This window comes from Candidatus Enterococcus ikei (assembly GCF_017316105.1).
In the GTDB taxonomy this organism is placed as follows: domain Bacteria; phylum Bacillota; class Bacilli; order Lactobacillales; family Enterococcaceae; genus Enterococcus_L; species Enterococcus_L ikei.
This window is the reverse complement of sequence record NZ_JAFLWD010000006.1, coordinates 57,672-115,342: the sequence shown is the minus strand read 5'-3', so window position 1 is coordinate 115,342 and position 57,671 is coordinate 57,672. Positions and strand designations below refer to the sequence as shown.

Below are 57,671 nucleotides of genomic sequence, written 5' to 3'. Positions count from 1 at the left end.
TCTAAACATTAAAGGAAAATTATTCTTAAATGGCAAAGAAATAACCGGCAATGGGAATGGCAGTGGCGGTAGTGGTGGAACTGGTGGTGGTTACCCACCAGAAGTAACGAGTCAAACAGACAAGTTTGCTTGGGATTTGTGGAGTTTTCTAACTTCTAATGGCTATAGCAAAGCCACAGCTGCAGGTATCTTAGGAAACGTTCAACAAGAAACTGGTGGAACGATGGATCCAGACACAGATCAAATCGGTGGACCAGCCTATGGTTTAGTGCAATGGGACGGCTCAAGCTATCCACTAATTGGTAGTCCAACTTGGGATGGTCGCGAGTACGTTAAACGTTTGATTGGAGCCGCTGGTATTACAAATGATTACCAATCAACATTAGCGCAAGCAAAATTAATTGATTGGTGTATGTACAATGGGCAGTGGATCGGCGCGGTTAATCCAACGAGTGTTAGTGGTTTTAAGGCAATTACAGACCCAGCTATAGCTGCGTATGCTTTTGAAATGAATTTTGAACGACCTAAAAATGCACATCCAGAAAGACAAGGCTATGCCCAAGAATGGTTTAACAAATTTAAAGATTTAAAACCATCAACTGGAGCAGGCAAAGCGGGGTTGGATCATTTAGAATCATTAGTTGGTCGCTATTGGGGCAATGGTCAATGTTATGCTGTACCAGCAGAATATTCAGGTTTTCTGGGTGGCTGTGGTTTAGGTGCTCAAACGAACTATCCTTTAAGTCATGTAATCGGAAATACTGAAGCTGCGGCTGATATTGGCAGCTCGTATGATTGGGCAGCAGTCGGCTGGAAAGTTATCTATCAACCTGAATATAAAGACCTGATGACAGGAGCCATAATTAACTGGAAACGCGGGGGAAATATTGGCGGATTCAATGTCGACTATACTTACGGTCACACTGGAGTCATTCGAGGTTTAACAAATGGTGGTTTCCAAACATATGAGCAAAATATCGGCAAAGGGCAAATTATCGAAAGATATGAACGAACTTGGGTCGGGTCAAGCGAAATCAGTTCAATCGTCATCCCACCAAAATAATCAATTTTTAGAAAGGAGTGAGTAAATGTCAATTGTATATCCAATTTTTTTATCAATCACACAACCAAACGATAACATTCCATCAATCATGATTCGTCAATTCGATGAAGGAACGCAAGTTTTGGCTGTGACAATAACGGAACATGGAAAACCAAAAGACATTTCAAATTTAACCCCTTTTTTCTGCGTCAAACAAGGGCATCATACTGGACTTGGGTTATCCGAGCAAAAAGTCACTAAAGTTATAGACGCCAAAAAAGGGAAATTAGAATATACATTAACAAATTACGATATGCAAAATGTCGGGGAAAATACTGCTTACTTTAGCTTTAGAGAACTTCAAAAAGATTTAAGTTGGAGACAACAATTTTCGACGAGAGATTTTGCTTATCAAGTCAAAGAAAGCATTTACGGCGAGGGAATCAAAGACAGTAACTATATTTGGACATTTGAAGAAATCTTACGCTATTTCACTGAATGGATAAAAACGTGTCAGGAAGTTTATGATGACTGGTATTTAGTGGCTAAAGAAGAGCTACAACGTATTATTGCAGAGTTTCAAGGTTGGATCACAACGAATCAAGAGCGGTATGACCAATGGACAACCACTCAAAGAGCAGAATTTGATAAGTGGTTTGCTACGATTAAAGAAATTTTAAATGAAAATGCTGCTGGTAATCTGTTGAATCTAATCGATGAATTAAAACAAGCTCATTTCACGTTGAAAAGCGGCGAGACAGGTATTCTTAGAACGATCCGAGATGATAAATTTAGCTTGAATCACGGCGTAACCAAATTAGGAACAGTGACACATAAAAAAGAAGCAGCGGCTTTAGTCGTAGCAGAAATTGATAGTGAAAAACAAAATACTTTCTTTTTAAGAAAGGTAGGTTCAGTTTAATGGCAAATGAAGTAGAGATCAAAAAAGTTATGGAAACTGATGAATCAGGTGTACAACGTCAGGTTTTTCCAGAAACACATGTCAGCGCAATTCTCGGTTTAGACAAAATCGAATCAACAGGAACAGGTGTGACATCAATCAATGGAAAAACGGGTGACGTTACGTTAACGGCCAAAGATTTAGGTGTCCAAGGCACAAGTATAACAATAGATAAGGTGGGAACAGTATGACAGATATCGTTGAATTAAAAAGTGATGGAGCCGTTGTTTATCCTAAAACACATGTAAATGCTGTGGAAGGATTAACAACAATTAAAGGTGAAAAAGGTGATCCAGGTCCAGCAGGTCCGAAAGGTGCAACTGGAGCTACGGGTGCAGTTGGTCCACAAGGTTTAAAAGGTGCAACTGGACCACAAGGACCAGCAGGAGTTAATGCAACAACGACTGTAGCTGCAACACAAACTGTTAACGGTTTGATGAGTGCAGCTGATAAGAAAAAACTAGATACATTACCAACAATAACGTTTAGTAAGGTGGGAGCAGTATAATGGCAGATATCGTACAATTAGAGGAAAAAGGGAACTTACTTTATCCAAAGACGCATACAAGTGCTATTGATAATTTTGATGAAGCAGTAGTCAAGAAAACTGGTAATGAGACAATTAATGGAATTAAGAATTTTACTCAAAGACCAACAGTGAATGGTAAGGATGTATTGTTTAACCAAGACACAGGGTGGATTCCGTTAAAATGGGCAAAGAATTTTAGAAACTATGGTAATAATGCAGTAAATGCACCTAAAATACGTTGTAAAAATGGGATCATTACTTTAATTGCGGCAGCTAATCCCGTAGCAACCATACCTAAAGAAATATATGATTATCCTTTTATTGAAGGAATTCCTCAAGAGTTTATACCAAATGACTTACCGTTGGTTAGTTGTGTAAGTCAAGGTTCTGGAAAAGCAATGTTTTTTGCGAAATTAGATAATGGAAAAAGATCAGTAATGATTGAACGCTATAGAGATGATAATGGATTTCTTGCTATTGAAACAAATTTTTGGTTACCAGTATGCCTGACTTGGCAACTATAGAGTATCGATGATTCATTAAGTTTTATTAAGTATAGGTATTTGCTATAACTAACCTAGTTACAATTTTGGGTTGTTTGTGCTTGAACGTATAAGAGAGACTACTTTGAGCTTGATAATTTGACCCTAAAAATTAGGTTGAAAATCTAATTTCTAGTATTGTTAGAAGCACTCAAAAAGCGCTAAATTTGAGTGCTTTTTTTTTACAAAAAATTTATCCTTTTTGATCCAAATTTTTTCTTGACCTACACATAACACTTATCGTAATATAGTTAGGAACCGAACTATATCGTAAGGAGGTAAATCATGGACAGAAAAATCGGTCTAAAAATCAGAATACTAGCCAACGAATTAAATCGAAAAGCGGCAGAAATCTTAAAAGAAGACAATGGCGAAGCATCATCAAGCATTCAAATGCGCATCCTCAACTTTATTCATCGTCGCAATAGCCAACAAATTCCAGTTTATCAAAAAGACATAGAACAAGAATTTGATATTCGTCGTTCCACTGCGACAGGCGTCTTACAAACGATGGAGAAACGCTTATTTATTGAACGGAGTAGTTGTAAAGAAGACAATCGTTTCAAAACCATAATTTTAACTGATTTAGGGCAACAAAAAGTCAAGGAAAATATCGTAAAGTTACATAAATTCGATGAATTATTAGTTCAGGGAATCTCAGAAGAAGACCTGACTATTTTCTTTAAGTTAATGGACAAACTTTCTGAGAACAGCAAAAAAATAAATAAGGAAGGTGAACGGGTTACATGATAAAAAAACTGATTGCCAATATAGGTGTCTATAAAAAAGAAAGTATTATTACGCCAATTTACGTAACTGGTGAAGTGATTTTAGATATCATCATTCCTTTAGTGATGGCGATGATGATCGATAATGGAATCGAAAAAGGTGATACAAAAGCTATTCTAATGTATGGAGCAATTTTATTTGTGTGTGCAATCATTGCTTTATTTTTTGGTGCGATGTCAGGTCGTTACGCAGCTGTTGCCTCTGCTGGTTTTGCCAAAAATTTACGAGATCAATTATTTGTCCGTATCCAAGGATTTTCATTCTCAAATATCGATCGTTTTTCTACATCAAGTTTGATTACTCGGATGACAACGGACGTGACCAATGTTCAAAATGCCTATCAAATGATTATTCGACTTTTAGTTCGTAGTCCGTTGATTATGATTTTTTCATTAGCGATGGCGTATAGTATCAATAAGGATTTATCATTGATTTATTTAGGCGTTGTACCATTTTTGATGATTGGTTTAGCAGCAGTTATTTATTTTGCTCATCCTAATTTTAATAAGGTTTTTCGTATTTATGACAAATTAAACAACGTTGTGCAGGAAAATCTACAGGGGATTCGTGTCGTTAAATCTTATGTAAGAGAAGAACATGAAGATGAAAAATTCAAAACCGTTTCTAAAGATATCTACAAAACATTCTCAAAAGCGCAAAGCATTGTTGCTTTTAATAATCCTATTTTACAGTTTGCAGTCTATACCTGTATGTTATTGATTTCTTGGTTAGGGGCAAAATTTGTAGTAGGGAGCACCTTAACTACTGGAGAATTAGTCAGTATGTTTACGTATACAATGCAGATTTTAATGAGCTTAAATATGTTATCTATGGTTTTTGTTATTGTGTTGATTGCACGAACTTCAGCCGAACGGATCACAGAAGTATTATCCGAGGAAAGTGATTTGAAAAATAATGCTAATCCTATTTATGAAGTGGCAGATGGATCTGTTCGTTTTAATGACGTGAGTTTCAGTTATGCTAATGATCTTGAAAAATTAGCATTGATGCATGCAAGCCTTGAAATCAAATCAGGTGAAGTAATTGGGATCGTAGGTGGCACAGGTAGTTCTAAATCAACCTTAGTACAGTTGATTCCAAGATTATACGACGTGACACAAGGATCAGTAGAAGTTGGCGGACGTGACGTGCGGGAGTACGATTTAAAATCATTGCGTGATCAAGTTAGCATGGTTTTACAAAATAATGTCCTATTTACAGGAACGATCAAAGAAAATCTGCGCTGGGGCAATGAACATGCCACTGATGAGGACTTGATCAGGGTTTGTAAAATCGCACAGGCTGATAGTTTTATCCAGGAGTTTCCTGATAAGTATGACACTGTTATTTCTCAAGGTGGAAATAATGTTTCTGGTGGTCAAAAACAACGTTTGTGTATTGCGCGAGCACTGCTGAAAAAACCGAAAATTCTCATTTTAGATGACTCAACGAGTGCGGTGGACACGAAAACAGATCGTCTGATCAGAGAAGGAATGAGACAAGAAATTCCTGGAACAACGACGTTTATCATTGGACAGCGTGTGTCTTCTATTGAAGATTCTGATCGTATTATTGTTATGGATAAAGGTCTGATCAATGCGATTGGCACTCATGATGAACTATTAGTTAGTAATGAGATTTATCAAGAAGTTTATGAGTCTCAAAAGAAAGGATTTGGTGAAGAGGATGCGTGATGAACAAACAAAAGGGATTCGCAAAAGTCAAGATCCTTTGAAAACATTGAAGCGACTGTTTTCATATATGTTTAAAAAATACAAATTTCTACTTGTACTAGTAATGATCCTCATTTTATTAAGTACCTTTGCCAATGTTCGCGGCTCTTTATTTCTGCAGGTAGTGATTGATGGTTATATTACGCCATTACTGGGACAAAGTAATCCTAATTTTTCAGGATTATTAAAAGCAATCACAACGATGGCGTTGATTTATGGTGTCGGGATCATTTCGAATTTAGGATTTAACCTAATCATGGTGCGAATCAGTGAAGGAACACAGAAAACAATTCGGGATGAAATGTTTACCCATCTTGAAACGTTGCCGATTCGTTATTTTGATTCCAATTCAGATGGGGATATCATGAGTCATTTTACGAACGATACAGATACCTTGCGTCAGATGATTTCTCAAAGTATTCCTAATCTAGTGGCAGCTGTGGTCAGCTTTGTGAGTGTATTTATTGCGATGTTTACCATTAGTGTTCCACTGACATTGGTCGTAATCGTTTCTGTTTCAGTAATGATTGTCACGATTCGAATGATCGCAGGACGCAGTAGTCGTTATTTTGGTAAACAACAACGAGATTTAGGAAAAGTAAATGGTTACATTGAAGAAATGATGCATGGACAAAAAGTGGTGAAAATTTTTAACCACGAGCCGCAAACAATCGAAGAATTCACGACAATCAATGAAGAACTGCGTCAAAGTGCTACTCAAGCCAATAAATATGCCAATAGCTTGATGCCGATCATGATGAATTTGTTAAACATCCAATATGTGCTTTTAGCCGTAGTTGGCGGAATCTTTTCAGTGTATGGTGTTTCTGGCTTAACGATCGGGATGATTGCTTCCTTTCTACAGCTAAGTCGCTCGCTGAACATGCCAATCAGTCAAGTTTCTCAACAAATTAATTTCGTAATCATGGCTTTAGCTGGAGCGGATCGGATTTTCACGTTGATCGATGAAAAGTCTGAAGTCGATGATGGCTATGTAACCCTAGTTAATGTAAATCGAGAAGCAAATGGACTTGTTGAAAGTGAAGCAAGAACAGGACTTTGGGCGTGGAAACATCCTCATAATGATGGAACAGTTACGTATACAGAATTGACTGGAGATGTGCGTTTTGAAGATGTGTCTTTTGGCTATACAGATAACAATCGGGTGTTAAAAGATATCAATTTATATGCTGAACCAGGTCAAAAAGTTGCCTTTGTTGGCGCGACTGGAGCAGGAAAAACAACAATTACTAACTTGATCAATCGTTTCTATGATATTCAAGAAGGAAAAATCCGTTATGATGGAATTAATGTGAAGAAAATCAAGAAAAGTTCTTTGAGAAGATCATTAGGGATCGTGCTGCAGGATACCCATTTATTTACAGGAACGATTCGTGAAAATATTCGTTATGGAAAGTTGGATGCATCAGATGAAGATGTCATCAAGGCAGCTCAATTAGCCAATGCAGAAGACTTTATCAAAAACTTACCAGAGAAATATGATACTGTTATCACAGGTGACGGTGAAGGTTTATCTCAAGGGCAACGTCAGTTATTGTCGATTGCTCGGGCGGCTATCGCTGATCCACCGGTAATGATTTTAGATGAAGCAACTTCTAGTATCGACACGAGAACAGAAAAACATGTGCAAGCTGGAATGGATCGTTTGATGAAAGGGAGAACGGTATTTGTTATCGCTCATCGATTGTCGACAATTCAAAATTCAGATGCGATTATGGTAATGGATCATGGACGTATTATTGAACGAGGTAGCCATGAAGATTTACTTGCAGAAAAGGGAATTTATCATCAGCTCTATACAGGGAAAGTAGAACTTTCATAAGAAAAATAAAAAAACACCAACTAGTACTAGTTGGTGTTTTTCGCTATAAACGTTTAAATAATACGCCAAGAGAGATTCGAACTCCCGACCGCTCGCTTAGAAGGCGAGTGCTCTATCCAGCTGAGCTATTGGCGCAAAATGTTAACGCAACAGAATTTATTATAATGAACATCTAAAACAAAGTCAATCATAAATTAGAAATAACAACAAAGTTTTTTTTAAAAGTAGTTTATATTGCTAAATCACTAAGTTTTTATTGACTCTCGCGCCTTATTTTGATATGATGTTAATGTTGTAATTGTGGACTCCACAGCTACAACCGCACAGAACAAGTATTGTAAGTATGACAATAGTCATCACTTGGGATGGCGAGTCTAAGTCTAGAAGAAGGAGGTGCTGTATAGCATGTACGCAATTATCAAAACTGGTGGTAAACAAGTAAAAGTTGAGGTAGGTCAAGCAATTTACGTTGAAAAATTAGACGTAGAAGCTGGCGAAAAAGTTGTTTTTGACGAAGTTATCTTAGTGGGTGGCGAATCTACGAAAGTAGGAGCTCCAACTGTCGCAGGTGCAACTGTCGAAGGAACTGTAGAAAAACACGGCAAACAAAAGAAAGTCGTGACTTTCAAATACAAACCTAAAAAACACACTCACCGCAAACAAGGTCACCGTCAACCATATACAAAAGTTGTAATCAACGCAATCAACGCATAATTCTTTTAAGTTGCATAGGAAAGAAGGCCTATCAATGATTAAAAGTTCTTTTAAACGAAATGGCGCAGGCCAAATTGTTTCTTTTGAAGTCTCAGGGCATGCGGAATCAGGGCCATATGGCAGCGACATCGTTTGTGCAGCAGTGTCTGCTTTAACGATTAGCACCGTCAATGGTATTGATGCATTAGCTGGCTTTGAACCGATTGTCGAAACCAACGAAGATGAAGGTGGTTACCTTTATGTTGAAGTGATTTCAAATGCCAATCAGGAACAAACCAACATAGCCCAAATTCTCTTGGAAAACCTTTTATTAGGTCTACAAGCAGTCGAGCAAGAAAATCTTGAATTTATTCAAGTCAAAACCATAAATGAAAAATAGGAGGTGCAGACTATGTTATTAAACATGAATTTACAATTATTCGCCCACAAAAAAGGTGGAGGTTCTACTTCCAACGGACGTGATTCAGAATCTAAACGCTTAGGCGCTAAAAGTGCTGATGGACAAACAGTAACTGGTGGATCAATTTTATACCGTCAACGCGGAACTAAAATTTACCCAGGTGCTAACGTAGGTATTGGCGGAGATGACACTTTATTTGCTAAAGTAGACGGCGTAGTACGTTTTGAACGTAAAGGCCGTGACAAAAAACAAGTGTCTGTTTACCCAGTAGCTCAATAGTAATTTTAAAAAGTTGCTCTAACCCTTGTCAGATGGGGGTTAGAGCTTTTTTTGTTTGCTTTAAATTTTGCTCGACCTGAAACAACTAAAAGCTTGCAAACTAGTTAGTTGTTTAACTGTTTGCACTTTAGATTTCTTGGTTATATGAGTATAAATATCCATGGTCATTTTTTTCGAGTAAAATACCGTCCATCCGTTCGGGCAGTATTTTATATTTAATTGAAAATCAATACTAAGCTAAACTAAGTCCTAGGCAGTCTATCTGTCTATTCACTTTGCAAGAGTGACTCAACCTGCTTTCTCTAATAAGGCGGTATTTTTAGTTGTAAATATCTGTGTTAGTTCGCGATTTGAGACATGGGAAGTACTTATGAATGAGATATTAAAATTACAAATTTGTTAGTTAAATATGTGGTTAAAATCGGTCTACTAGTGTTAGACTATATTAAATTTAATCATATGAGGTGAGGATATATGAAGAAAATACTTGGACTGATTGCACTATGTATACTTGGATACTTTGGTTTTGACTATTACAATCAAACATACAATACTGCTACAGCATATGCACAGGTGCCAGCTACCATTCCTGTCAAAGCAGAAACATTAGATATGGATGGTAAAAAGGTAAGCAATAGTTACTCTTACAAGTACACCGTTACATTCGTGAAAGAAAATGGAGACAAAAAAGAGATGGATTTTGAGTTGACAGGGGAAAATCCAAAACCATTTGAACCTGGAACATTCATCAAAGCAGAAATAAGTAAAGAAAGAGTAAATAGTCCTACTCAAGTTCTAGAAAGTGAAGTTCCAAGTAAAGTGAAAGCAGAATTTAGTAATTAAAATTTCTAATTTAGGGTGTGTGGGACACAAGTGAAAAGCACTTTTGTTTCACACACTAACTACAAATAAACAGTGGAAACAGAAGCAACCTCTTTTCATTATTTGGCTCATTTTGTTTTTTGCAAGAACTGATTAACAAGATAAGTATGGGAATTTCAAAAATATATCTCTTTTTCATTTAATCGACTCCATGTTTTAATTATAAATTACGTTCACATGATTTAGTAATTCCTCACTTGAAACTAGCAATTATAGGACTTTTTTATTATATATATTGTCTGAGGCATATTCTTATTTTTGGCGAAGTCATTAACAAACCATTAAAAAATTTTAACTTACGAGAATTTTTTTTTTATGGTAGCATGAACTCTGTTACAAAAAATAGAGGAGTGTGTTTTATGCCGCAAAATAAAAAAGAAGGAATATTTTTCACCACGATTGTTTGTTTTTCAATGGTGATTTCAATGAGTGCCTATAATCTTTTATTACATGGACAGTTTTCAGTAAGTAATTTACTTGGTGGATTGGTGCCGGGGTTTATCGTAGCATTTTTATTTGATGTCTTAGTGGTTTCGTCACCAGCGAAGAAGATTGCCTTTGCTTTACCTGTCAATAAAGAGAAAAAAATTCATATGATCATTGCTGTTTCAAGTTGTATGGTTTTAGGAATGGTCTTTTTTATGTCAATGTATGGCGTTGTTATGCAATTTGGCTTTTCAGAAAATTTCTTGAGGTATTATGTTGAGGGCTTTTCTAAAAATTTGATCATGGCTTTGCCGTTGCAATTATTAATTGTAGGTCCAATCTGTAGAAGAATCTTAAGTATGAGTCGACAAAGTAGTTGGTTGAAAGAAAACAGCCCAACGAATGATTAAACAAATTAAATGAAGGAGCTTGGAGTGTGACTTATAGAGTTATATTCCATCCTCTTTCATTTTTTTAAGATAATTGAGAGAAAAGAGGGTCAAGCTTTCCAAAAAAGTTATAAAATTGTTATAATTAGTAGAATCTTGTTTGAGGAGGCTTTCAATGATGGAGATACATGAGCGAATTGTTCGGTTGTTAAATTCAAGTACGGTATTTTTGATTTCTACAATCGACAAACGTGATTTTCCAACGGTTATCGCTGTTTCTGAGCCGTTATGGAGAGAAGGGCTGCTAAAATTACAATTTTACTTGGATGGAAATGGTGAAACGGTTAAAAATATTCAATGTAATCCGAATGGATCTGTTTGTTGTTACGAGGAAATAGAACATGAAAGTCTGCTTTTAAAAGGGAAATTTACGACTGAACCTATTGAGTCTTTAGAGACGATTACGCCTAAATTAACGTCATATCAAAAAGAATTAAATCACCAAGATCCTGTTCTGGTGACTTTTGAAACATGGACAGCTAGGATACATATGGATAAAAAAACGAAAGATATTATTGTTTAGTAGCAGAAGCTGCAGTTTAAATTCAAATAGAATCTAATAATTTTATGATAGAAGGAGTCGAGAAGCGACATAATGTTCTCTGCTCTTTTTGTTTTTTTCAAGGTTAATTCATTTTTTTAAGTAATTTTTGTAGACTTTTATTTTTTCTTAATAAGAGTTCATGATTTATTCAAAGAGTTTTATGTTTGAGTTAAGTATTTTTGGTTATAGTTAATCTACAGAGAGCGATAGACAATTTTTTCTTGTTTTTCATCTTTGTTAGGAAAGGGGGAATGGCGATGTACGCTGTAAAAGTATTACATGGGTATATTAGTAAAGACGGACAACGTACAAGGGATAAAAATCTTGCTCGAATCTTTAAAAATAAAAATTACGCAGAAAAATTCGCTGATAAAATCGGTGGTCGAGTTAAAGTAATTGGATAAATGGATATACTAACAGGAAAAAACAACCCCAAAAATTTTATGTTTTTGGGGTTGTTTTTTGTAGTGGAAACCTAGACATAGATATCAAAAACAGCAATTTCCGGTGGAACTCTAAAACGTGCTGGAATTTTTGTAGTGCCCAAACCTGTGTTGACATATAACGTTGTATCGTTAGCTAAATTGTAAAAACCTTCAAAGTATTTTTCTGCCATCACATTTTTGATCGTTAGAAAAGGGATTTTTACCTGTCCGCCATGGCTATGACCGGATAAGACCAATTGAATATTTTGATCGAGTACTGCATCGGCAGAATCCGGTTCATGACTCAACAAAATAGTATAATCGCTTTGGCGATCAGCTAATGCATCAGTGATAGAAGAATTTCCTAGTAAAGAATCATCCAAACCCGCTATGTATATGGATTTTCCACTAGGTAATGAAACGTTCGTTCCTGAATTTTCCAATAACTGAAAATCAGCAGCAGCAAGTATTTCTGGATATACACGAGCAGCGCCACCGCCATAATCATGGTTACCCCAAACCGCGTATTTGCCTAAAGGTGCTGTTAAACGACTTAAGGCAGCAATCACTTCGTCTGCAGGTCCATAATTTGCGTAGTTATCAAACAAGTCACCTGTGAATAAAATAATATCTGGTTTTTCGTTATTTACTTTTGTTACAATTTTTTCTAGCTGTGCCGCAGGATATTTTTCTTGAATATGGATGTCTGAAAGTTGAACGACTTTCACTGGCTTTTGGCCATCATTATTTCCGATTGAGTAATTATGTGTGACGATTCTTTTTGGCTCTATAAAAAAGGCATAGAGAACCATACCGATGATTGCTAAGAATAATAGGTAGATAAAGTATCTTTTTTTCATTAGTGACCTCACTTTCAATCTTTACTATAACGAAAATAGGTTAAAAAAAGGTAAACAAACCTTATAAATGAAGAAACTTTAGAATAATTTAGAGGTTGTTAGTCTTCGGTGTTTTTAAAAATTATTATTTGCTATAATAGAGAAGAACTTATATTGGAAAGAAGGATGAAAAAATGATGGTAAGAGTAAATAAATTAAGAGCGTTAATGAAAAAGAATGATCTTTCAGGTTTTCTGATTACAAGCCCATATAATTTACGGTATTTAACAAATTTTACAGGAACAACTGGATTGGCTGTAATTACTTTAGATAAGGCGTTTTTTATAACTGATTTTCGTTATACAGAACAAGCAGCAGAGCAAGCGCAAGGTTTTGAAATCATTCAAAATACTGGTCCAATCTATGATGAAGTTGTAGCAATCGCAGAAAAAGAGCAATTAGCTAATTTAGCGTTTGAAGAAACACACGTTAGTTTTGCGGAATATAGTTTACTAGAAGAAATCACACCTTGCGATTTGATTCCTGTAGCAGGTTTAATCGAAGAGCTACGTGAAGTTAAAGATGAAGAAGAAATTGCGATTATCGAAAAAGCCTGCAGCATTGCAGATCTTGGTTTTAAGCACATTTTAACAGTTATCAAACCAGGCATGACAGAAATTGAAATTGCGAACCAATTAGATTTTTATATGCGATCTTTAGGAGCTTCTGGTGTATCTTTTGAAACAATCGTTGCAAGTGGCGTTCGCTCTGCGATGCCTCATGGTGTGGCAAGTGAAAAAATCATCGAAAAAGGTGATTTGATTACGTTAGATTTTGGTTGTTATTATCAAGGATACGTTTCTGATATGACTCGGACATTTGCGATTGGTGAACCAGATAGTAAACTGAAAGACATTTATCAAATCGTTCTAGAAGCACAATTAAAAGTGTTAGACGAAGCAAAACCAGGATTAACTGGTATTCAGCTGGATGCAATTGCTCGTGATCATATTGCTTCTTACGGATATGGCGAAGCGTTTGGTCATAGCACAGGTCATGGCATCGGCTTAGAAATTCATGAAGGTCCAAATGTTTCCTTTAGAGCAGATCAACAATTTGTTCCAGGTAACGTGATTACTGATGAACCGGGTATTTATTTAGCAGGTCTTGGCGGTGTTAGAATCGAAGATGATTTATTGATCACTAAAGAAGGCAACCGTGTCTTGACTCACTCACCTAAAGAATTAATAATATTATAAAAATGTTTTTGACTCATTTTCTCATGGTTTTTTTGGTAGCGAAACAAGCTGTTTAATGATAAACTAGGGAAGAATGGAAGCATAGATAGGTAAATGAATTGTGACGAAAAACGTTATTCTCTGATTTTCCTATCAGAACGGAACGTTGTTACCTATATTATAAGGAGGATTAAAATGACTGAAGAAAAAAATCTAGTGATCAATACAAAAGATGCTTTAGGTGAGATTGTTATCGCACCGGAAGTAATTGAAGTCATTATTGGTATTGCAGCATCTAAAGTAGATGGCGTATACGGTATGCGTGGAACATTTGCTAATAATGTAACAGAATTTCTTGGCCGTGCTGCTCACGGTAAAGGCGTTTATTTAAGAGCTGAAGAAGAAGGTCTTAAAGTTGATATTTACTGTTACTTAAATTATGGTATTTCAGTACCTAAAGTCGCTTTAGAAATGCAAGATCGTGTGAAACAGCAAGTGTTGTTTATGACAGATATCGATTTAGTGGAAGTCAATATTCACGTAGTAGCAGTAGTTCCAGAAAAACTACCTGAACCAGATTTTGATGAATTATTCCCGGAAGATGAGGGAGAAAATGAGTAAGCCAAGTTTCACTCGTCACGAGATTCGTGAAAAGGCGCTTCAAGCGTTATTTCCTTTAGATTTTAATGTTGACTTAACAAAACAAGATGCGATTTCTTATGCATTAGAGTTAGATAATCAAGAAATCATTAGTGAAGATGGGGAAGAATTTGTCCCAACTTATTTAGATTTATTGGTAGGCGGCGTTTGTGATCGAAAAGCAGAACTTGACGAGATTATCAAAAAACATTTAGGTAACAATTGGTCGATTTCGCGTATTGCCAAGATGGATCTGATCATTTTACGTATGGCTATTTTTGAAATGCTTTATGTTGGTGATGTTCCTAATACAGTTGCTTTAGATGAAGCAATCGAATTAGCTAAAAAATACAGTGATGATCGTTCAAGAAAATTCGTTAACGGTGTGTTAGCCAATGTAATGAAAGATATTGATTCAAAGTAGAAATACTTTGAATCTTTTTTGTTGTGAATCACTACGACTGGCTCAGCCAGAGTAGATGATGAACAATACTTGGCGAGCGAAGGGAGAGAAGTAACCTTACTAGTGAATCACTACGCAGCGCTTCGATCTCATCAATTTCTAAGAGCTAAAGCTCTAAGAATTGAAGGACTACGACTGGCTCAGCCAGAGTAGATGATGAACAATACTTGGCGAGCAAAGTGAGAAATGTTTCATTGATATACAATTCAAGGAGATAAGGATTATAGAGTGTTAAGACTAGCTGAATTATGCTAAAATAAAACAATACAGAAAAAATGAGGAGTGATCTTAATGGGAGAGTTAATCAACGGCCGCGAACTAGCAGACAAAATGCAGGCGCAAATCAAAGAAGAAGTGCAAGAACTTGAGAAAAAAGGCATTTATCCTGGTTTAGTTGTTTTATTAGTTGGAGAAAATCCAGCCAGTCAAACGTATGTGAAAAATAAAGACATAGCAGCAGCTAAAATCGGTATCCGGTCAAAAATCGAACGTTTGCCTGAAACGATTTCTGAAACTGAATTGCTTGCTGTGATCGAACAATATAATCAAGATCCAGAATACCACGGAATATTAGTTCAGTTGCCGTTACCCAAGCACATCGATGAAGAAAAAGTGCTGTTAGCTGTTGATCCCAAAAAAGATGTCGATGGTTTCCATCCGATGAATATGGGGCACTTATTTATTGGTGAGCCAACGATGATTCCTTGTACACCCTATGGCATTATGAAAATGTTTGAAGCCTATAATATTGATTTAGAAGGAAAACGGGCAGTTGTGATCGGTCGGAGCAATATTGTTGGAAAACCAATGGCGCAACTGATGATGATGAAAAACGCTACAGTGACGATCGCTCACTCAAGAACCGTTGATTTACCAGCTATTGCAAGAGAGGCAGATATTTTAGTCGTTGCAATCGGCCGTGGTCATTTTGTGACAAAAGAATTTATCAAGCCAGGTGCAGTCGTAATCGATGTTGGTATGAATCGAGACGAAAATGGCAAATTGATCGGCGATGTAAAATTTGATGAGGTCTCTGATCTAGCAAGTTTTATCACACCAGTACCCAAAGGCGTTGGCCCAATGACAATCACGATGTTGATGTACCAAACAGTTGAGGCCGCTAAAAAACAAAAGTAAGGTGAGAAGATGGAGCAGCAATATTTAACAGTTACTGCCTTAACCAAATATTTAAAACGTAAATTTGATGCTGATCCATACTTGGAGCGAGTCTATTTAACAGGAGAAATTTCTAATTTCCGAATGCGTCCAAATGCGCATCAGTATTTTAGTTTAAAAGATGATGGTGCAAAAATTTCTGCAATCATGTTTAAATCAGCTTTCCAAAAATTGAAATTCCAACCAAAAGAAGGAATGAAAGTATTAGTGGTCGGTCGCATTTCGCTATATGAAAGCGGCGGCTCTTACCAAATTTATGTAGAGCATATGGAACCGGATGGAGTTGGGGCTTTATATCAAGCTTTGGCAGAGTTGCGTGAGAAATTAGGCAAGGAAGGTCTATTCGAAGGTCCTAAAAAAATGTTGCCGAGATATCCTAAACGAATTGCAGTTGTTACAAGTCCAAGTGGTGCGGTTATCCGAGATATCATTACGACTGTTAAACGAAGATATCCGATTGCACAGCTTGTATTATTCCCCACGTTAGTTCAAGGAGATCAAGCTGCTGACGATATTGTTCGTAATATTCAGCGCATTGAAGATTTAGGAACGTTTGATACGATGATCATTGGTCGTGGTGGTGGTTCGATCGAGGACCTGTGGCCGTTTAATGAAGAACGAGTGGCAAGAGCGATTTATCAGGCAAAAACACCTGTGATTTCTTCCGTGGGGCATGAGACAGATGTAACGATCGCAGATATGGTAGCTGATGTTAGAGCTGCAACACCAACTGCTGCAGCAGAATTAGCGGTTCCGGTTTTAAATGAAGAACTGCTAAAAATCAAGGAACGACAAACACGTTTGGAACAGAGTTTTCTTTACCAACTGCAGCAAAAAAATGATCGCTATCAACGTTTAAAAAATTCGTATGTATTTAAGCAACCAGACCGTTTATATGAAGGGCAAACAATCAAATTAGATCGAATCACTCAACGCTTGATTCAATCGATGGAAACTGTTTATCATCAAAAACAACGGACAGCCCAAGAAATTATTGCCCAATTTAGGCAACAAACGCCTCAAGGGCAAATCAGAGAAGGGCAGCAGCAACTAAAGTTTTTGAATAAATCACTTCATGATCGTATGGAACAATACATGAAAGATAAAGAAAAACAATTTACTTCTGCTGTTCAACAACTGGATTTGTTAAGTCCGTTAAAAATTATGGGTCGAGGGTATAGTTATACAACCAAAGAGCAACAAGTGATCAAGTCAGTCAATGAACTGCAACCGAAAGAAAAAATTCAAATCCATTATGTAGATGGTGTAGTAGATACGGTGATCGAAAAAGTATCACCCGCTGAAGAGGAGTAAAAAGATGGCTAAAGAAAAAGCAGTCGAAAAAACATTTGAAGAATCATTAACTGAATTAGAAGAAATCGTTCAACGTTTAGAACGTGGTGATGTTCCTTTAGAAGAAGCGCTAGCCGCTTTTCAAGAGGGGATGGTATTAAGCAAACAGTGTCAAGATACATTAGAAAAAGCTGAAAAGACATTAACAAAAGTCATGACAGAAAACAACGAAGAAGTTGCCTTTGATGAAAGTGAGGAAAATTGATGGAAGCTTTCAATGATTTTCGTAAGCAGAGCTTACCGCTTATTGAAAAAGAAATGGAAAATTTTATCAATGAATACACTGCAAATGACCAACTAAAAGAATCGATGCTCTATTCGATCCATGCTGGTGGTAAAAGATTTCGACCACTTTTAGTTTTAGCTGCGATCCGCTCGTTTAATAAAGAAGTGCAAACCCATGATTATCAAGTGGCAGCAGCGTTAGAAATGATCCACACGTACTCGTTGATCCATGATGATTTGCCGGCGATGGATGACGATGATCTACGCCGTGGTAAACCGACCAATCATAAAGTATTCGGTGAAGCACATGCGATTTTAGCCGGTGATGGGCTGCTTACTGCTGCTTTTCAATTAATAGCAATCAGTCAAATTGAGCCGAATCAAAAAATATTGTTGATTCAACTGCTAAGCAAATCTGCTGGGACGCAAGGTATGGTTGCTGGACAAGCTGGAGATCTTCAAGGAGAAAACCGATCATTGTCATTACTTGAGTTAGCAGATGTTCACGAAAAGAAAACAGGTGCTTTGATTGAGTTTGCTCTTTTAGCCGGTGGTATTTTAGCAGAACAGCCAGAAGAGGTTGTCGATTTATTAGGCGTTTTTGCCCAACATTTAGGGTTAGCTTTTCAGATCAAAGATGACTTGTTGGATGCCACGAGCTCGGAAGAAGAATTAGGCAAGCAAGTTGGACGTGATGAAGTATTAAACAAAAGTACCTATCCAAGCTTGCTTGGATTAGCTGGTGCCAAAGAAGCGCTTCAAGAACAATTAGCGATGGGCAAGAGTACATTAGAAGTAATAAAGCAAACTAGCTCGGAATTTCATTCAGAATTATTACAAGAATTATTAGAACAATTGCAGTTAGGATAGAAAGAAGGCACTTATGAAAAAAGAGCGCGTAGATATTTTAGCGTTTAATCAAGGATTATTTGAAACCAGAGAAAAAGCTAAACGAGCAATCATGGCAGGGCTTGTTTATAATGATAAAAATGAGCGCTTGGATAAACCAGGAGAGAAAATTTTAATTGAAACACCTCTTCAAGTAAAAGGACAAACACTTCAATATGTTTCTCGTGGTGGCTTAAAGCTGGAAAAGGCTTTGGATGTATTTAAATTAGATGTTGCTGACAAAATCATGCTGGATATTGGTTCATCCACTGGGGGATTTACAGATGTCGCTCTGCAAAATGGCGCGCGCTTAAGCTATGCGCTAGATGTTGGCTATAATCAGCTAGCTTGGAAAATTCGTCAAGATGAACGAGTAGTCGTGATGGAGCGGACGAATTTTCGGTACAGCCAACCAGAAGATTTCAAAGAAGGAATTCCAGATATGGCGACTATTGATGTGTCGTTTATCTCTCTGAAACTAATCTTACCTCCACTACATAAAATTCTTAAACCTGGTGGTAAAGTAGTCGCTCTGATCAAACCTCAATTTGAAGCAGGAAAAGAGTTGGTAGGTAAAAAAGGAATTGTTCGTGAAGCGCAAACCCACGAATTGGTTTTAAATGATATTCTCTCATTTGCTCAAGGACATGGTTATTCAGTTAGTGGGTTGGATTATTCACCTATTACTGGCGGAGAAGGAAATATCGAATTTTTAGCTTATTTAACATCAATCGAAGATTCAGTGGTTGAAGATCTTTCAAAGGAAATTTCAACAGTTGTTGATAAAGCTCATAAGAAGTTGAAAGGGTAGTTTTCAAGAAACGGCGATCACGTTTTCTTTGAGCATGATAGTTAATCGATAAGACTGAGAGAAAACATCAGATGTTTTGTTTCAGCCTTATTTTTTTATGCTTTCAAAATGAATAAAAATACGCTATGATAAAATGGAAATAAATCGAGAAGGAGTATATTATTATGAGAAAAAAAGATCGGCATCGTCTGATTACTCGTTTATTAGCTGATAAAAATATCCAAAAACAAGAAGACTTTGTAACCTATTTAGAAGAAAAAGGGATCGAAGTTACTCAAGCAACGATTTCTCGTGATATCAAAGAAATGAAATTGATTAAAATTCCTTCTATAGATGGCGGTTATCGCTATAGCATACCAGCAGAAACCAAAGAAGATACATCTTTAAAATTAGAAAAACTAATGAAAGATGCATTTGTTTCCGTAGATCAGATGGAAAAGCAAGTTATTTTGCGTACAATACCAGGTAACGCTGCGGCAGCCTCTAATTTAATAGAAAAACATTATAAAGAAATTGTCTTTGCAGCAATCAATGATGATGACAGTGTGTTGATTATTGCTCGGACGGAACAAGATGCCGCATATTTAAAAAATGAATTTTTCAAGTATTTATAAAATCGAGGTGAATAAAAATGCTGCAAGAACTTTCTGTAAAGAATTTTGCGATCATTTCCTCTTTGCAATTGGAATTTCAGATGGGAATGACCGTTCTGACAGGTGAGACAGGTGCGGGGAAATCAATTATTATTGATGCGATGGGACTTTTAACAGGTGGCAGAGGATCAAGTGATTACATTCGGCAAGGTGCTTCGAAATGTACCTTAGAAGGATTATTTACGATGCCTAAAAACCAAGAGCTGTTCAATCTATTGGAAGAATTAGGAATCGAAATGGATGAAGAATCGATCGTGATCCAAAGAGATATTTCTACTTCTGGAAAAAACGTTTGTCGGGTCAATGGACGCATCATCAATATTGCAAATTTACGAAAAGTCGGAGAATTTTTAGTCGATATTCATGGCCAAAATGAGCATCAAGAACTAATGCAAAGCGACAAACATTTAGGTATGTTGGATGATTTTGGCGGCAAAGAGCTGTCCAAAATCAAAGAGCAATATGAAGAGAGTTATTCTGAATACCGCATGATTGAAAAGAAAGTTCGAAATCGCCAAAAAAATGAAAAAGAATTTGCCCAACGCATGGATATGCTGCAGTTTCAAAGTGATGAAATTGCTGCGGCGGAACTTGTTTTAGGTGAAGAAGAGCAATTGATCGAAGAACGAAATAAACTGGGGAATTTCCAAAAAATCGCTGATGCATTAGCGACAAGTTATGAAGCAATCAACGGTGATGGAGACAGCAGTCTAGATAAAATCGGATATGCGATGAATGAATTGTTATCCATTGAAACCTTAGACCCAGAATACAAAGCAATATCAGAAGCAGTTCAAAATAGTTATTATCTATTACAAGAAGCTAGCGGAGATTTGTCTAGACACATCGACAGTTTAGAGCTGGATGAAAATCGATTGAACGAAGTAGAGACAAGGCTGGAACTCATCCGCCAAATGAAAAGAAAATATGGTGAATCTATCGAATCGATTCTTGATTATTATCAAGAGATTACACGTGAATTGGCAGATGCTGATTTTCTGGAAGGAAAAACTGGAGAACTAGAAACCTTGCTGATTGAAAAGAAAAATCAGGTAATCAAAAATGGCTTGAAACTTCGAGAAATCCGGAAAAAAATCGCAAAAACACTTGAAAAAAATATCTTACGTGAATTAAAGGAATTGTACATGGAGCGGACGGTTTTTGATATTCGCTTTACGGAATTGCCAGAAGAACAATTCACAGAAGAAGGGTTGGATCAAGTTGAATTTTACATCACAACAAATCCAGGAGAACCGTTAAAACCTTTGGTAAGAGTCGCTTCTGGTGGAGAACTTTCTCGTGTAATGCTGGCGTTGAAAACCATTTTTTCTAAATCTCAAGGAATTACTAGTATTGTTTTTGATGAAGTCGATACAGGAGTCAGTGGTCGTGTGGCGCAAGCGATTGCCGATAAGATTTATCAGATTTCAGAAAACTCACAAGTGCTGTGTATTACTCATCTGCCCCAAGTTGCAGCCGTAGCGGATCATCAATATTTTATCAAAAAAGAAATTATTGGTGAGCGGACCGAAACGAAAGTTATCCGATTGAAACAAAAGGAACGGGTGGCAGAAATTGCGCGTATGCTTTCTGGCAGTGAGATTACTAAATTAACGACTGAACATGCAAAAGAATTACTAAATATGGCTGGAAATGAAGGGAAGGCTAAGTAAGATTTGTTTGTTTTGAACGAGATAAAAAAATGGAGAAGAATGATGACAGCGTAATGTTCATCGTTCTTCTCCATTAATGTTTATTTAGTTGATTATCTTAAACTCATGATAGCAGTCAAAATTGTTGAGCCCGCAATGGCAATTAGCATCAACCAAACAACGACTTTAGTGACTTTTGAAAAAGTACTTGTCTTTTTATCGTTCATTGATTATACACATCCTTATACTTTACTTTCTCTAGTTTACATCGTTTTACTAAAATCAGCAACTAGAAATTTTACAAAAGGTTTCGTTTTTTTAGCCGTCGAATCACGAAAATACATGTTGCTGTCGTGACAATAGAGATCCAAAAAAAAGCATCTTCTCGATTGGCGAACGGTAATTTTACGTTCATACCGAAGATTCCACCGATGATTGTGGGTATGGTCAAGACGATGGTTAAAGAAGTCAAAATCTTCATCACGTTGTTTAGATTATTGGAAACAATCGCTGAAAACGTATCACTAACTTTATCCACAAGCTTCAATTGAATACGGGTGGTCGTTGCCGCTTGTTTTGTTTCCACAAGAATATCGTGAAGTTTTGGGAGATGGGCTCTAGGATCTCTAAAAATTCGAGCGTTGTACAGCATATTTAAGACTTCCAAGTTAGAATTGATCGCTGAGTCAAAATAAACTAAACTTTTTTGGATGTCCATCATTTGATAGAGCTGACTATTTTCAGTTGAGACTTTTAACTCACCTTCAAGTTTATTTGTTTGGAAAATCAATTCCTTTAAAAAGCGATTGTAGCGGGTTGAAATTTGCCACGATAAGTACAAAATCAAAGTTTCTTGAATAGGTAATTCACTGTCTGGGACAGGCTGAGTAAGCATTTGTTTTAAAAAATCAGCAGAGTTATTGATAACAGTGATTACTTTTCCATTTGTTGTCAAAATAATTGCAAAGGGAAATGTATTCAATTGTGTGTAGCCACTAGGACTGATTGTTGCGTGCGGATATTGAAGCAACATCAGAGCCGGTTCTTCTAAAGTATTTTGGTGCAGACCTTCAAACCGCGAATTTTCGTTATCATCCAGTACACCTGTGATATAATCTTTAGGAAGTTCATAGGTCGTGACTAACTGATTGATTTCTTCTTCTGTAGGTTTTTCTACAGCAAGCCAGACTGTTTCATCTGTATCGGATTGTGAAGTAGTAAACTGTCCATTTTCTATTTTTAAATAATTAATCAAAATGCCACCTCGTTCTTTCAAGAATCTACTCTAATCTATTATAATGGAGTTGCCTTGTTTTTGGGAAATAAAGCTCTTGTAATTTGGTATTATTTAGGCACGAACTTTTAAACGAACTGAAACATCAATGTAAAGAAAATGAAGTATAGTTAATTAATGTGTGTTACGAAAGGAATTGTTAGGAAATGGTGTCGTTTTCAGTCATTATGCTTTTTTGGTATGTTTTTCCAGTAATTGTCTTATTTGCGTGTAATTTTATTATTTCAACGTTTTCTTTAACAGAACGTTACAAAGTAAAAGCACCGGATATCTCAATTCCATTTTTGTTTATAGGATTAAATGAATTGTCAAAAGATAGTTATGGGCAATCGATTGTTCCGTATATGGTCATTTCAGTTCTGCTTTTAGGGATCTGTGTTGCCGTTTTTCAGGCCTACTATTATGGTGATATCCTGTATGGTCGATATTTTAAAATGTTTTGGCGTTTAGTTTTTCTTTTCAGTCTAGTGTTATATGCGGTATTGATTTTATTGAATATTGTTCATTATTTCTCCTAAGAATGAACGAGTAAGCTAGAAGAAAAATAGTAACTCTAAAACTTAAATGTGTCGATTTATCTGTAGAATTGCTGGAACCGGAATGTGGGGTGTGCAACTTCAAAGGAGAAGTAAGCCAAATATCCAACCACTTTCCCCCACCAAAAATGGTTGTAATATTTTTATGAGAAAATTAAAATAAAAAAAGCAAAAAAAATCCCTTTAAAAATCGATTATACGGGTATTGATACCGCTTTTTCAGAAGAATAAACCATATCTTCAATTATTACAAACTTTTTAAATAACCATTAAATGAGGAGAGATTCACTGTTTTTGGTGGTAGAAAGTGGTGGGATGTGGTAGACTGTTTCTATCAAGTGGAAAAGTGGGGTAAATTGGCTATGTTTATGGGTGAATTTCAACATAATATAGATGCCAAAGGCCGACTCATCGTACCCGCTAAATTTCGAGACCAATTAGGTGAGAAATTTGTGGTGACTAGGGGAATGGATGGCTGTTTATTTGGTTATCCAATGTCCGAATGGGAACAACTAGAGGAAAAGCTAAAAGAAATGCCGCTAGCTAAAAAGGATGCCCGTACATTTGTCCGCTTTTTTTACTCGGCTGCAACAGAGTGTGAGATCGATAAACAAGGCAGAATCAATATACCTGCTGCGCTTAGAACTCATGGAAGTTTAGAGAAAGCTTGTGTAATTATCGGTGTTTCAAATCGAATCGAGATTTGGGATGAAGCGCGTTGGCAAGAATTTTCTACTGAAGCAGAAGAGAACTTTGATGAAATTGCAGAAACAATGATCGATTTTGGTTTTTAGAAAGAGGAGTAGTATGACGAAGGACTTTCAGCACTATACTGTTTTACTAAAAGAAACAGTTGACGGCTTACATGTGAAAGAAGATGGCATCTATGTCGATTGCACATTGGGCGGCGCAGGTCATAGTGAGTACTTACTCTCACAATTAGGCGAGCAAGGTCATTTATACGCGTTCGATCAAGATCAGAATGCATTGGATTTTGCGGCTCAACGATTAAAAAAATATGTTGATCAAGGCATGGTGACCTTTATCAAGTCGAATTTTCGACACTTAAAACAAGAATTAGCGAATCAAGGGATACATCATGTCGATGGTATCTTATACGACCTCGGTGTCTCTTCACCTCAGCTAGATGAAGCTGAGCGCGGATTTAGCTATCATCAAGATGCACCGTTAGATATGCGGATGGATCAAGATGCAGAATTATCTGCTTATGATGTAGTCAATGAATATAGTTATCATGACTTAGTGAAGATTTTCTTCCGTTACGGGGAAGAAAAATTTTCTAAACAAGTTGCTAGAGAAATCGAACGGGTACGTGAAAAAGCACCTATCGAAACAACTGGCGAATTAGTAGAAATTATCAAATCAGCAATCCCAGCGCCGGCTAGACGTAAAGGCGGACATCCAGCAAAACGGATTTTTCAAGCCATACGAATTGCGGTCAATGATGAACTGGGCGTTGTAGAAGAATCGTTAGAACAAGCGATTGCTTTACTCAATAAGAATGGTCGAATCAGTGTGATTACTTTTCATTCATTAGAAGACCGCATTGTGAAAAGCATGTTTAAAGAATATAGCAGTATACAGGATTTACCGCCTGGGCTGCCAATGGTTCCAGAAGAATTTCAACCAGAATTAAAAGTAATTACTAGAAAGCCGATTTTACCAGGTGAGACTGAATTGGCTGAAAATAATCGCTCACGAAGTGCTAAATTAAGAATTGCCGAAAAAGTCAAACTAAACATATAAAGAAAGGGGTAACGACATGGCTGAGTTAAAAAAAGTGGATGATTTCCAATACGACATTCCAATAATGGATGAACCAGTCACGGGTCCTGAAAAAGAACCTAAAGTTCAAAAAAATGTAGGCCTACCCCAATCTCCTAAAAGGAAGCTGAGAAATATCTCACTTTTGGAAAAGACAATCGGCTTTTTATTGTTAGTAGCGATTATTGGAATAGCAGTTCTCACCATTCAAGTTCGTACATCTATTACACAAATGACAAATGTAATCACTGAAACGCAAACGACTATCCAAGAAAAAGAAGAGTCTGCTTTGAAATTAGAACAACAAAAAAACGAATTATCAAAAGCAGATCGTATCAAGGAAGTCGCAAAGAACAAAGGCCTTTCAGATAACCTTGAAAATATAAGGAAAGTGAAATAAATGAGCATAAAAAATAAAATAAAGAATTTTGTCAAAAAGAAGAACTTAAATCCAATGAACAATCGTAAAAAAGTAGGCATTATTTTATTTGCTACGAGTATTGGATTGTTCTTTTTATTTGCCTTTAGATTAACGTACATAGTAGCTGTTGGAAAAGTAGCAGGTGTTTCTTTACCAGAAAAAACAGCCAATCTTTATCAAGGTAGCAGTGTAGTCAAAGCTAAAAGAGGGGCTATTTTAGACCGTAATGGGGAAGTGATTGCAGAAGATGCTACATCATACTCTGTTTATGCTATTTTATCAGAGACATATTTAGGCGAGGAAAATAAAAAGCTTTATGCACAGAAAAAAGATTTTCAAACCTTAGCAGAAATTTTAGATAGAAATACTGAGCTGACTAAAGATGAAGTTTTGAGCTTTTTAAACAGCGGAGTTAATGAAGATGGTTCAGTAAAATTTCAAGTGGAATTTGGTTCTAAAGGGAAAAATCTCACATTAGAAACAAGACAAAAAATTGAAGATGAACTCAAAGAAAAAAAAGTAGCTGGTTTATACTTTGAAGGACATCCCGCTAGAATTTATCCTAATGGTGTATTTGCCTCCCATTTTATCGGGTACACATCGTCGGCTGATTCAGATGATGATTCCAAAGGCTTAGTAGGAAAAATGGGCTTAGAAGAATCTTATAATGATGTTTTGAGTGGTAAAGACGGCAAAATTGATTATGAAAAAGATGTTTATGGAAATCCATTACCAGGGACGGTGGCTAGTGAAAAGAAAGCTGTTGATGGTAAGGATATCTATACAACGATCGACAGTCGCATACAAAGTCGGTTAGAAACGTTATTAGATCCTGTTATGGAAGAATATAAACCAGAAGATATGACGGCTATGCTGATGAAAGCTAAAACAGGCGAGATACTTGCTATGTCACAACGTCCATCTTTTAATCCTGAAACCAAAGAAGGTTTAGGTAAAGACACAGTTTGGCGTAATATTTTAGTAGAAGATAAATTTGAGCCTGGTTCAACTATGAAGCTATTTACAGCGGCAGCGGCAATGCAAGAGGGTAAATTCAATCCTAATGCGACATTTGCTTATCCAGCTGGTGGCTATAAATTAGATGATCGAACAGTAAATGACCATGATTTTGGTGCAGTTGGACCATTAACATTCCGTCAGGCTATCTCTTGGTCTAGTAACGTTGGGATGCTTACCTTGGAACAAATGATGGGCGGCGATAAATGGAAAGAGTACTTGGAAAAATTTGGATTTGGTAAATCAACGAATTCAAGTTTAGCTGGGGAATCAGCTGGAGAGCTTCCAGGGGACAACTGGGTCGACCAAGCAATGTCTTCATTTGGTCAAGCAATCTCTGTTACAAACTTCCAAATGATGCAAGCTTATACAGCAATTGCTAACGATGGTTCTATGTTAAAACCACAATATATCAGTAAAATTGTAGATAAAAATACTGGTGAAGAAAAAGTGACACAACCAGAAAAAGTAGGTCAACAAATAATAACTCCGCAACAGGCAAGTGATATTCGGACTTACATGATTGATACCGTAGAAGATCCCAATTATGGGATTGCTTACGATGTTTATAAAGTACCGGGCTATCATGTAGCAGCCAAAACGGGAACAGCTCAAATTACTGGAGAAAATGGGTATATGGCTGGTTTAACAGATTATACGTATTCAGTTGTAGAAATGGTACCTGCTGACAATCCAGAGTATATTTTGTATCTTACAATGAAAAAACCTCAGACGTATACTAGAGAAGCACTTTCCAAGATTGCTAATCCATTAATGCAAGTTGTAATGGATTCAATGGATAGTGAATCAAAGGAAACGGTTGAGGTAGCAAAATAAATAGTTAAAAAGAATAAACAAGATAGACCAATACGAGTCGAATAATTAGGAGAGATATCATGGAGTGGACACAAATTTTTATCCCCATAGTCTGTAGTTTTGCTATTACGGTGGCAGTAATGCCGATGTTTATTGGTTATTTTCAAATGAAAAAACAAGGTCAAACAACACGTGAAGATGGTCCAACTTGGCATAATGTGAAAACTGGTACGCCAACGATGGGTGGTTTGGTTTTCTTAGTAGCGAGTTTTATCACATCACTATTAGTGGGATTATGGAAACAAGAACTTACTCCTTCTCTACTGATTATTTTATTTATCTTGGTACTGTATGGATTATTAGGATTTCTTGATGATTTTATCAAAGTATTCAAAAAAAGAAATATGGGCTTAAATTCCCGTCAAAAATTAATAGGACAAATTATCGGCGGTCTAGTTTTCTATTTTGTTTATCGCTCTGAAGGGCTTTCCGATTCATTAGATTTATTTGGGATTGTTTCGTTGCCTTTAGGTATTTTTTATGGTGTGTTTGTCATCTTTTGGTTAGTTGGATTTTCAAACGCTGTGAATTTAACGGATGGTATTGATGGGTTGGTTGCAGGATTAGGTACGATTTCATTTGCTACCTATGCAATCATCGCTTGGAAACAACAACAATTTGATGTTGTCATCATATGTTTAAGTGTAATTGGTGGTTTGTTAGGATTCTTTCCTTATAATAAAAAACCTGCGAAAATCTTTATGGGAGATGTTGGTTCACTTGCTTTAGGTGGATTACTGGCAGCTATTTCCATTATCTTACATCAGGAATGGACATTGCTTTTAATTGGATTAGTTTATGTTTGTGAAACAGCTAGTGTTATTTTGCAAGTTACGTCATTTAAATTATTTGGAAAAAGAATTTTTAAAATGTCGCCGGTTCATCACCACTTTGAAATGTGTGGATGGTCTGAATGGAAGATCGATATTGTTTTTTGGTTAACAGGTGCGGTTTGTTCAGCTATTACATTGTGGATTATATTTTAAAGATATAATGAGCGATTTGACATAGCTAGCATCAAGAAGCATCTCGTATGAAAGTAGATAATTTTCTACAGAGCTAACCGCTTCTTTCAGCTTTTCTAAGATAAGGGGAAATTATAATGAAAAAAATAACAGATTATGAAAACAAAAAAGTCCTTGTTCTTGGGCTTGCTAAAAGCGGTGTTAGTGCTGCGAGATTGCTACATGAGTTAGGTGCGTTAGTGACAGTCAATGACTTTAAACAATTTGATCAAAACCCGGAAGCCCAAGATTTATTAACCTTGGGTATTCGTGTTGTTACAGGTGGACATCCAATTGAACTTTTAGATGAAGAGTTTTCTCTGATTGTAAAGAATCCTGGAATCCCGTACACGAATCCTTTAGTAGAAAAAGCAATAAGCCTGAATTTGCCGGTTCTCACTGAAGTTGAGTTAGCATATCAAATTGCTGAGTGTCCTATTATTGGAATAACTGGGACAAACGGTAAGACAACTACAACTACAATGATCGGATTGCTTTTAAATGCTGAGCGTAAAAGTGGAACTGCTCGTTTAGCTGGAAATATCGGTTATCCAGCTAGTGAAGTTGCAGAAGAGGCGAGCGCAACGGATGATATTGTGATGGAATTATCAAGTTTCCAATTGATGGGAATTCAAACATTCCATCCTCAAATCGCTGTGATTACAAATATTTACGAAGCTCATTTAGATTATCATGGTTCACGAAATGAGTATGTAAAAGCCAAATGGGCTATCCAAGAAAACATGGAGGAACATGATTTCTTAGTATTAAATTGGAACCAACAAGAGCTTCAAGAATTAAGCAAAACAACCAAAGCTGCAATTATTCCGTTTTCAACAAAAGAGAAAGTCGCAGGAGCTTATCTTGCAGATGAAAAAATATACTTCAAAGATGAATACATTATGCTAGCAACAGAATTAGGTGTGCCAGGCGCTCATAATGTTGAAAATGCACTGGCTGCGATTTCTGTAGCGAAACTAAAAGGCGTACCTACTGATGCAATCAGACAAACATTAATGATGTTTACTGGAGTGCCGCACCGTACACAATATGTAGGTGAAGTTGCAGGGCGTAGATTTTATAACGATTCAAAAGCGACGAATATATTAGCGACAGAGATGGCTTTAAGTGGTTTTGATCATTCCTCACTAATTTTATTAGCTGGTGGTTTAGACCGAGGCAACAGTTTTGATGAGTTGGTCTCTTCATTAAAAGGAATCAAAGCAATCGTGCTTTTTGGAGAAACGAAAGAAAAATTACAGCAAGCAGCAGTTGAGGCTGGCATAAAAACAATAAAATTAACAGAAAATGTCCAAACGGCTGTAAGTGATGCCTATGATTTTTCCGAAAAAAATGATACTATTCTATTATCGCCTGCGTGTGCAAGTTGGGATCAATACCCTAATTTTGAACTGCGCGGAGATGCGTTTATTCACGCAATGCACCAGCTAAAAGACTTAGAAAAGTGAGAGAATTATGAAGATATTAATGACCGGTGGCGGAACAGGCGGACACATTTATCCTGCCTTAGCTTTTGTTAACTATGTAAAACAAGTAGAACCAGATACAGAGTTCATGTATGTAGGGACAGAAACAGGTCTGGAAAGTCAAATTGTTCCAAAATACAAGATTCCATTTAAAACGATCAAAATCCAAGGATTTCGACGTTCACTTAGTCCACAAAATATTAAAACAGTCTATCTTTTCCTAAGTAGCATCGGAAAAGCTAAAAAAATTATCAAAGATTTTCAACCTGATGTAGTTATTGGAACGGGAGGTTATGTATCTGGCTCGGTCGTTTATGCGGCAAAACAGCTAAAAATACCGACGATCGTCCACGAGCAAAACAGTATACCTGGAATAACAAACAAATTTTTAAGCAAATATGCCACCAAAGTAGCGATTTGTTTTCCTGATGTAGCCGAACATTTTCCTGAAAACAAAGTTATTTTGACAGGGAATCCACGTGCTCAAGAGGTAGTAACGATCAAAAAAACAGATATATTAAGTGAATATGGCTTAGATCCTGACAAAAAGACAGTTGTTATTTTTGGTGGAAGCCGGGGCGCATTGAAAATCAATCAGGCATTTGTTGAAGCCCTTCCTTTGTTTGAACAAAGAGATTATCAGGTTCTTTATGCATCTGGTGAGCGATATTATAAAGAATTAGAAGAAACGTTAAATCTTTCTGAAAAGAAATTGACAAACGTAAGCATTCAGCCTTATATTGATAAAATGGCAGAAGTTCTAGCGTCGGCAGATCTAATGGTCGGTCGAGCTGGTGCCACTTCAATCGCAGAATTTACAGCATTGGGTTTACCAGCAATTTTGATTCCAAGCCCATACGTTACCAATGATCACCAGACGAAAAATGCTCAAAGTTTAGTCAAATCCGGAGCAGTTGAAATGATTGCTGATCAAGAACTTACAGGTCTGAAACTAGCAACTGAAATTGATGCAATTTTATTAGATGGATCTCGTCATAAATCAATGGCTGCTGCATCAAAACAAGAAGGCATCCCAGATGCTGGTGAACGACTTTACAAAGTGGTAAAAGAAATAACTGGATAGGAGGTGTGGAAGATTAGTAAGAAAAAAGAAGATCCAGGGGGAAAAGAAGAGCAAAAACTGGATACTACTGAACAACCAGATGAGCAGAATCTGACCCCATGGCAAAAAGAAAATCTCGAGTATCTAAAAACACAAGGCGATCAACCAAGCTGGAGCCCTTCTCTAGTATCTGATGAAAAAGAAGAGCAAGAAGAGCTTGCTGAAGAAGCTGAGACTGAAATCGAAGACGTTCCTTCAGAAGAACCTGTACCAGAGGAAAAACAAAAGAAAACTTACGAATCTTTTGCAGACCGCTTACCAAAAATAAAAAAAGTACGAAATAAACGATTGTATCGCAGACTAACTTTGATCGTATCAGTCTTTTTGATTGCAATAGTGATCGTCCTTTATTTTGTTTCGCCACTTAGTAAGTTAGGAAATATCGGTGTTACAGGAAATGAAGCTGTTGATAGCCAGAAAATCATTGTTCAATCTAAACTAGAGAAAGGCAAAAGTTTATGGGAACAGTTTGGCGATAGAGATATTTATGAAAAGAAAATCGAACGTCAATTACCACGAGTTAAAAAAGCAACAATTTTATTGAGTGGAATCAATTCATTCAACATAAAAATTGAAGAATATAAAGTCGTGGCTTTAGAATCTATCGAGAATGTTTTTCATCCTATTTTGGAAAATGGCAAAATTTTACCAGAAGAAATGAAAGCACCTGTGAGCGGTATGCCGGTTTTTCAAAATTTTAAAGATCAGTCGATTATTAAAAACTTAATGAATTCTTATAATAAACTTCCGGAGGATATAAAACAAAATATTTCGGAAATTCGCTATGCACCATCTAATGCAAATAAAGAATTGATTAATCTTCATATGAAGGATGCCAATCAAGTCATCGTTAATATCTCTCAATTAGAAGAGAAAATGGCGTATTATACGAAGGTTGCCAGTCAAATGGAAAAACCTGGAATCATCGATATGGAAGTTGGTATTTTCTCATATCCTTTTAATAATGAGCCTGCTGAAGAAGGCGTAGAAGAATCTTCACAGCCAGTTGATCAAAGTTAAGAAAAATAAAAGAATAAAATAGTAGAATCTACTTTCTAAAAAGCCTATGTTTATGGTAAAATTGAAAGAAGTGAGTATTCATAAAAAAATATATATTTAAACGGGCATTTTAGGTCCGCTTACATATTGGAATTAATAGGAGGAGGAACCCCATTCATGGCAAAGACAGGAATGTATGTAGGCCTTGATATTGGTACAACATCAGTAAAAGTTGTAGTTGCTGAGTTTATCGAAGGTCAAATGAATATCATTGGCGTAGGAAACGCAAAATCTGATGGATTAAATCGAGGGATCATTGTCGATATAGATAAAACAGTAAATGCGATTCAAAGAGCAGTAAGACAAGCAGAAGAAAAAGCGGGAATTCAAATTAAAAGTGTGAATGTGGGGTTACCAGCAAACTTACTTGAAGTGGAAAATTGCCAAGGAATGATCGCTGTAAGTAGTGAGTCAAAAGAAATCACTGATGAAGATGTAAGAAACGTTGCATCGGCAGCTCTGGTTCGTTCAACTCCTCCTGAACGTCAAATCGTAGCAATCCTGCCTCAAGAATTTACAGTAGATGGGTTCGAAGGGATCAAAGATCCTAGAGGAATGATTGGCGTTCGTTTAGAAATGTTTGGAGTGGTCTTTACAGGTCCAAAAACAATTATCCATAATACAAGAAAATGCGTTGAAAAAGCAGGCTTAACAGTCAATGAATTAGTTATTATGCCATTAGCTCTAACTGAAACAGTTCTTTCAGATGGTGAAAAAGATTTTGGTACCATCGTGATAGATATGGGTGGTGGTCAAACAACAACTTCTGTGATGCATGACAAACAATTGAAGTTTACTCATGTGAATCAAGAAGGTGGAGAATTTGTCACTAAGGATGTTTCTATTGTATTGAATACATCATTCAATAATGCAGAAGCATTAAAAATCAATTATGGTGATGCATATCCTGAAAGAACATCTGTAAGTGAAGAGTTTCCAGTCGATGTGATTGGTAAATCTGAACCTGTAAAAGTTGATGAACGTTATCTTTCAGAAGTCATCGAAGCAAGAGTTGAACAAATCTTTAAGAAATCTAAAGAAGTGTTGGACGAAATCGATGCTTTAGAACTTCCAGGCGGAGTGATCTTAACTGGTGGCGGCGCAAGCCTTCCTGGTGTAGTTGACTTAGCACAGGAAATCTTTGATGCAAGTGTGAAATTATATGTTCCTAATCATATGGGGCTTCGTAACCCAGTATTTACTAATGTGATTAGTATCGTAGAATATTCTGCGCAATTAAATGACATTTATCATATTGCTAAAGGCGCGATTCCTGGCGCAAAGATCAAATCATCACAGCCAATTGCGATTCAGCAAGAAGTACAATATGATACGTATGCAGATACAACGCAAGATGATTACGAAGATTCTGAAATACACGAATCTGGTGAAAAAGTTACAGGCAAGATCAAAGACTTCTTCTCAAACATCTTTGACTAACAATTAAAACAGGAGGAAACGATACTATGGAATTTTCTTTAGATAACAACATTAACAATGGCGCTGTCATCAAAGTTATCGGTGTAGGCGGCGGCGGTGGCAATGCTGTTAACCGCATGATCGATGAAAACGTTAAAGGCGTTGAATTCATCGCTGCAAATACAGATGTACAAGCCCTTAAAAACTCAAAAGCTGAAACAGTGATCCAACTTGGCCCTAAATATACACGTGGTTTAGGTGCAGGATCTCAACCAGAAGTCGGTCAAAAATCAGCAGAGGAAAGCGAACAAGTACTTTCAGATGCGTTGCAAGGCGCGGATATGATTTTTATCACTGCTGGTATGGGCGGTGGAACAGGAACAGGAGCTGCTCCTGTTGTTGCTAAAATCGCAAAAGAATTAGGTGCATTAACAGTTGGTGTTGTTACAAGACCATTTAGTTTTGAAGGACCAAAACGCGGACGCTATGCAGCAGAAGGAATTGCGCTATTAAAAGAGAATGTCGATACATTATTGATTATTTCTAATAATCGCTTATTAGAAGTTGTTGACAAGAAGACGCCTATGCTTGAAGCTTTCCGTGAAGCTGACAATGTATTACGTCAAGGAGTACAAGGTATTTCAGATTTGATTACAGCTCCTGGTTACGTTAACTTGGACTTTGCTGACGTGAAGACAGTTATGGAAAATCAAGGAACAGCCTTGATGGGAATCGGTGTTGCTAGCGGTGAAGACCGTGTAATAGAAGCTACTAAAAAAGCAATCTCTTCTCCATTGCTAGAAACATCAATTGATGGAGCTGAACAAGTATTGTTAAACATCACTGGTGGCTTGGATATGACATTATTTGAAGCACAAGATGCTTCTGATATTGTAACAAGTGCTGCAACAGGCGATGTAAACATTATCTTGGGTACATCGATCAATGAAGATTTAGGCGATGAAATTCGCGTAACTGTTATTGCAACTGGGATCGATCCTTCAAAAAAAGATCGTAAACCCCAACGTCAAAACAGACAAACTCAAATCCAAACTGTACAACAAGCACCAGTCTTGGATATGGAGCAATCAAAACCATCACAGCCACAACCACAAGAAGAGACAAGTGCGTTCGGTGACTGGGATATCCGTCGTGAGCAAAATGTGCGACCTAAAGTGGAAGATACAACATTTGAAAACGTTGAGAAAAAAGATTTTGAAACATTCCATCGTGAAGAACCATCACAAAATAACGATGATGAATTAAATACACCACCATTTTTCCGCAGAAAAAGATAGGAGTGACTTTGGACCATGCTAGTTGAAAACTTAGAACAAATAAATCAAGAAATTCAGCTAGCATGCCAAAAAGCTCAGCGGTCAGACAATGATGTAACAATGATTGCCGTGACCAAATCAGTGGGAAACGATAGGGCCAAGGAACTTGCTGAACTTGGTATTGAGGATATGGCTGAGAACCGAGTAGATAAATTACTCGAAAAGAAAATGGCACTGGAAAATTTTTCGTCTATTAAGTGGCATTTGATTGGTAATTTACAGCGTAGGAAGGTAAAATTAGTAATTAACGAGATAGATTATTTTCACGCTCTAGACAGTTTAAGTTTAGCAGAAGAAATTCAAAAGCGGGCAGAGAAGCAAATTTCCTGTTTTGTTGAAGTGAATATTACTGGTGAAGAAAGCAAGCACGGGTTTAAATCAAATGAAGTTCTTGATTTTATACATCAATTAGCAGCATTTGATAAGATCAAAGTCGTAGGATTAATGACTATGGCGCCGCTAGATGCTTCTGAACAAGTGTTGCACAAGGTATTTTCTGAGCTGAAAAATCTGCAAGAAGCAGTAAATAATCTACATCTGTCATATGCACCGTGTACAGAACTTAGCATGGGAATGAGTAATGATTTCCCAATTGCTATTGAAGAAGGTGCAACTTTTGTACGAATCGGAACAGCAATTTTCAGAGGTGCGTAAAGGAGGGGAATCTATGTCAATTTTTAGTAAAAATGCGTTATCGAGCTTTTTTGGATTATCTGGTGAAGATGAATATGATAATTATGATGAATACGAAGAGCAAAAGGTTGTCAATGAACAACCAAGACAGACGGTTCGACAAGCACAGGTACAACCAAAAACAACTGAGCCTTTAACCGAAAAACCATCTGCTCGTTATCGTTCAACAGAAACGCATCAGGATAAGAAAGAAAGCCGTCAGGAAACAGCATTTAATGAGAAAAAGGTTGTCTCCATGCGTAGTTCTAATAACTCAAATTCTAAACGTTCACAAGATGCACATAATTCAAGTAGACCAGGTAAGATTACCATTATTGAACCTAGAGTTTATTCTGAGGCAATGAATATTGCTAAGCATATTATTGCAAGTGATGCTGTATTGATTAATTTTCATTTAGTCGAAGAAAATCAAGCAAGAAGAATTGTTGACTTTCTTACTGGGACTGTTTACGCATTGGATGGAGATATTCAACGTGTGGGCGATGAAATTTTTCTTTGTACACCATCAAATATAGAAATCGATAGTGCTACAGCTCAATCGTTAGCTAAGAAACAAATGTTTGATTTCTAGTCAGGAGGTAATTATTATCGCTCTATTTATATATATTCTATATAAAGGTGTTCAAATCTATTCAGGACTTTTAATCATTTATGCATTATTATCTTGGTTTCCAGGAGCATATGATTCTACGTTTGGCCGCTTGATTGCAAGAATTTGCGAACCTTATTTGAGCTTATTTGATCGTTTGAATTTAAGAATAGGTATGGTAGGTTTCAATGTAATGATTGCGATTATTGTGTTGAATTTAGCTGCAAGCGGATTGGGTCGTATTTTACAATCGATCATGTATTAATAAAAGAAAGGATGATTTATCTATGAACGCAAATGTGTATCAACATTTTCGAAAAGATGAGCATCCTTTTATTGATTCTGTGGGTGATTGGCTAGAACAAGTCGAAAGCCAGTACGCCCCTTACTTATCAGATTTTTTAGATCCTAGACAAGCTTATATTTTAGAAACGTTGATACGGCAAAATAGTGAGCTGGAGTTTCAATTCTATGGTGGTTATGAACAAGCTGAAAGAAAACGATGTCTTATCTATCCTGATTACTATGAACCAAAACAGGAAGATTTTGAAGTAGAATTACTAGAAATCGTTTATCCTGTGAAATTTTCGACTTTATCTCATGGCAAGGTGTTGGGGACCTTAGTCAATACTGGGATCAAACGCGAATATTTTGGAGATATAATTTCTGATAGTGATAGATGGCAAGTGTTTGTTGCTAAAGAGATAGCCAATTTCATTGAGAACCAAGTAGAAAAAATCGGGAAAATATCTGTAAGATTAGAAAAAAGAAAATATACGGAGATGATTCTTCCAAAAGATGACTGGACACATGAACGAACAACAATTAGTTCGTTACGTCTGGATAATTTGATCTCTACCGTATATAATATATCTAGACAGAGATCAAAACAATTGATCGAATCTGGAAAAGTCAAAGTGAATTGGACGGAAAATTTAAGACCTGATTTTTTAGTAGATTTATTAGATATTGTGTCTATTAGAGGTTTTGGTCGAGTTCAAATCCAAGAGTTGGAAGGTAAGACGAAAAAGGACAAGTTTCGTTTGTTATTGGGGGTTCTACGAAAATAATCCAAAGAGGTGAAGGAATATGGCATTAACTCCATTAGATATTCAAAATAAGAATTTCTCTACGAAAATGAGAGGATACAACCAAGACGATGTCGATGATTTCTTAGATCAAGTAACGAAAGATTATGAAGACTCTCTTCAAAAAACTCGTGAACTTGAAAAGTCATTAAAACACGCTGAAGAAAAATTACAATATTTCAATGAATTAAAAGATGCATTGAATCAATCAATCATTGTAGCTCAAGATACTGCAGATAAAGTAAAAACTAGTGCGAATAAAGAATCAGAAGTGATTGTTACTTCTGCTGAAAATACAGCGAATGAAATGATTTCTTCTGCTGAAAAACGTTCTAGTACTCTTATTACATCTGCTGAAGAAAAAGCAAAAGAAATCCTTACTGATGCAACCGATCGTGCCCGTCAGTTAGCTGCTGAAACTGATGACTTGAAGAAGAAGACACGTGTCTTCCACCAACGTTTAAGTTTAATGTTAGAAGCACAATTAGAACAAGTGAAAAGTGAAGAATGGAATGAGCTTTTAAAACCATTCTCAAGCTATGTAAGTGATTCTCATACTGTTATCAAAGAAGTATTGGCAGAAGAACTTGATAAAAGTGATGAAGTTGCTGCACCTCCTGTTGAGGCAGAAGAACAACCAACACTTGAACAAGCTGCAATGGACCCTAAAGCAATGCTTGATCTATTAAACAAAGATCCTAAATAATTTCGTAAATAAATAGAACAGAAAAGTCAATAACCATTCTTTTAGCGAGTCAATGATAGTGAAAGTTTGACAGATCCTGGTATTGAAAAGATCCTCTATTTTACTCAAGTTTGAACCAAGTAAAACTTGACGAGTGATTTCGTTAACAATTAACAGAGGAAATAATTGAGTTGATTAATTATTTTAAATTTGGGTGGTAACGCGAGTACTTTCGTCCCTTGGGATGAAGGTACTTTTTTGCTGTGAATCACTGCGACTGGCTCTGCCAGAGCAGATGATGAACAGTACTTGGCGAACGAAGAGAGAGAAGTGATCCGATCGAATCACTGCGATTGGCTCCGCCAGAGCAGATGATGAATAGTACTTGGCGAACGAAGAGAGAGAAGTCTCCTTACTAGTGAATCATCAAATACTAGAACAAGAGACTAAACTACAATCCATTTATAAATTGATACCTACAAATGAAAGTGAGGAAATAAAAAATGAAAATGAAAGAAACGTTACAGCTAGGAAAAACAGCTTTCCCAATGCGTGGAAATCTTCCAAATCGTGAAGTCGAGTGGCAAAAAGATTGGGAAGAACAAAAAATCTATGAAAAACGTCAAGAATTAAACGAAGGCAAACCAACATTTGTTCTTCATGATGGACCGCCATATGCAAATGGAAATATCCATTTAGGTCATTCATTAAACAAAATCAGTAAAGACATCATCATCCGTTCAAAATCAATGTCAGGTTTCCGTTCACCGTACGTTCCTGGATGGGATACACATGGCTTACCAATTGAACAAGTATTGACAAACAAAGGAATCAAAAGAAAAGAAATGACCTTAGCTGAATATCGTGAAAAATGTGAGGAATATGCACGTTCTCAAGTGGACACACAACGAGCAGATTTCAAACGTTTGGGTGTCGCAGGTGATTGGGAAAATCCTTATGTTACATTAGATCCTTCATATGAAGCAGCTGAAATTCGTGTATTTGGAAAAATGGCTGAAAAAGGCTATATTTACAAAGGCTTAAAACCAATTTACTGGTCTCCATCAAGTGAGTCATCATTAGCGGAAGCTGAAATCGAATATAAAGATGTTAAATCTGCTTCCATTTATGTAGCGTTTAAAGTGGTTGACGGTAAAGGAATCTTAGATACTGATACATCTTTTATCATCTGGACAACAACACCTTGGACACTTCCTGCAAACTTAGGAATTTCAGTAAATCCTACTTATCAATATGTGGTTGTGAATGCATATGGCAAAAAATATGTAGTGGCTAAAGATCTTTTAGAAACGGTTAAAGAAGCAATTGGCTGGGATGAAGTTGAAGTTTTAGAAACAATTTCTGGTAAAGACATGGAATATATGACAGCTCAACATCCATTTTATGATCGTACATCCTTAGTAATGTTAGGCGATCACGTTACCTTAGATGCTGGTACTGGTTTAGTTCATACAGCTCCAGGACATGGTGAAGATGACTATATCGTGGGTAAAAAATATAACCTAGATGTTCTTTCACCAGTTGATAATCGTGGAGTGTTTACCGATGAAGCTCCAGGTTTCGAAGGAGTTTTCTATGATAAAGCGAACCCAATGATCACAGCTTTACTTGACGAAAAAGATGCATTATTAAAATTGGATTTCTTTACACATAGTTATCCACATGACTGGCGTACAAAAAAACCAGTTATTTTCCGTGCGACACCACAATGGTTTGCATCAATCGATAAATTCCGTCAAAATATCTTAGATGAAGTAGAAAAAGTGGATTGGATTCTTCCCTGGGGGAAAACACGTCTTTATAATATGATTCGTGACCGTGGTGATTGGGTAATTTCTCGTCAACGTGCGTGGGGTGTACCCTTACCGATTTTCTATGCGGAAAATGGCGAAGCGATCATCACACCAGAAACAATCGAACATGTCGCTAATTTATTTGCTGAGCATGGTTCAAATGTTTGGTTTAAGCGTGAGGCAAAAGAGTTATTACCAGAAGGCTTTACACATCCAGGTTCTCCAAATGGTGAATTTACGAAAGAAAATGACATCATGGATGTTTGGTTTGATTCAGGATCTTCTCATGAGGCAGTGTTACGTCAACGTCCAGAGTTGACTTTCCCAGCTGACATGTATTTAGAAGGCTCAGATCAATACCGTGGTTGGTTCAACTCAAGTATTACAACAAGTGTAGCTATCAATGGTGTGGCGCCGTACAAAGCGGTCTTGTCGCAAGGATTTACATTAGATGGTGAAGGTCGTAAGATGAGTAAATCACTAGGAAATACAATTTTACCTGATAAAGTAATCAAACAAATGGGCGCAGATATTCTACGCCTGTGGGTAAGTAGTGTGGATTACGAAGCAGATGTACGTGTTTCAATGGATATTTTGAACCAAGTCTCTGAAGTTTACCGTAAAATTCGCAACACAATGCGTTTCTTATTAGCAAATACAAGTGATTTTGAACCAAATGAGCATACTGTAGCTTATGAAGAATTACGCTCTGTGGATAAATATATGGTTGTTCGTTTGAATCAAGTGATTCAAGAAATTCGTGAAAAAGGCTATGAAAAATATAATTTCATGCAAATTTATCGTTCTGTAATGAATTTCTTAACAGTAGATTTGTCTTCATTTTATTTAGACTTTGCCAAAGATGTTGTTTATATTGAAGCAGAAGATAACTACCAACGTCGTTGTATGCAAACAGTATTTTATCAAACAGCGGTAGCTTTAACAAAACTATTAACACCGATTATTCCACATACTTCTGAGGAAATCTGGAGCTTCTTGAAAGAAGACGAAGACTATGTTCAGTTAGCTGAATTCCCAGGATATGAAGAATTTGCCAACCAACAAGAGTTAATAGATACTTGGGCAGCATTTATGGACTTTAGAGATAATGTGTTAAAAGCATTGGAAGAAGCTCGTAATTCTAAATTGATCGGTAAATCGTTAGAAGCAAAAGTAACTGTTTATCCAAATGAACAAATCCGCGAATTATTAACAGCTGTTGAAGCAGATGTGGCTCAATTATTGATCGTTTCTGACTTTGAGGTCGCTGTTAAAACAGCAGATATTCCTGAAGCTGTTGAAAAATTTGATGACATGTCAATCCTTGTGGAAAAAGCAGAAGGTGAAACGTGTGAGCGTTGTCGTGCTGTACGTACAGATGTGGGTGAAGATGAAAAATTACCACATTTATGCGGACGTTGTGCTACAATCGTTGAAGAAAATTATCCAGAAGCAGTAGCTGAAGGATTTGAAGCTTAGAAAAGCAAAAAAACTGAGATATAACTTTTAAAGTTATATCCCAGTTTTTTTTAATCTAATTTTCCTCGTTCACGGTACCAAATATCTGGTTGCCAGTCCCAAGTGAAACCATCTTGTTCTAACAAGTTAAATGCAGCATCAGGTCCCATTGAACCAGCGGCATAATTAGGAAAGTCCACAGATGTCTTATCCCACGCCTGACGAATAATATCAACGATTCGCCAAGATTGAGCAACTTCATCCCAGTGAGAGAAGTTCGTACCATCACCATTTAAGCTGTCCAATAATAGCTTTTCATAGGCTTCAGGACTATTACCTGTTGTCTCTGCGCTATGGCGATAGTCTAATTTTACAGGAGTTGTAGAAAAACCTTGACCAATTTCCTTGCCATTTAGAGTCATTGAAAATCCTTCAGTTGGTTGGATATAAATTGTTAAGACATTTGGCGGTAAATCAGTTTTTTCACCACATTTATCGATATCATCCTTAAAGACATTAACAGGTACTTGTTTGAAAACGATATTGATACGTGTCCCTTTTTCTGTTAGGCGTTTTCCTGTTCGGATATAAAAGGGAACACCAGACCAACGGAAGTTATCAATTAAAAATTTACCAGCAACAAATGTCTCAGTTTGAGACTGTTCATCGACATTTGGTTCTTCGCGGTAACTAACAAATTCTTGGTCATCCAGTTTGCCTTGACCATATTGACCGCGAACGAAATTTTCTAATGCTTCTTTTTCTGAATACAGACGAATGGCTTGTAACGCTTTGACTTTTTCTGCACGTATTTCAGCTTCTGAAAAAGCAACTGGCGGTTCCATTGCTAACAAAGCTACAACTTGGAGAATATGGTTTTGAACCATATCTTTTAGCGCACCACTGTGATCATAATAACCACCGCGATCTTCTACACCAAGACTTTCGGCAAAAGTAATTTGAACATTATCGATATAACGATTATTCCATTGAGATTCAAAAATATTATTAGCAAAACGAATCGCTGATATATTTTGGATCATTTCTTTTCCTAAGTAATGATCGATTCTAAAAATATCTTTTTCAGGAAAAACGGCACGGATTTCTTCATTTAATTGATACGCAGAGTCATAATCAGAACCAAATGGTTTTTCTATGACTAAACGATCAAACCCATTATCTGTCAAGATTGCTTGAGATTTTAAGTGTTGAACAATTGTGCCGAAAAATTGAGGAGCCATGGCTAAGTAATAAATATGATTGCCTTCTAATTCGTATTTATCATTTAAAGAATCAGATAATTTTTTTAAAGTATCGTAATGCTCAGAGTCATTGACGTTATGTGCTTGATAGTAGAAATGACTTGAGAAAGCCTCGGCCTCTGCTTTTGTCGGATTTAATTCTTTAATTGTTTCACGGACGATTTCACGATAATAATCATCAGACCATTCTCTTCGTGCTGTACCGATGACGGCAAAATGTTCAGCTAAATTTCCTTTACGGTATAAACGGAATAAGGAAGGGTAAAGTTTTCTCTTTGCTAAATCGCCGGTACCGCCAAATATAGTAAATAAAGCTATTTTTTCATTCATTGTATTTCCCCGCTTTCTTGATGTCCATCGTTGAATAATCAGGACGTTTTCTTATAATCGATCAACAAAAATGGTACTTGCTGCTTTGTAACTAATTGCTAATTGTTTATTATCATTACTGATACTGATCGGCCCTTCATAAGCTGCAATATCATCGATTTTATATTCTTCGTGAATTTGTAAATCGATCGATACTAAATAATCAAGTAACTCTTTTTCATCTAATACACGAGCTATACGGATGGTTGTTCCAACAGGATAATCTATTAATGTTTGCCGCTTTTCTTCGTGAACTGGCTGATCATCTCCTGGAATAACACCGCCATGAGGACAAAATTTGGGTTGGTTCAAATAGTCAGACAAACGATTTGCTAATGTTTGCGAGGTAACATGTTCTAATACTTCAGCGTCATCATGAACTTCGTTCCATGAATAGTTTAAATGTTCGACTAAAAATACTTCCCACAATCGATGTTTGCGAATGAGTGTACTTGCCTTTTTTAGACCTATTTCAGTTAGTTGAACGCCTTGATAAGGTGAGTGCTCAACTAGTTTTTCTTTGACTAATTTTGAAATCATCTCACTAACAGATGCTGCTGAGACATCCAGACCAGAGACAATTTGTTTATTGTTGATTTTATTTTCATCGCCACCTAATTCAAAAATCAGTTTTAGGTAGTCTTCGCGATTCGGGGTCATATTGTTCATCCTTTCAAAGAAGCCATCACGATAAGTTTATCAGAAAATTGTTTTTTTGACCATTTAATAATATGTTAATCTTAAAAAAAACTGTGTTTTACTTTTGAAATAAAAAAAGAAGGAATAAACTCAGGATTGATAACGTTTTCTAAAGTTTTCTTCTATAAAAGTGAGCGGAAGTTTCTGAAACTTTTTTACTAGAAATTGAATTGTTAAAAATAAATTAGAATTTATAGAGCAAGTAAAGTTCTTGATCTAGGTATGGCTGAATTTTTATTTTATAGAAAAGGACTTTTTAGGGATTTTTGTTTTATAATGAATGAAAGTATCATTTTTGAGGAGCGAACGAGACATGAAGCAAAACAAGTATATTTTATCTATAGATCAAGGAACAACTAGTTCAAGAGCAATCGTCTTTGATCATGATGGACAAGAAATAGCTAAAGCCCAAAAAGAAATAACTCAGTATTTCCCTAATCCTGGTTGGGTTGAACATGATGCGAATGAGATTTGGAATTCAGTGCAGTCTGTCATTGCAGATGTGTTGATCGAGTCAAAGCTAAAACCAGCTCAAATCAAGGCAATCGGTATTACTAATCAGCGGGAAACCACAGTTGTTTGGGACAAGAGAACTGGAGAACCAATCTATCATGCAATCGTCTGGCAATCAAAGCAGACCAATGATATTGCGGATTGGTTAAAAGAAAAGGGGCACCAAGAATTTTTCCAAAAACGAACAGGTTTGATCATTGATTCTTATTTTTCAGCGACTAAGGTAAAGTGGCTTCTGGAAAATGTTGATGGGGCAAAAGAGAAAGCAGATTCGGGGCAATTGCTATTCGGAACTATTGATACTTGGTTGTTGTGGAAGCTTACCGGTGGAAAAGTCCACAAAACGGATTACACGAATGCTAGCCGAACGATGTTGTTTAATATCCACACATTAGATTGGGATCAAGAAATTCTAACTATTTTAGAGATTCCTAGAGCGATGTTGCCTAAAGTATGTTCAAATGCGGAAGTTTACGGATACACGGAAGATTATCATTTTTATGGAGAAAATATTCCAATTGCTGCGATGGCAGGTGATCAGCAGGCGGCTCTTTTTGGTCAAGCTGCTTTTGAAAAAGGAATGGTCAAAAATACCTATGGCACAGGCTCGTTTATTGTGATGAACACAGGAGAACAAGCAATTTTATCTGAAAATGGCCTATTAACGACGATTGGTTATGGACTTGATGGCAAGGTCAACTATGCTTTAGAAGGTAGTATTTTTGTTGCAGGATCTGCTGTTCAGTGGCTGCGTGATGGATTGAAGTTGATTGAAAAAGCGAGTGAATCGGAAGCTTTAGCAAGCCTAGTCCCTGATTCGGATGGCGTGTATGTTGTACCAGCATTTACGGGTCTTGGCGCACCATATTGGGATCAAGAAGCTAGAGGAGCTATTTTTGGTTTAACCAGGGGAACGACGAAAGAACATCTGATTCGCGCTACACTGGAATCAATTGCTTATCAAACAGCGGATGTTATTAAAACGATGGAAAATGATTCCAAGATTGATATCAAATTATTAAGAGCGGATGGCGGAGCCTCAAAAAATGATTTGTTGATGCAATTTCAAGCAGATATCATTGACAAACCCGTTGAAGCTGCAGATTTTTCAGAGACAACAGCTTTAGGTGTTGCCTACTTAGCAGGGTTAGCAGTTGGTTTTTGGAAAGATTTAGCTGAAATCAAAGCATTTACGCATCATGGAAAACGATTTGAACCGCAAAGTACTGAGGAAAAGCGAAAGGGCCTATACGATGGGTGGAAAAGAGCGGTTTATGCAACCATGGCTTATAAAAACGGGGAATAACTCACGATAAACGAAGTAAAGGAGGAGCAAGACGATGAACTATCGACCGCAAGTTTGGCAAGACGATACAAGTGATTACCAAGAAGTTGCTCCTGATTTTCGTTTACGTCCCTACATACAATCTTATTGGTTTAGTTATGCAGATTCGTCCAGTCCACCTAGCAGAGTTATTCCAGATTTATGTTCAGATCTGATTATTCAATTAAGCGTGGAATTAGATGTTTTACAAATTAATATTAGTGGTCCGAATACGAGCTTTTTTTATTCTTATTCGGATCAACCAACTATTTATTTGGGTATACGGTATTATTTGGGTGGTATGTATCCTTTTTTTAAGCAATCTTTTAAAGGGCTAAAAGATCAGTTAATTGAATTAGCGTTACTTGAAAAAAGAATGGTCATTGATTTGACTGATAAATTATCAGGGAAGAAGTCATTTAGTGATCTGATCACAGAGGTCGATTTGTATTTTTTAGAACGTTTGAATCGGTCATCGGGGAAAAAGATTTCGATACCCATTCAGACATTTATCGAAAATCATTGTCACTTAATCAGTTATGCTGAAAGTACAGCTAATAGTTCTTTATCCGAAAGAAGTCTGCAGCGATTATTTAGAGAAGAAACGGGACTTTCACCTTATGAAGTGTTTGATGTTTTACGTTTTCAAAAAGTGTATCAGGAATTGATCAGTGAACCCAATATCAGTCACTTAGACCTAGTTGAAAAATATGGCTATTTTGATCAGGCTCACTATTCTAGGAAAATGAAAAAAATGACTGGGCTAACGCCGCAAGCAATTCGTCAATATGTCGGAATTTTACAAGACAAGAATTAAGCAACGGATTATAATAAATGAAAAAGGATGGAGGTTCTTAAGATGAAATTAGATATGGTCGGAATCATTGTCGAGTCGATGGAGCAAGCAGTTTTATTTTATGAGCGTTTAGGCTTTAAGGTATTGGGAGAAAAAAATGCTGATTACGTAGAAGTGAATAATGAAGGAATGCGCATTTCACTAAATACTAAAAAAATGATCGAAGGAATTTATGGCTATCCGCCAAAAAGTGAAGGAGATAAAATCGAATTGGCTTTTCTCTGTGATTCTCCTGCAGAAATCGATCAAGTATGTGAAAAAATGAAAGGCTTTGGTTATGAGATTTTTCGGGAACCGTGGCAAGCTTTTTGGGGTCAGTATTACGCAATTATTAAAGATCCAGATGGAAATTTGTTGAGTCTGTTTTGTAATGATCCGTTGGAACAAGCTGATGAAAAATAAAATCCAGTATCTAAAAGACACGGCTAAAACATGGCCGGGAGCAACAGTTGATTATCGGGAAGACTGGGATTGTGATTATTTCGCAATAGAGAAGAAATGTTTCTGCATGCTTGGAACAAATAAAACAGGTGACTGGGTGATGACAGTCAAAGGGAATCCAGAAGAAAATGAATTGTTACGCGAGCAATATTCAGATGTGGTTCCAGGATATTACGCGAATAAAACACATTGGAATTCTTTTCTATTAGAGAATTCGTCGTTTACAGAAGAGCAGCTAGCCTTTTTCTTAAAAAAATCTTATGAACTAGTATTAAAGAAGTTCCCGAAAAAAGTTCAGATGCAGTATGTTTGATTATATGTAAAAACGTCGCTTTAAGATGAAAGTCTTAAAGCGACGTTTTTTGTTGAATTAACCTTGATGCAGATAAAAATTAACTAATGTGATGATCCACAAATGTGCTGGATAAAATACATAGAATAAATATTTAAAGAAAGGATTATCACTGCCTTTTTTACCGTTATATAAATGGATAAAAGGAATGACTGTAATAAATAGAAATTCTGGATTTGCACCTATGCTTTCTTTAATCATTTCAAAAGAATATTCGGGCAGTCCTACAATCGCCAGTAGCAACAAAGGAATTGCAAAGATAATATAGGAAATATCTCTCTTTTTTGCGTTTCCTCTGAAAAAATAACTAAGTAGCATAAATGGTATAACGACTAATCCGCCTTCTGCAGGAATTAAATTTAAGGCTATTGCTAGTACCAAGAGAATGACTGAAACAATAGCTCCAATTTTAAATACAGGTTCTTTCACTCGTTTTGAAAAATCGATCAGTGTTAAAATCGTCACGCCAAAAGCGAGTGTTAGAAAAATATTATTATGAACCTCATACATCGGATTTTTAATAATCAAGGTATTGATCAAAGTATTCCCTACAAACATGATTGCCGCCCAGCTATAGAGACGTAGTAAATAGTTTTTTCGGCTTCTTGTGTAATGGAAGCCTTCGACTGCCATAAATGCAAAAAACACAGCGACACAGCGCGTTAACATACCAATTGGTGTGTTAAATTGTGGGGGTAAAAGTGGTAAAAGGTGATCAGAGAGCATCAAGCCCATCATAATAAGTTTTAATTGATTTCCGTTCATTTCATTCTCCTAAATAAATATTATTTTATACTATCTATAGTATAAAAAAAATCACTCTATTTAGCGTGGGAATCAACGAACAAATAGATAACAAAAGTGAAAGGTGATCGCAGGTCTATTTTTTTAGTTGAACAAAAAAAAGCACACTAATAGTTTGTATAAAATGACAAAAAGATATAAAAAAGTTCATTTTTTTTTTGTGATCAAAAAGATGTTCAGTTTAGGATAGGAAAATGAAAAAAGAATATGAGAAACTTATAATATCAAATATAAAAAAGCGATTGTTTGTATATTTGATTTAAATTAGATTCATATGGAATTTTGGGTTTTGAAATGAATTAACAGTCCCTAAAGGAAGGATTAACTTAGAAATAGTGTATTTTATTCGCGTTTTAACATTTGAAGGAAACAGTGTAGGCGTATTTAAATTCTATGTTTATTGACAAATATAAACGCGAATAAATTCTGTTATATCGGAGATAAATCAATTCCAAATGAGTTTATATTTTTTTAAAAGAGTGATAATTCAAAGAAATGGAAGGAAATCGTCGTGGAAAAAATAAAAAAAAATAAAAAATACTATTTAATGGAACTATTAATAATAATAAGCTATGTACTATATCTGATGTTCTTTTCTTACTTTTACAAAGAGGCTGTTTTTTATGTTGATGATAGAGCATCAATGACGATTCAAGTTCTTTTTTTTACAACGTTTTATCTTAAGGAGATTTTAATCTCTGTATTTGCAGCATTTTTACTAGTCACCATGCAGTTATTATTTCTTGTACACTTGTACTCACTGATGAAAAATAATCCTAAAGTAAAGAGTGATTTTAAGTGGTTATTTATAGTGTCAATATTCACTTTTTGTAGCTATTCTTTAGGACTGTTGTTGACTAAAATCGGGATTTTCTTTCTTATTACATTTATTTTTTCGGTAGCGGTAGCTTATGCTACGTATGTCATAGTTAAACTAAGTAAGGAAAAAGAGTTAATGATACAAGAAGAGAATATTTTAGAAGTTGACGGACCCTTTAATACAGAAAATGAAGCACGCCATAGATTTGCAGATTTTTCTGAACATTGGGCAGGCTCAGAGCCATTATCTTACATGATTGAATGCGAAAATAGTGAAGAATATTATCTCTCCATATACATTGACATAGATCAACAAGATGAAGAACATAACAATGGGGAGAAGACGACTGAATGAAAAAATTATCTATCACTTACCTAATACTTATCGGCTTCTTCACTTTTTTTACGGCTCCCAGTGAAGCCGTGGCAGCAAAGGATGATGCTGGTTTAGGATATACAGTTTCAATCGTACAACCAAAGACTCAGATTGATCCAGAAAAAAGTTATTTTTATGTAAAAACGACACCTGGAGAAGCACAAACTTTAGAAGTCAGGGTAAGGAGTACAAAAAAAGAACCAGTTCATCTAAATATTTATGGGAGTAATGCAATAACTGGAGACGGTGGGACAATCGAATATGCGAAGGATGTCTCTAAAATCGACAAAACATTAAAAGAACCATTAACCTCATTGATTACAGTTGAGACCCCAGAAATTACAGTAGAAAATTTTGAAGAAAAAATAATTCATGTTAAATTAACGCCTCCAAAAGAAAGCTATCAAGGAGTAAAAATGGGAGCCTTAATATTTTCATTAGATAAAGGTTCAGAAAAAAAAAGCGGAGTTACAACAGAATTTTCATATAGGATTGGAGTAATTGCTTCCAGTTCAGGTGATGAGTTCAATAATGCTCAAACGCTAAAATTGATTTCTACGAAAGCAGCAATGAAACGTGGTAAGAAAATGGTCATTGCAAATCTCCAAAATCCTGAGCCAAGAATATTAGAGAACTTGACTATTGAAGCGACGATGGTTGAGAAAGGGTCAGAAAAAAAGATTAAAAAAATAACCGTGCAAAACTACAAACTTGCTCCGAATAGTAACTTTGATTTTGAATTAGACTGGGGAATTGCCCAACTTCCTTCTGGTGACTATACATTAAAATTAACTGCGAGTAATGACTTACAAGAATGGAATTTAAGTAAAGACTTTACGATTTCAAATCAACAAGCAAAACAAATAAATGAAGCAAGTGTATTCAAAATTATAACGCCTACTTGGATAAAAATCATAGCGGCTATCTTTATAGGCTATTTCATAGCAATAACCTCAATTATGATTTTCAGAAGAATGCGTTGGGAAAAAAAGTGGAAAAGAAGACGTTTTTTAAAAAACAAAGAAAAGAAAAAATCTGCTAGAGATAAAAGAAATAGAAGGAACATGTGAGATCAAAAATATTATCAAACAATCATAATCAGGGGGAAAATATGATCGATTACTTATGGCTTTATATATTAAGCGGGATTGCGTTACTATCACTGATTTTATTTGTACTAACTTTATCAAGAGATCTGTTTTTAGTGAAGCGTCTAAAGGTAAAAAAAATGGCTTTATTTGCAAATGCTAGTTTGTTACTGCTCTCTTTAATGAGTCTTTCATTGATTATATATTTATTTATTCTACTTAAAGATCAGATTAATTTGATTGGATAGTAACTAGATTGGAAAATTCACAACAATAACTGTCTTTAATCTAATTTATATTTACAGAAGGATGATTAAAAAATGAAAAAACTTGTATTAACAACTTTATTAGCTTCATCAGCATTAATGGTTTTTGCGAAAACTGCAGATGCAGAGGAAGTAGGGAAAGACAAGACAGATGTTGGAATTAAATTTGAAACTGATGGACCAGTAAAACCTGGATCAGGCCCTTTTAAAGATAACTTATCACTTGTATTTGTACCATCTAGTTTCGATTTTGGGAACCAAAAAGCTGTTGCTAATATTGCAACATACAACAACACTTTTAAAGAAGCCCAATACATTACAGTAAACGATGACAGACAAGGAACGACAACCGGTGAAGGAGAGAATGCTGTAACGACTACTACAGCTTGGAAGGTAACTGCTTCAATGTCAGACCTTGTTTCAACAGGTGATTCTGCGACTAGTTTACCGTCAAAATTGACATTTGATTTAGGCGACGCACAGGCTTACACAATTGGGACTAAAATTGACCAAGAAACCAATGATTTTATTCCTAATCCTATTGAAGAGAATACTTCGAAACTACCTGAGCCAAATAATATTATACTTGGTGATGGAAAAACAAAGAGTATTTCATTAGAAGCAGGGAAAACTACCGCTGTTCAAATATTAGGAAAATCAAAAGCAGATGCTGTGAAAGGCGGATTTGTTACGAAAATTTCGAATGTTAAACTAAATGTTACTTCTGGAAGTAACGCTTCTGGAAAAACATTTAAAAGTTCAGTTAATTGGAGTTTAGATAACACATATTAAAAAATAAACATATAAATAGATCGTGTAGACAGTTATTGTTGTGAGTTTTCCAATGTTTGAATGAAGACAATTTTTTATTGCTGTTCATTATGAGAGGTTTGAGAAAAGAAAATGAAAAAAGTACTTGTAGTTATCGTTTCCTTTGTTTTAATTGTAATTAATCAATCCGTAACAAGTTTTGCTGAAGAAAATTCGGTGAATGGTTTTCAAGATTTTACATACGAAATTGTGATGCCTACAAATCAAATCAATAGAGATGTAGGTTATTATGATTTATTGGTGAAGCCAGGGCAAAAACAAAATATTCAATTGAAAATACATAATGTAACAGCAAAAGATATAATTATTGCGATTAGAAGAAATAGCGCAAAAACCAATAGCGCTGGTGTTATTGAATACGGACCAAATAAAATTGAAAAAGATTCATCATTAAAAGTTGATTTTGCGGACATAGTAAAAGGTCCAGAAAAAGTGGTGGTTCCATCAGCTAGTACCAAAACGGTTGATTTTTTGATAGAAGTTCCCTCAACTACTTTTGAAGGATACATTGCTGGTGGCATACAGCTACAAAAAATTGAGGAAGACCACGATGTAACCAACGAAGACAAAGATGGGATCGTGAATGAATTTGCTTATTTGATCGGTATGTTAATTAGTGAAACTGAAACAAAAAATATTAAACCAAAGATGAAGCTAAATAAAGTATATCCTGGAATACAAGATGGAAAAGCGACATTATTTGTGAATTTTTCTAATAGTCAACCAGTATATGGTGAGGACCTATCCGTACATGTCAAAGTAAGGAATAGAAATAAGACAAAAAAACTGTTTGAAATTTTCAATAAAGATATGCGAATAGCCCCAAATTCAATGATTGATTTTCCAGTGCCTATTGATGATAAACGAATGAAAGCTGGGGAATATACAGCTTTCATTACAGTGAAGACAAAAGGTAAAGAGACCTGGTCTTGGGTTGAGGATTTTATGATATCTAATCAAGAAGCAAATGGGGTAAATGGTCAAGTAATTGAAACAAGAGATCATTCTAATATTTCATTATTTCTTATGATAATAGCGCTACTAGTGGTTTTAATAATTAAAATCATAAAGAGAAAAAATAAGAAGTCTAAGTCAATAAGGAGTGAGTTGAAATGAAAAAAAAATCATATGTTGTCATATTGTTAGCAGTAAGTATATTTTTTTTTATAAAGCTAAATAAAATCGAAGCATCTCCAGCTTTGAAAGACAAGTCATCAGAATCAGTTATTGATAATGAGATAAATAAAACGAAGTCATTGTTGAAAGCTGAGACAGATGATAGTGTTCCTTTAGGTGTACCATTAACAGGAATATTCAAAATTCCTAAGGATTCTAATAGTTATGTTTCTGGTAATAAAGTAATTATAACAGATAAGAAATCGTCTCAATCAGGAAATGTTTTTTCAACAGAGGCAAATAAATTAGATTTAAGTAAAAGTCTTGAGGCTGAAATGTATATCAGGATAGATGGTAATGCTGATGGTATGACTTTTGTTCTACACAACGATTCAAAGGTAGTAGATACAATCTATAAAAAAACGGAAGGAGCAGCGTTAAATGCTTATTATGATTATTCTTACGGAGTTGAATTTATTGGACAAATAAAAAATAGTCTTGCTATTGAATTTGATACATATCGTAATGATAATTTTGATTATGGTATAGATAAGAATGATGATAAAGGACACGTAGCTGTTATATTTCCTGATAAGATGGATGACTACAGAGGAGAAGATAGTCAGAAGAAAGTTACCTCTTTAGTACACCATAATGTCCAGTATCCTACTTTTAAACTGGGTAATGGAAAATGGCGTAAATTTGCGATTAGTTGGCAACCCTTTGATAGTAATAATAAGGGGACTTTGACATATGAGCTTGAAGGTTTGAGTGCTCAGAAAATAGAGGTTGATAAGAAGGTTTTTGGCAATGTAGATAAGGTGTTTTGGGGATTTACAGGATCCACTGGGCTTTATTCCGAACAAGCAGAAGTTATTTTCAAAGAAGTTCCGGGATTGGTTAATTTTACTGATAGTTTAAAATTGACCGATAGTGCAGGAAATGAGCTAACAGAGACTAGCGCTATTAAAAATGATACAGAATTACAAGTGAATTATTCAGGAGAATATAAAGGTGGGAACCAGAATCTACTAGCTCCTGTTTTAAAATTCACATTAAGTGATAATCAAGAGTACCTTGCTGATACGTTAACTGTGAATGGTGTGTCCACAACGCCCAACTATGCTGATAACATCTTACAGGTTAATTTAAGTGAGTTAGACAGTAAAGATAATAAAGTTGATGTATCTTTTAAGTTAAAGCCAACAAAGGGAATTTCGTTAAGCAAACCTACTATAAAAAGTAGTTTGACAGGATTAAATTACTTCAAGACGAAGATGAACACAGTGTCTTATACATTAGATACTAAAGCCCCAACAGGTATCGGTAAACTTACTGTAGTAGATCAATTTGATGCCAATAAACTAACTAATGCAGAAGATTATAAAGGATTTTTAAAATCATGGCAGGATGATGTGACAGCGAAAGAGAAGGTTCAAGTCTATCTAAAAGAGGGACAGGATATCAAGAAAATAGTAGAAACTGCTGGGGTGAGCAATGTCATTCTCTCTCTTAAAGATGAAGCGGGAAATATCGGAGAAGTGACGATACCATTGTTTATTAAAGAGAAAGAAACAGCTATTGCACAGGATGATACATTTTTAATGGCAGCAAAAGATATCAAAATTTATAATTCTGATTACTCTGAAACAACTGATAAGTTGAAGGCATTACTACGAAAAGAATCATCATTAGAAATGTGGCAAACAAATGTAGATGGTTCTTTAGAAAAATTAGATTCTTCGTTGATAAGTATTGAAACCGATCAATTACCTCAAACAGGTTCGATTCCTGACGAAGGAGATTTCCCAGTGAAATTAGAATATACAGAAAAGAATACTACTCTTAATTTAGCGATTAATTTGAAAATAGTAGCAAATCTTTCAAAAGTTATAGTCCAATATGTAGATGAATCGGGAGAAGCAATACTTGATCCAACGAGTATAATTGAGAACGTTGGTAAGAGCGTAAATTTGACTGAACAAGAGACTGTTAAAAAAAAGATTGAAGAAATAATTAATAAGAACTATTTATTAGTAACCAGACCTAGTTCAGAAACAGCAATTTCTGTAACAAAAGAAGAACAGACAGTTGCTTATCAATTTAAAGGGACACTGAAAATGATTTCATCACCTAACTATTTAAACTTTGGGCGAAAAACAATAAAGAACTTTTTTATCAAAGTAGAACAAGCGAAATACGATAAACCTTTAATTATTTGGGATAATCGAAAGGTTAAAAGCTCTTGGACTGTTACAGCAACATTAAAAAAAGCCTTAACAAATACGGAAGATGAAAGTATGGAGCTACCTAGAGCAATTAAGTATAAAATGGATGAAGATCAATCTATAGTTTTATTAAAGGACGTTGCGCGGTCAATAGCAGTTAGAAAGCCAAATGATTCTAACGAGTACAATATAAGTGAGGATTGGAAAAATGGACAAAAAGGATTTCAATTGGAAGTTACGTCAAGAGAAATTCTTAAACTGGGTGCATACAGGGGAACGATTCTATGGCAAATAGGGGAAACGCCATGATTTCATTATGATCGGAATTAAAAGAAATGACCTGAAAAACTCTTTATCATATAACGTTGATGAATAAAGTCAAAAAAGTAAGGTCGAACAGAGTTCTATGAGTCACGTCCTAACTTCAAAGAAATAAGAACAAATGGTGTGATTAGCAGCAACTTATTACGTTATACTTCAATCATACTGTTGTAAATCACGAGGCACGAAGTGACTCGATGATACACAATACAATGTGTTCTTCAGACGCATTGTTTCCTTTGGCAAGCTCACTATGATGCTTGCCAATTTTCGTGAATTCTCTCTTATTACTATAAAACGCAACGAATTACGAGTCGATGTTGCACAGTACCCACTCGATGTTCGGAGCTAAATACTTCTGTTCAACCTCTTTGGAAGGTAAAAATGGTACAAGAGGATTTGTACATCATGCGTAAGGTGCATTGATTTTCGTTTTGTTCAAAAGTAAGGTGGAATTGTTTCCCGATAGTCTGCAGAAACGATTTCTTATGATTTATCTTTAACAGAAGTTTGTTGTGCAATCAGATATATCTCAAGTTTTCTGTATAGCCTATTGACTAAATTCGTATTTCATGATAAATTATTTAAAAATAAATGAGAATAAAATGAAAGAACGATGATCAAAATAGTAGGTGAATCAATTCATTTTAGAGAGTTTCCGTTTGCTGAAAGGAAATAATGAATCATCATCGAACACGCTTGTAAGTTATTTTTCTGAAATAAAAAATTTAGTTTCTTGAAGTTAGCTTCGTATTCTAAATGAGTAGGAAAAATCGGAGAGTCCGTTATCACTCCTTAGTTTATCTAACTAACAGAGGTTTTTACTGAGAAGTAAAAGCAAATCTGAGGTGGGACCACGTGAATAAATTCTCGTCCTCTTGGCTTATTTGCCAAGGGGCTTTTTTTATTTAGCTTTATAGGTTCGTTCTAAGGAAAAGAGCAAAAAGAAAAAACATCTCTTAAAAACTTATCTACTTTATTCTCTAAAAACAAGGAGGAAACCGAATGAAATGGAATCGCAGTATACCATCAGGAACAAAAGATAAGTTATTCAAAGAAGCAAATGGGGCGTATCGATTAGAAAAAAAAATCAATGATATTGTGAAAAAAAGAGGGTACCAACGAATTGATACGCCTATGATCGAGTTTGAAGATGTGTTTGACAGTGAAGAAAAAGATGAAAAAGAATTTTACCGTTTTTTTGACAAGCAAGGTCGTCTGCTCGTTTTGCGTCCGGATATGACGATGCCGATTGGGCGAGTGATTGCAACGACAGGCATTCAGTCTCCTCTCAAGTTATCGTACAGTGGAAAAGTGTTTCGCTCAAATGATGATATGCTGGGCGAACAAAATGAGCTGACGCAAGCTGGAATTGAATTGATCGGGTATTCTTCTTTAAAAGCTGAAGTCGAATGTATCTCGTGTGCTATTGAAATTTTGGAGGCCCTGTCTATACCAAATTTTCATTTTGAATTGGGGCATGCAGAAATATTCCGTTTCATTGTGGCTTCATTAGGATTAGATGATGAAGCAAAAATAGAGCTTCAAACATATGTTAATAATAAAAGTTTAACGGATCTAAAGCGATTTGTAGCAAGATATCCAAGTGACTTAGACGCATTTATTTGTGCAATTCCCAGACTATTTGGTGAAGCAGACGAAGTGTTGCCCATTGCAAAATCATTGCTCCCAAATGACACGAAAATCATAAAAATTATTGACGAATTAGAAACGCTAATGAATGCGATCAAGAAGTGTCATCAAAAAATATCATTAACTGTAGATTTAGGTTTAGTTGCCTTGATGGATTATTACACAGGTGTTTTATTTAGCGGTTATGCGGATCTAGTGCCTGATATTTTCTTACGTGGCGGACGTTATGACCATTTAGCAGAACAATTCGGACAACGTGTGATTCCTGCTGTTGGTTTGGGCATCAACTTAGACACCTTGGTTGCCTTACAATATCAAACCAACGGCTTAGCTTCCTTAGATCAGCCGACGACATTGGTTCATGGGTCTTTAGAACAGTTAGCAAAATCAGAAGCGATAGTAAAAGAGAATCCAGGTTATCAATTATCCTTATTTGAAACACTAGAAGAAGCGCTGAGATACGGAGAAAAATGGCATTATCAGCAAATTATTGAGGTGACTGAAGACAAAATACGGGTGATAAAGGTGGGGAAATAAAGTGACACAATTAACGATTGCATTGACTAAAGGGCGTTTGGAAAAACAAACATTAGCACTATTTGAACAAGCAGGTATAGATGTGTCATTTATGCATGAAAAGCAGCGGAAATTGATTTTTAACAGCCCAGATCAACGCTTTACTTTTTTGCTAGTAAAAGCGGCTGATGTGACAACCTATGTTCGTCACGGTGTGGCTGATTTAGGAATAGTTGGAAAAGATGTATTGATCGAACATCCCTTTGGTTATTATGAAATGCTGGATTTAAAGATTGGCTTATGTAAATTTTCAGTAGCTTCCACAAAAGATTATCAACCGGATGATTATAAACGAAAACGCATTGCAACGAAATACCCAACTATTGCTTCTGAACATTTTCGTAAGAAAGGCGAAGATGTTGAAATCATCAAAATTGAAGGATCGGTGGAGATTGCACCAGTTTTAGGACTGGCAGATGCCATCGTCGACATCGTCGAAACAGGCACGACACTAAAAGAAAATGGGTTGAAGATTTTTGAAGATATTTGCCCGATTTCAGCCCGAGTGATTGTAAATAAAGCGATGCTCAAACGCAAGCGTCAAGAAATATTACGATTGTTTGATGAACTAGAATCTGTGATCGAAGGGGGATAACT

At 36.0% G+C, this 57,671-nt stretch carries 60 protein-coding genes, 1 tRNA gene and 2 other annotated features (1 of these 63 only partly in view); of the genes, 54 read left to right on the top strand and 7 right to left on the bottom strand.

The window, feature by feature from the left end; translation table 11 throughout:
* From JZO69_RS02310 to JZO69_RS02275, 8 genes are all read left to right on the top strand, one after another.
* Positions 1–1,063, top strand: the 3' portion of a protein-coding gene (locus JZO69_RS02310; protein WP_207111289.1) for a phage tail spike protein. The gene continues 1,748 nt to the left of window position 1, outside the view; the window shows 1,063 of its 2,811 coding nt (coding positions 1,749–2,811); its start codon lies beyond the left edge, outside the window; the stop codon is at positions 1,061–1,063.
* Positions 1,064–1,088: 25 nt separating this feature from the next.
* Positions 1,089–1,964, top strand: a complete 876-nt coding sequence (locus tag JZO69_RS02305) for a phage baseplate upper protein (protein ID WP_207111288.1) — start codon at positions 1,089–1,091, stop codon at positions 1,962–1,964.
* Positions 1,964–2,194 carry a hypothetical protein gene (locus JZO69_RS02300; protein WP_207111287.1) on the top strand — a complete coding sequence of 77 codons (231 nt, stop codon included), beginning with the start codon at positions 1,964–1,966 and terminating at the stop codon, positions 2,192–2,194. The genes JZO69_RS02305 and JZO69_RS02300 overlap by 1 nt, the downstream gene beginning before the upstream one ends.
* Entirely contained in the window at positions 2,191–2,511 is a 321-nt protein-coding gene (locus JZO69_RS02295; protein WP_207111286.1) for a collagen-like protein, read from the top strand. Before JZO69_RS02300 ends, JZO69_RS02295 begins: the two co-directional genes overlap by 4 nt.
* On the top strand, positions 2,511–3,056 hold the full coding sequence (locus JZO69_RS02290) for a hypothetical protein (RefSeq protein ID WP_207111285.1): 546 nt from the start codon (positions 2,511–2,513) through the stop codon (positions 3,054–3,056). The genes JZO69_RS02295 and JZO69_RS02290 overlap by 1 nt, the downstream gene beginning before the upstream one ends.
* Before the next feature lie 303 nt (positions 3,057–3,359).
* On the top strand, positions 3,360–3,824 hold the full coding sequence (locus JZO69_RS02285; RefSeq protein WP_207111284.1) for a MarR family winged helix-turn-helix transcriptional regulator: 465 nt from the start codon (positions 3,360–3,362) through the stop codon (positions 3,822–3,824).
* Positions 3,821–5,557, top strand: a complete 1,737-nt coding sequence (locus JZO69_RS02280) for an ABC transporter ATP-binding protein (protein WP_207111283.1) — start codon at positions 3,821–3,823, stop codon at positions 5,555–5,557. The genes JZO69_RS02285 and JZO69_RS02280 overlap by 4 nt, the downstream gene beginning before the upstream one ends.
* Positions 5,550–7,439 (top strand): ABC transporter ATP-binding protein, encoded by a 1,890-nt coding sequence (locus tag JZO69_RS02275; RefSeq protein ID WP_207111282.1) that lies wholly within the window; start codon positions 5,550–5,552, stop codon positions 7,437–7,439. The genes JZO69_RS02280 and JZO69_RS02275 overlap by 8 nt, the downstream gene beginning before the upstream one ends.
* A 61-nt stretch (positions 7,440–7,500) precedes the next feature.
* Here the strand turns inward: JZO69_RS02275 and JZO69_RS02270 are convergent.
* Positions 7,501–7,574: transfer RNA gene (locus JZO69_RS02270), tRNA-Arg, on the bottom strand.
* Between the two features lie 172 nt (positions 7,575–7,746).
* Positions 7,747–7,825, top strand: a sequence feature (ribosomal protein L21 leader region).
* Between the two features lie 19 nt (positions 7,826–7,844).
* Between JZO69_RS02270 and rplU the strand changes: the two genes are divergently transcribed.
* From rplU to JZO69_RS02235, 7 genes are all read left to right on the top strand, one after another.
* Complete coding sequence (rplU, locus tag JZO69_RS02265) at positions 7,845–8,153, top strand: 50S ribosomal protein L21 (RefSeq protein WP_010762829.1); 309 nt, start codon at positions 7,845–7,847, stop codon at positions 8,151–8,153.
* Positions 8,154–8,187: 34 nt separating this feature from the next.
* The gene (locus JZO69_RS02260) at positions 8,188–8,532 is read left to right on the top strand and encodes a ribosomal-processing cysteine protease Prp (RefSeq protein WP_069646256.1); all 345 of its coding nucleotides are present in this window, start codon (positions 8,188–8,190) and stop codon (positions 8,530–8,532) included.
* A 12-nt stretch (positions 8,533–8,544) separates the two neighbouring features.
* Positions 8,545–8,832, top strand: a complete 288-nt coding sequence (gene rpmA, locus JZO69_RS02255; RefSeq protein WP_010762831.1) for a 50S ribosomal protein L27 — start codon at positions 8,545–8,547, stop codon at positions 8,830–8,832.
* A gap of 474 nt (positions 8,833–9,306) precedes the next feature.
* A complete protein-coding gene (locus JZO69_RS02250; protein ID WP_207111281.1) occupies positions 9,307–9,675 on the top strand; it encodes a YxeA family protein in 369 nt (122 codons plus the stop codon).
* A gap of 398 nt (positions 9,676–10,073) precedes the next feature.
* The gene (locus JZO69_RS02245) at positions 10,074–10,550 is read left to right on the top strand and encodes a DUF2798 domain-containing protein (protein ID WP_207111280.1); all 477 of its coding nucleotides are present in this window, start codon (positions 10,074–10,076) and stop codon (positions 10,548–10,550) included.
* A gap of 154 nt (positions 10,551–10,704) precedes the next feature.
* Complete coding sequence (locus tag JZO69_RS02240; RefSeq protein ID WP_242586489.1) at positions 10,705–11,112, top strand: pyridoxamine 5'-phosphate oxidase family protein; 408 nt, start codon at positions 10,705–10,707, stop codon at positions 11,110–11,112.
* Between the two features lie 278 nt (positions 11,113–11,390).
* The gene (locus JZO69_RS02235; RefSeq protein ID WP_207111279.1) at positions 11,391–11,537 is read left to right on the top strand and encodes a hypothetical protein; all 147 of its coding nucleotides are present in this window, start codon (positions 11,391–11,393) and stop codon (positions 11,535–11,537) included.
* A gap of 71 nt (positions 11,538–11,608) precedes the next feature.
* Here JZO69_RS02235 and JZO69_RS02230 read toward each other — a convergent pair whose 3' ends face one another.
* Positions 11,609–12,418, bottom strand: coding sequence for a metallophosphoesterase (locus JZO69_RS02230; RefSeq protein ID WP_207111278.1), 810 nt, complete (start codon positions 12,416–12,418; stop codon positions 11,609–11,611).
* A gap of 173 nt (positions 12,419–12,591) precedes the next feature.
* On the opposite strand from JZO69_RS02230, the gene JZO69_RS02225 reads away from it, so the two are divergent.
* From JZO69_RS02225 to recN, 10 genes are all read left to right on the top strand, one after another.
* A complete protein-coding gene (locus JZO69_RS02225; RefSeq protein WP_207111277.1) occupies positions 12,592–13,656 on the top strand; it encodes a M24 family metallopeptidase in 1,065 nt (354 codons plus the stop codon).
* 174 nt (positions 13,657–13,830) lie between these two features.
* Positions 13,831–14,256, top strand: a complete 426-nt coding sequence (locus tag JZO69_RS02220) for an Asp23/Gls24 family envelope stress response protein (protein ID WP_207111276.1) — start codon at positions 13,831–13,833, stop codon at positions 14,254–14,256.
* Positions 14,249–14,698, top strand: a complete 450-nt coding sequence (nusB, locus tag JZO69_RS02215; RefSeq protein WP_170922974.1) for a transcription antitermination factor NusB — start codon at positions 14,249–14,251, stop codon at positions 14,696–14,698. Before JZO69_RS02220 ends, nusB begins: the two co-directional genes overlap by 8 nt.
* 330 nt (positions 14,699–15,028) lie before the next feature.
* Complete coding sequence (locus tag JZO69_RS02210; RefSeq protein ID WP_207111275.1) at positions 15,029–15,874, top strand: bifunctional methylenetetrahydrofolate dehydrogenase/methenyltetrahydrofolate cyclohydrolase; 846 nt, start codon at positions 15,029–15,031, stop codon at positions 15,872–15,874.
* Between the two features lie 9 nt (positions 15,875–15,883).
* Complete coding sequence (gene xseA, locus JZO69_RS02205) at positions 15,884–17,227, top strand: exodeoxyribonuclease VII large subunit (RefSeq protein WP_207111274.1); 1,344 nt, start codon at positions 15,884–15,886, stop codon at positions 17,225–17,227.
* A 4-nt stretch (positions 17,228–17,231) separates the two neighbouring features.
* Positions 17,232–17,471: an exodeoxyribonuclease VII small subunit gene (locus JZO69_RS02200; protein WP_207111273.1), complete on the top strand. Its 240-nt coding sequence runs from the start codon at positions 17,232–17,234 to the stop codon at positions 17,469–17,471.
* On the top strand, positions 17,471–18,361 hold the full coding sequence (locus JZO69_RS02195) for a polyprenyl synthetase family protein (RefSeq protein WP_207111272.1): 891 nt from the start codon (positions 17,471–17,473) through the stop codon (positions 18,359–18,361). The genes JZO69_RS02200 and JZO69_RS02195 overlap by 1 nt, the downstream gene beginning before the upstream one ends.
* 13 nt (positions 18,362–18,374) lie before the next feature.
* Positions 18,375–19,190, top strand: a complete 816-nt coding sequence (locus JZO69_RS02190) for a TlyA family RNA methyltransferase (RefSeq protein ID WP_207111271.1) — start codon at positions 18,375–18,377, stop codon at positions 19,188–19,190.
* A gap of 164 nt (positions 19,191–19,354) precedes the next feature.
* Complete coding sequence (locus JZO69_RS02185; protein ID WP_207111270.1) at positions 19,355–19,804, top strand: arginine repressor; 450 nt, start codon at positions 19,355–19,357, stop codon at positions 19,802–19,804.
* Between the two features lie 17 nt (positions 19,805–19,821).
* Entirely contained in the window at positions 19,822–21,516 is a 1,695-nt protein-coding gene (recN, locus tag JZO69_RS02180; protein WP_207111269.1) for a DNA repair protein RecN, read from the top strand.
* A gap of 92 nt (positions 21,517–21,608) precedes the next feature.
* Here the strand turns inward: recN and JZO69_RS02175 are convergent, their stop codons facing one another.
* Together JZO69_RS02175 and JZO69_RS02170 are read right to left on the bottom strand one after the other, a co-directional pair.
* A complete protein-coding gene (locus JZO69_RS02175; protein ID WP_071868151.1) occupies positions 21,609–21,722 on the bottom strand; it encodes a DUF4044 domain-containing protein in 114 nt (37 codons plus the stop codon).
* 71 nt (positions 21,723–21,793) lie between these two features.
* On the bottom strand, positions 21,794–22,750 hold the full coding sequence (locus JZO69_RS02170; protein ID WP_207111383.1) for a magnesium transporter CorA family protein: 957 nt from the start codon (positions 22,748–22,750) through the stop codon (positions 21,794–21,796).
* Between the two features lie 185 nt (positions 22,751–22,935).
* Between JZO69_RS02170 and JZO69_RS02165 the strand changes: the two genes are divergently transcribed.
* The 17 genes from JZO69_RS02165 to ileS all read left to right on the top strand — a co-directional run bounded on the left by JZO69_RS02165 (position 22,936) and on the right by ileS (position 41,201).
* A complete protein-coding gene (locus tag JZO69_RS02165; RefSeq protein WP_207111268.1) occupies positions 22,936–23,307 on the top strand; it encodes a DUF3397 domain-containing protein in 372 nt (123 codons plus the stop codon).
* 380 nt (positions 23,308–23,687) lie between these two features.
* Entirely contained in the window at positions 23,688–24,119 is a 432-nt protein-coding gene (mraZ, locus tag JZO69_RS02160; protein ID WP_010762855.1) for a division/cell wall cluster transcriptional repressor MraZ, read from the top strand.
* Between the two features lie 13 nt (positions 24,120–24,132).
* Positions 24,133–25,092 (top strand): 16S rRNA (cytosine(1402)-N(4))-methyltransferase RsmH, encoded by a 960-nt coding sequence (rsmH, locus tag JZO69_RS02155; RefSeq protein WP_207111267.1) that lies wholly within the window; start codon positions 24,133–24,135, stop codon positions 25,090–25,092.
* 16 nt (positions 25,093–25,108) lie between these two features.
* Positions 25,109–25,510, top strand: coding sequence for a cell division protein FtsL (ftsL, locus tag JZO69_RS02150; RefSeq protein ID WP_207111266.1), 402 nt, complete (start codon positions 25,109–25,111; stop codon positions 25,508–25,510).
* A complete protein-coding gene (locus tag JZO69_RS02145) occupies positions 25,511–27,385 on the top strand; it encodes a peptidoglycan D,D-transpeptidase FtsI family protein (RefSeq protein WP_207111265.1) in 1,875 nt (624 codons plus the stop codon). It begins immediately after the preceding gene.
* A 59-nt stretch (positions 27,386–27,444) separates the two neighbouring features.
* Complete coding sequence (gene mraY, locus JZO69_RS02140) at positions 27,445–28,410, top strand: phospho-N-acetylmuramoyl-pentapeptide-transferase (protein ID WP_207111264.1); 966 nt, start codon at positions 27,445–27,447, stop codon at positions 28,408–28,410.
* Positions 28,411–28,526: 116 nt separating this feature from the next.
* Positions 28,527–29,897, top strand: coding sequence for a UDP-N-acetylmuramoyl-L-alanine--D-glutamate ligase (gene murD, locus JZO69_RS02135; protein ID WP_207111263.1), 1,371 nt, complete (start codon positions 28,527–28,529; stop codon positions 29,895–29,897).
* A 7-nt stretch (positions 29,898–29,904) separates the two neighbouring features.
* Entirely contained in the window at positions 29,905–30,999 is a 1,095-nt protein-coding gene (gene murG / locus JZO69_RS02130) for an undecaprenyldiphospho-muramoylpentapeptide beta-N-acetylglucosaminyltransferase (protein WP_207111262.1), read from the top strand.
* Positions 31,000–31,002: 3 nt separating this feature from the next.
* Positions 31,003–32,058, top strand: a complete 1,056-nt coding sequence (locus JZO69_RS02125; protein ID WP_347401563.1) for a cell division protein FtsQ/DivIB — start codon at positions 31,003–31,005, stop codon at positions 32,056–32,058.
* A 156-nt stretch (positions 32,059–32,214) separates the two neighbouring features.
* Complete coding sequence (gene ftsA, locus JZO69_RS02120) at positions 32,215–33,537, top strand: cell division protein FtsA (protein WP_207111261.1); 1,323 nt, start codon at positions 32,215–32,217, stop codon at positions 33,535–33,537.
* A 26-nt stretch (positions 33,538–33,563) separates the two neighbouring features.
* Positions 33,564–34,814, top strand: coding sequence for a cell division protein FtsZ (gene ftsZ / locus JZO69_RS02115; RefSeq protein ID WP_207111260.1), 1,251 nt, complete (start codon positions 33,564–33,566; stop codon positions 34,812–34,814).
* 15 nt (positions 34,815–34,829) lie between these two features.
* The gene (locus JZO69_RS02110) at positions 34,830–35,507 is read left to right on the top strand and encodes a YggS family pyridoxal phosphate-dependent enzyme (protein ID WP_207111259.1); all 678 of its coding nucleotides are present in this window, start codon (positions 34,830–34,832) and stop codon (positions 35,505–35,507) included.
* A gap of 13 nt (positions 35,508–35,520) precedes the next feature.
* On the top strand, positions 35,521–36,117 hold the full coding sequence (locus JZO69_RS02105) for a cell division protein SepF (protein ID WP_207111258.1): 597 nt from the start codon (positions 35,521–35,523) through the stop codon (positions 36,115–36,117).
* A 10-nt stretch (positions 36,118–36,127) separates the two neighbouring features.
* Positions 36,128–36,400, top strand: coding sequence for a YggT family protein (locus JZO69_RS02100; RefSeq protein ID WP_347401564.1), 273 nt, complete (start codon positions 36,128–36,130; stop codon positions 36,398–36,400).
* Positions 36,401–36,422: 22 nt separating this feature from the next.
* Positions 36,423–37,205 carry a YlmH family RNA-binding protein gene (locus JZO69_RS02095; RefSeq protein ID WP_207111257.1) on the top strand — a complete coding sequence of 261 codons (783 nt, stop codon included), beginning with the start codon at positions 36,423–36,425 and terminating at the stop codon, positions 37,203–37,205.
* A 19-nt stretch (positions 37,206–37,224) separates the two neighbouring features.
* Positions 37,225–37,929 (top strand): DivIVA domain-containing protein, encoded by a 705-nt coding sequence (locus tag JZO69_RS02090; RefSeq protein ID WP_207111256.1) that lies wholly within the window; start codon positions 37,225–37,227, stop codon positions 37,927–37,929.
* 482 nt (positions 37,930–38,411) lie between these two features.
* Positions 38,412–41,201, top strand: a complete 2,790-nt coding sequence (ileS, locus tag JZO69_RS02085; RefSeq protein WP_207111255.1) for an isoleucine--tRNA ligase — start codon at positions 38,412–38,414, stop codon at positions 41,199–41,201.
* Between the two features lie 50 nt (positions 41,202–41,251).
* Here ileS and zwf read toward each other — a convergent pair whose 3' ends face one another.
* Together zwf and efaR are read right to left on the bottom strand one after the other, a co-directional pair.
* Positions 41,252–42,772, bottom strand: a complete 1,521-nt coding sequence (gene zwf / locus JZO69_RS02080; protein WP_207111254.1) for a glucose-6-phosphate dehydrogenase — start codon at positions 42,770–42,772, stop codon at positions 41,252–41,254.
* Positions 42,773–42,823: 51 nt separating this feature from the next.
* A complete protein-coding gene (gene efaR, locus JZO69_RS02075; protein ID WP_207111253.1) occupies positions 42,824–43,471 on the bottom strand; it encodes a transcriptional regulator EfaR in 648 nt (215 codons plus the stop codon).
* A gap of 352 nt (positions 43,472–43,823) precedes the next feature.
* On the opposite strand from efaR, the gene glpK reads away from it, so the two are divergent.
* The 4 genes from glpK to JZO69_RS02055 are packed head-to-tail and all read left to right on the top strand — an operon-like array spanning position 43,824 to position 46,957.
* Positions 43,824–45,329, top strand: a complete 1,506-nt coding sequence (gene glpK, locus JZO69_RS02070; protein WP_207111252.1) for a glycerol kinase GlpK — start codon at positions 43,824–43,826, stop codon at positions 45,327–45,329.
* Positions 45,330–45,363: 34 nt separating this feature from the next.
* Positions 45,364–46,164 carry an AraC family transcriptional regulator gene (locus JZO69_RS02065; RefSeq protein WP_207111251.1) on the top strand — a complete coding sequence of 267 codons (801 nt, stop codon included), beginning with the start codon at positions 45,364–45,366 and terminating at the stop codon, positions 46,162–46,164.
* A 42-nt stretch (positions 46,165–46,206) separates the two neighbouring features.
* Positions 46,207–46,605, top strand: a complete 399-nt coding sequence (locus JZO69_RS02060; protein WP_207111250.1) for a VOC family protein — start codon at positions 46,207–46,209, stop codon at positions 46,603–46,605.
* Positions 46,595–46,957: an MmcQ/YjbR family DNA-binding protein gene (locus tag JZO69_RS02055; RefSeq protein ID WP_207111249.1), complete on the top strand. Its 363-nt coding sequence runs from the start codon at positions 46,595–46,597 to the stop codon at positions 46,955–46,957. Before JZO69_RS02060 ends, JZO69_RS02055 begins: the two co-directional genes overlap by 11 nt.
* A gap of 57 nt (positions 46,958–47,014) precedes the next feature.
* Here JZO69_RS02055 and JZO69_RS02050 read toward each other — a convergent pair whose 3' ends face one another.
* The gene (locus tag JZO69_RS02050; protein WP_207111248.1) at positions 47,015–47,761 is read right to left on the bottom strand and encodes a TraX family protein; all 747 of its coding nucleotides are present in this window, start codon (positions 47,759–47,761) and stop codon (positions 47,015–47,017) included.
* Positions 47,762–48,311: 550 nt separating this feature from the next.
* Here JZO69_RS02050 and JZO69_RS02045 point away from each other — a divergent pair.
* The 8 genes from JZO69_RS02045 to hisG all read left to right on the top strand — a co-directional run bounded on the left by JZO69_RS02045 (position 48,312) and on the right by hisG (position 57,669).
* A complete protein-coding gene (locus tag JZO69_RS02045) occupies positions 48,312–48,974 on the top strand; it encodes a hypothetical protein (RefSeq protein ID WP_207111247.1) in 663 nt (220 codons plus the stop codon).
* A complete protein-coding gene (locus JZO69_RS02040; RefSeq protein WP_207111246.1) occupies positions 48,971–50,065 on the top strand; it encodes a WxLIP family cell surface protein in 1,095 nt (364 codons plus the stop codon). The genes JZO69_RS02045 and JZO69_RS02040 overlap by 4 nt, the downstream gene beginning before the upstream one ends.
* A 41-nt stretch (positions 50,066–50,106) precedes the next feature.
* Positions 50,107–50,331 carry a hypothetical protein gene (locus JZO69_RS16835; RefSeq protein WP_010771261.1) on the top strand — a complete coding sequence of 75 codons (225 nt, stop codon included), beginning with the start codon at positions 50,107–50,109 and terminating at the stop codon, positions 50,329–50,331.
* 72 nt (positions 50,332–50,403) lie between these two features.
* Complete coding sequence (locus tag JZO69_RS02035; protein ID WP_207111245.1) at positions 50,404–51,141, top strand: WxL domain-containing protein; 738 nt, start codon at positions 50,404–50,406, stop codon at positions 51,139–51,141.
* A gap of 111 nt (positions 51,142–51,252) precedes the next feature.
* Positions 51,253–52,296 carry a WxLIP family cell surface protein gene (locus JZO69_RS02030; protein ID WP_207111244.1) on the top strand — a complete coding sequence of 348 codons (1,044 nt, stop codon included), beginning with the start codon at positions 51,253–51,255 and terminating at the stop codon, positions 52,294–52,296.
* Entirely contained in the window at positions 52,293–54,833 is a 2,541-nt protein-coding gene (locus tag JZO69_RS02025) for a lectin-like domain-containing protein (RefSeq protein WP_207111243.1), read from the top strand. The genes JZO69_RS02030 and JZO69_RS02025 overlap by 4 nt, the downstream gene beginning before the upstream one ends.
* Before the next feature lie 619 nt (positions 54,834–55,452).
* Positions 55,453–55,726 (top strand) — a binding site (T-box leader).
* Between the two features lie 124 nt (positions 55,727–55,850).
* A complete protein-coding gene (hisZ, locus tag JZO69_RS02020; protein ID WP_207111242.1) occupies positions 55,851–57,035 on the top strand; it encodes an ATP phosphoribosyltransferase regulatory subunit in 1,185 nt (394 codons plus the stop codon).
* A 1-nt stretch (position 57,036) separates the two neighbouring features.
* Positions 57,037–57,669, top strand: coding sequence for an ATP phosphoribosyltransferase (gene hisG, locus JZO69_RS02015; protein WP_207111241.1), 633 nt, complete (start codon positions 57,037–57,039; stop codon positions 57,667–57,669).
* Positions 57,670–57,671 lie beyond the last annotated feature (2 nt).

Bases quoted from the DNA above. Each gene is read 5' to 3' on its own strand.
- JZO69_RS02040 (WP_207111246.1), top strand. From the start codon at position 48,971: ATGAAAAAATTATCTATCACTTACCTAATACTTATCGGCTTCTTCACT.
- JZO69_RS02030 (WP_207111244.1), top strand. From the start codon at position 51,253: ATGAAAAAAGTACTTGTAGTTATCGTTTCCTTTGTTTTAATTGTAATT.
- JZO69_RS02305 (WP_207111288.1), top strand. From the start codon at position 1,089: ATGTCAATTGTATATCCAATTTTTTTATCAATCACACAACCAAACGAT.
- JZO69_RS02060 (WP_207111250.1), top strand. From the start codon at position 46,207: ATGAAATTAGATATGGTCGGAATCATTGTCGAGTCGATGGAGCAAGCA.
- xseA (WP_207111274.1), top strand. From the start codon at position 15,884: ATGGAGCAGCAATATTTAACAGTTACTGCCTTAACCAAATATTTAAAA.
- JZO69_RS02285 (WP_207111284.1), top strand. From the start codon at position 3,360: ATGGACAGAAAAATCGGTCTAAAAATCAGAATACTAGCCAACGAATTA.
- JZO69_RS02055 (WP_207111249.1), top strand. From the start codon at position 46,595: ATGAAAAATAAAATCCAGTATCTAAAAGACACGGCTAAAACATGGCCG.
- recN (WP_207111269.1), top strand. From the start codon at position 19,822: ATGCTGCAAGAACTTTCTGTAAAGAATTTTGCGATCATTTCCTCTTTG.
- hisZ (WP_207111242.1), top strand. From the start codon at position 55,851: ATGAAATGGAATCGCAGTATACCATCAGGAACAAAAGATAAGTTATTC.
- JZO69_RS02050 (WP_207111248.1), bottom strand. From the start codon at position 47,761: ATGAACGGAAATCAATTAAAACTTATTATGATGGGCTTGATGCTCTCT.
- JZO69_RS02300 (WP_207111287.1), top strand. From the start codon at position 1,964: ATGGCAAATGAAGTAGAGATCAAAAAAGTTATGGAAACTGATGAATCA.
- ftsA (WP_207111261.1), top strand. From the start codon at position 32,215: ATGGCAAAGACAGGAATGTATGTAGGCCTTGATATTGGTACAACATCA.
- JZO69_RS02145 (WP_207111265.1), top strand. From the start codon at position 25,511: ATGAGCATAAAAAATAAAATAAAGAATTTTGTCAAAAAGAAGAACTTA.
- JZO69_RS02275 (WP_207111282.1), top strand. From the start codon at position 5,550: ATGCGTGATGAACAAACAAAAGGGATTCGCAAAAGTCAAGATCCTTTG.
- murD (WP_207111263.1), top strand. From the start codon at position 28,527: ATGAAAAAAATAACAGATTATGAAAACAAAAAAGTCCTTGTTCTTGGG.
- JZO69_RS02210 (WP_207111275.1), top strand. From the start codon at position 15,029: ATGGGAGAGTTAATCAACGGCCGCGAACTAGCAGACAAAATGCAGGCG.
- ftsL (WP_207111266.1), top strand. From the start codon at position 25,109: ATGGCTGAGTTAAAAAAAGTGGATGATTTCCAATACGACATTCCAATA.
- JZO69_RS02295 (WP_207111286.1), top strand. From the start codon at position 2,191: ATGACAGATATCGTTGAATTAAAAAGTGATGGAGCCGTTGTTTATCCT.
- rplU (WP_010762829.1), top strand. From the start codon at position 7,845: ATGTACGCAATTATCAAAACTGGTGGTAAACAAGTAAAAGTTGAGGTA.
- JZO69_RS02230 (WP_207111278.1), bottom strand. From the start codon at position 12,418: ATGAAAAAAAGATACTTTATCTACCTATTATTCTTAGCAATCATCGGT.
- JZO69_RS02225 (WP_207111277.1), top strand. From the start codon at position 12,592: ATGATGGTAAGAGTAAATAAATTAAGAGCGTTAATGAAAAAGAATGAT.
- JZO69_RS02260 (WP_069646256.1), top strand. From the start codon at position 8,188: ATGATTAAAAGTTCTTTTAAACGAAATGGCGCAGGCCAAATTGTTTCT.
- JZO69_RS02110 (WP_207111259.1), top strand. From the start codon at position 34,830: ATGCTAGTTGAAAACTTAGAACAAATAAATCAAGAAATTCAGCTAGCA.
- JZO69_RS02065 (WP_207111251.1), top strand. From the start codon at position 45,364: ATGAACTATCGACCGCAAGTTTGGCAAGACGATACAAGTGATTACCAA.
- JZO69_RS02235 (WP_207111279.1), top strand. From the start codon at position 11,391: ATGTACGCTGTAAAAGTATTACATGGGTATATTAGTAAAGACGGACAA.
- JZO69_RS02165 (WP_207111268.1), top strand. From the start codon at position 22,936: ATGGTGTCGTTTTCAGTCATTATGCTTTTTTGGTATGTTTTTCCAGTA.
- JZO69_RS02095 (WP_207111257.1), top strand. From the start codon at position 36,423: ATGAACGCAAATGTGTATCAACATTTTCGAAAAGATGAGCATCCTTTT.
- rpmA (WP_010762831.1), top strand. From the start codon at position 8,545: ATGTTATTAAACATGAATTTACAATTATTCGCCCACAAAAAAGGTGGA.
- nusB (WP_170922974.1), top strand. From the start codon at position 14,249: ATGAGTAAGCCAAGTTTCACTCGTCACGAGATTCGTGAAAAGGCGCTT.
- JZO69_RS02240 (WP_242586489.1), top strand. From the start codon at position 10,705: ATGATGGAGATACATGAGCGAATTGTTCGGTTGTTAAATTCAAGTACG.
- JZO69_RS02290 (WP_207111285.1), top strand. From the start codon at position 2,511: ATGGCAGATATCGTACAATTAGAGGAAAAAGGGAACTTACTTTATCCA.
- JZO69_RS02245 (WP_207111280.1), top strand. From the start codon at position 10,074: ATGCCGCAAAATAAAAAAGAAGGAATATTTTTCACCACGATTGTTTGT.
- ileS (WP_207111255.1), top strand. From the start codon at position 38,412: ATGAAAATGAAAGAAACGTTACAGCTAGGAAAAACAGCTTTCCCAATG.
- JZO69_RS02035 (WP_207111245.1), top strand. From the start codon at position 50,404: ATGAAAAAACTTGTATTAACAACTTTATTAGCTTCATCAGCATTAATG.
- glpK (WP_207111252.1), top strand. From the start codon at position 43,824: ATGAAGCAAAACAAGTATATTTTATCTATAGATCAAGGAACAACTAGT.
- JZO69_RS02220 (WP_207111276.1), top strand. From the start codon at position 13,831: ATGACTGAAGAAAAAAATCTAGTGATCAATACAAAAGATGCTTTAGGT.
- efaR (WP_207111253.1), bottom strand. From the start codon at position 43,471: ATGACCCCGAATCGCGAAGACTACCTAAAACTGATTTTTGAATTAGGT.
- JZO69_RS02175 (WP_071868151.1), bottom strand. From the start codon at position 21,722: ATGAACGATAAAAAGACAAGTACTTTTTCAAAAGTCACTAAAGTCGTT.
- ftsZ (WP_207111260.1), top strand. From the start codon at position 33,564: ATGGAATTTTCTTTAGATAACAACATTAACAATGGCGCTGTCATCAAA.
- JZO69_RS02105 (WP_207111258.1), top strand. From the start codon at position 35,521: ATGTCAATTTTTAGTAAAAATGCGTTATCGAGCTTTTTTGGATTATCT.
- JZO69_RS16835 (WP_010771261.1), top strand. From the start codon at position 50,107: ATGATCGATTACTTATGGCTTTATATATTAAGCGGGATTGCGTTACTA.
- mraY (WP_207111264.1), top strand. From the start codon at position 27,445: ATGGAGTGGACACAAATTTTTATCCCCATAGTCTGTAGTTTTGCTATT.
- zwf (WP_207111254.1), bottom strand. From the start codon at position 42,772: ATGAATGAAAAAATAGCTTTATTTACTATATTTGGCGGTACCGGCGAT.
- JZO69_RS02190 (WP_207111271.1), top strand. From the start codon at position 18,375: ATGAAAAAAGAGCGCGTAGATATTTTAGCGTTTAATCAAGGATTATTT.
- JZO69_RS02200 (WP_207111273.1), top strand. From the start codon at position 17,232: ATGGCTAAAGAAAAAGCAGTCGAAAAAACATTTGAAGAATCATTAACT.
- JZO69_RS02185 (WP_207111270.1), top strand. From the start codon at position 19,355: ATGAGAAAAAAAGATCGGCATCGTCTGATTACTCGTTTATTAGCTGAT.
- rsmH (WP_207111267.1), top strand. From the start codon at position 24,133: ATGACGAAGGACTTTCAGCACTATACTGTTTTACTAAAAGAAACAGTT.
- JZO69_RS02025 (WP_207111243.1), top strand. From the start codon at position 52,293: ATGAAAAAAAAATCATATGTTGTCATATTGTTAGCAGTAAGTATATTT.
- mraZ (WP_010762855.1), top strand. From the start codon at position 23,688: ATGTTTATGGGTGAATTTCAACATAATATAGATGCCAAAGGCCGACTC.
- murG (WP_207111262.1), top strand. From the start codon at position 29,905: ATGAAGATATTAATGACCGGTGGCGGAACAGGCGGACACATTTATCCT.
- JZO69_RS02195 (WP_207111272.1), top strand. From the start codon at position 17,471: ATGGAAGCTTTCAATGATTTTCGTAAGCAGAGCTTACCGCTTATTGAA.
- JZO69_RS02280 (WP_207111283.1), top strand. From the start codon at position 3,821: ATGATAAAAAAACTGATTGCCAATATAGGTGTCTATAAAAAAGAAAGT.
- JZO69_RS02090 (WP_207111256.1), top strand. From the start codon at position 37,225: ATGGCATTAACTCCATTAGATATTCAAAATAAGAATTTCTCTACGAAA.
- JZO69_RS02250 (WP_207111281.1), top strand. From the start codon at position 9,307: ATGAAGAAAATACTTGGACTGATTGCACTATGTATACTTGGATACTTT.